Source organism: Pseudomonas yamanorum (assembly GCF_013386765.1).
Classification (GTDB): Bacteria; Pseudomonadota; Gammaproteobacteria; order Pseudomonadales; family Pseudomonadaceae; genus Aquipseudomonas; species Aquipseudomonas yamanorum_A.
This window is the reverse complement of the sequence record NZ_JACARE010000021.1, coordinates 1-57,671: the sequence shown is the minus strand read 5'-3', so window position 1 is coordinate 57,671 and position 57,671 is coordinate 1. Positions and strand designations below refer to the sequence as shown.

Annotated in this window: 47 protein-coding genes and 1 pseudogene (1 of these 48 running past the window's edge); 20 read left to right on the top strand and 28 right to left on the bottom strand. The window is 61.1% G+C overall.

Features of this window, described 5'->3' with window-relative positions:
* From HX875_RS17530 to HX875_RS17485, 10 genes are all read right to left on the bottom strand, one after another.
* Window positions 1–565, bottom strand: partial view of an ABC transporter substrate-binding protein gene (locus tag HX875_RS17530; RefSeq protein ID WP_177044140.1) — the beginning only. The gene continues 746 nt to the left of window position 1, outside the view; 565 of the gene's 1,311 nt are visible here — the first part of the coding sequence; it begins with the start codon at window positions 563–565; its stop codon lies beyond the left edge, outside the window.
* A gap of 278 nt (window positions 566–843) precedes the next feature.
* Window positions 844–1,749: an AraC family transcriptional regulator gene (locus HX875_RS17525; protein ID WP_177044139.1), complete on the bottom strand. Its 906-nt coding sequence runs from the start codon at window positions 1,747–1,749 to the stop codon at window positions 844–846.
* Window positions 1,750–1,820: 71 nt separating this feature from the next.
* The gene (locus tag HX875_RS17520) at window positions 1,821–3,104 is read right to left on the bottom strand and encodes a glycosyltransferase (protein WP_177044138.1); all 1,284 of its coding nucleotides are present in this window, start codon (window positions 3,102–3,104) and stop codon (window positions 1,821–1,823) included.
* 92 nt (window positions 3,105–3,196) lie between these two features.
* Window positions 3,197–4,675: a PhoPQ-activated protein PqaA family protein gene (locus HX875_RS17515; protein ID WP_177044137.1), complete on the bottom strand. Its 1,479-nt coding sequence runs from the start codon at window positions 4,673–4,675 to the stop codon at window positions 3,197–3,199.
* A gap of 129 nt (window positions 4,676–4,804) precedes the next feature.
* The gene (locus HX875_RS17510) at window positions 4,805–5,887 is read right to left on the bottom strand and encodes a nucleoside hydrolase (protein ID WP_177044136.1); all 1,083 of its coding nucleotides are present in this window, start codon (window positions 5,885–5,887) and stop codon (window positions 4,805–4,807) included.
* 14 nt (window positions 5,888–5,901) lie between these two features.
* Window positions 5,902–7,212, bottom strand: coding sequence for an MFS transporter (locus HX875_RS17505; RefSeq protein ID WP_177044135.1), 1,311 nt, complete (start codon window positions 7,210–7,212; stop codon window positions 5,902–5,904).
* A 314-nt stretch (window positions 7,213–7,526) separates the two neighbouring features.
* Entirely contained in the window at window positions 7,527–8,159 is a 633-nt protein-coding gene (locus HX875_RS17500; RefSeq protein WP_177044134.1) for an N-carbamoylsarcosine amidohydrolase, read from the bottom strand.
* A gap of 137 nt (window positions 8,160–8,296) precedes the next feature.
* Window positions 8,297–9,049, bottom strand: a complete 753-nt coding sequence (locus tag HX875_RS17495; protein ID WP_177044133.1) for a maleate cis-trans isomerase family protein — start codon at window positions 9,047–9,049, stop codon at window positions 8,297–8,299.
* 11 nt (window positions 9,050–9,060) lie between these two features.
* Complete coding sequence (locus HX875_RS17490; RefSeq protein WP_177044132.1) at window positions 9,061–9,870, bottom strand: alpha/beta fold hydrolase; 810 nt, start codon at window positions 9,868–9,870, stop codon at window positions 9,061–9,063.
* Entirely contained in the window at window positions 9,867–11,000 is a 1,134-nt protein-coding gene (locus HX875_RS17485) for an FAD-dependent monooxygenase (protein WP_177044131.1), read from the bottom strand. The genes HX875_RS17490 and HX875_RS17485 overlap by 4 nt, the downstream gene beginning before the upstream one ends.
* 308 nt (window positions 11,001–11,308) lie before the next feature.
* Here HX875_RS17485 and HX875_RS17480 point away from each other — a divergent pair, with 308 nt between their 5' ends.
* The 4 genes from HX875_RS17480 to HX875_RS17465 all read left to right on the top strand — a co-directional run bounded on the left by HX875_RS17480 (window position 11,309) and on the right by HX875_RS17465 (window position 17,291).
* Window positions 11,309–12,361, top strand: coding sequence for a 2,5-dihydroxypyridine 5,6-dioxygenase (locus HX875_RS17480; RefSeq protein WP_177044130.1), 1,053 nt, complete (start codon window positions 11,309–11,311; stop codon window positions 12,359–12,361).
* Between the two features lie 190 nt (window positions 12,362–12,551).
* Window positions 12,552–12,986, top strand: coding sequence for a MarR family winged helix-turn-helix transcriptional regulator (locus HX875_RS17475; protein ID WP_177044129.1), 435 nt, complete (start codon window positions 12,552–12,554; stop codon window positions 12,984–12,986).
* Window positions 12,987–13,261: 275 nt separating this feature from the next.
* The gene (locus HX875_RS17470) at window positions 13,262–13,738 is read left to right on the top strand and encodes a (2Fe-2S)-binding protein (protein ID WP_177044128.1); all 477 of its coding nucleotides are present in this window, start codon (window positions 13,262–13,264) and stop codon (window positions 13,736–13,738) included.
* Window positions 13,739–13,754: 16 nt separating this feature from the next.
* Window positions 13,755–17,291, top strand: coding sequence for a molybdopterin cofactor-binding domain-containing protein (locus HX875_RS17465; RefSeq protein WP_177044127.1), 3,537 nt, complete (start codon window positions 13,755–13,757; stop codon window positions 17,289–17,291).
* A gap of 98 nt (window positions 17,292–17,389) precedes the next feature.
* On the opposite strand, the gene HX875_RS17460 is transcribed toward HX875_RS17465, so the two are convergent.
* Window positions 17,390–18,025, bottom strand: coding sequence for a TetR/AcrR family transcriptional regulator (locus HX875_RS17460; RefSeq protein WP_177044126.1), 636 nt, complete (start codon window positions 18,023–18,025; stop codon window positions 17,390–17,392).
* Between the two features lie 153 nt (window positions 18,026–18,178).
* Here HX875_RS17460 and ggt point away from each other — a divergent pair, with 153 nt between their 5' ends.
* A complete protein-coding gene (ggt, locus tag HX875_RS17455; RefSeq protein ID WP_177044125.1) occupies window positions 18,179–19,903 on the top strand; it encodes a gamma-glutamyltransferase in 1,725 nt (574 codons plus the stop codon).
* 94 nt (window positions 19,904–19,997) lie between these two features.
* On the opposite strand, the gene HX875_RS17450 is transcribed toward ggt, so the two are convergent.
* The 3 genes from HX875_RS17450 to HX875_RS17440 all read right to left on the bottom strand — a co-directional run bounded on the left by HX875_RS17450 (window position 19,998) and on the right by HX875_RS17440 (window position 22,897).
* Window positions 19,998–20,519 carry an AAA family ATPase gene (locus tag HX875_RS17450; RefSeq protein ID WP_177044124.1) on the bottom strand — a complete coding sequence of 174 codons (522 nt, stop codon included), beginning with the start codon at window positions 20,517–20,519 and terminating at the stop codon, window positions 19,998–20,000.
* Complete coding sequence (gene pnuC / locus HX875_RS17445; protein WP_177044123.1) at window positions 20,516–21,079, bottom strand: nicotinamide riboside transporter PnuC; 564 nt, start codon at window positions 21,077–21,079, stop codon at window positions 20,516–20,518. The genes HX875_RS17450 and pnuC overlap by 4 nt, the downstream gene beginning before the upstream one ends.
* Window positions 21,080–21,262: 183 nt before the next feature.
* Window positions 21,263–22,897 (bottom strand): methyl-accepting chemotaxis protein, encoded by a 1,635-nt coding sequence (locus HX875_RS17440; RefSeq protein WP_177044122.1) that lies wholly within the window; start codon window positions 22,895–22,897, stop codon window positions 21,263–21,265.
* Between the two features lie 230 nt (window positions 22,898–23,127).
* Between HX875_RS17440 and HX875_RS17435 the strand changes: the two genes are divergently transcribed.
* Both HX875_RS17435 and HX875_RS17430 read left to right on the top strand, forming a co-directional pair.
* The gene (locus HX875_RS17435; RefSeq protein ID WP_177044121.1) at window positions 23,128–23,958 is read left to right on the top strand and encodes an undecaprenyl-diphosphate phosphatase; all 831 of its coding nucleotides are present in this window, start codon (window positions 23,128–23,130) and stop codon (window positions 23,956–23,958) included.
* Window positions 23,955–24,338 (top strand): DUF1294 domain-containing protein, encoded by a 384-nt coding sequence (locus HX875_RS17430; protein WP_177044120.1) that lies wholly within the window; start codon window positions 23,955–23,957, stop codon window positions 24,336–24,338. The genes HX875_RS17435 and HX875_RS17430 overlap by 4 nt, the downstream gene beginning before the upstream one ends.
* Here HX875_RS17430 and HX875_RS17425 read toward each other — a convergent pair.
* Window positions 24,321–24,683, bottom strand: a complete 363-nt coding sequence (locus tag HX875_RS17425) for an MmcQ/YjbR family DNA-binding protein (protein WP_177044119.1) — start codon at window positions 24,681–24,683, stop codon at window positions 24,321–24,323. The two genes, HX875_RS17430 and HX875_RS17425, sit on opposite strands and share 18 nt — an antisense overlap.
* Complete coding sequence (locus tag HX875_RS17420) at window positions 24,680–25,588, bottom strand: LysR substrate-binding domain-containing protein (RefSeq protein ID WP_177044118.1); 909 nt, start codon at window positions 25,586–25,588, stop codon at window positions 24,680–24,682. The genes HX875_RS17425 and HX875_RS17420 overlap by 4 nt, the downstream gene beginning before the upstream one ends.
* 123 nt (window positions 25,589–25,711) lie before the next feature.
* Between HX875_RS17420 and HX875_RS17415 the strand changes: the two genes are divergently transcribed.
* The 3 genes from HX875_RS17415 (at window position 25,712) to HX875_RS17405 (ending at window position 28,647) form a co-directional block, all read left to right on the top strand.
* On the top strand, window positions 25,712–26,650 hold the full coding sequence (locus tag HX875_RS17415) for an AraC family transcriptional regulator (protein ID WP_177044117.1): 939 nt from the start codon (window positions 25,712–25,714) through the stop codon (window positions 26,648–26,650).
* A 120-nt stretch (window positions 26,651–26,770) separates the two neighbouring features.
* A complete protein-coding gene (locus HX875_RS17410) occupies window positions 26,771–27,382 on the top strand; it encodes an FMN-dependent NADH-azoreductase (protein WP_177044116.1) in 612 nt (203 codons plus the stop codon).
* Window positions 27,383–27,609: 227 nt separating this feature from the next.
* Complete coding sequence (locus HX875_RS17405) at window positions 27,610–28,647, top strand: alpha/beta hydrolase family protein (protein WP_008436172.1); 1,038 nt, start codon at window positions 27,610–27,612, stop codon at window positions 28,645–28,647.
* Here the strand turns inward: HX875_RS17405 and HX875_RS17400 are convergent.
* From HX875_RS17400 to HX875_RS17390, 3 genes are all read right to left on the bottom strand, one after another.
* Window positions 28,641–29,825, bottom strand: coding sequence for an MFS transporter (locus HX875_RS17400; RefSeq protein WP_177044115.1), 1,185 nt, complete (start codon window positions 29,823–29,825; stop codon window positions 28,641–28,643). The genes HX875_RS17405 and HX875_RS17400 overlap by 7 nt on opposite strands.
* Before the next feature lie 253 nt (window positions 29,826–30,078).
* Window positions 30,079–31,668 (bottom strand): ABC-F family ATPase, encoded by a 1,590-nt coding sequence (locus tag HX875_RS17395; protein ID WP_177044114.1) that lies wholly within the window; start codon window positions 31,666–31,668, stop codon window positions 30,079–30,081.
* Window positions 31,669–31,830: 162 nt separating this feature from the next.
* Entirely contained in the window at window positions 31,831–33,069 is a 1,239-nt protein-coding gene (locus HX875_RS17390) for an MFS transporter (RefSeq protein ID WP_177044236.1), read from the bottom strand.
* Between the two features lie 308 nt (window positions 33,070–33,377).
* Here HX875_RS17390 and HX875_RS17385 point away from each other — a divergent pair.
* A pseudogene (locus tag HX875_RS17385) lies at window positions 33,378–33,560 on the top strand (SAM-dependent methyltransferase); the annotation flags it as partial.
* Between the two features lie 550 nt (window positions 33,561–34,110).
* Window positions 34,111–35,454: an LPS O-antigen chain length determinant protein WzzB gene (locus tag HX875_RS17380; RefSeq protein ID WP_177044113.1), complete on the top strand. Its 1,344-nt coding sequence runs from the start codon at window positions 34,111–34,113 to the stop codon at window positions 35,452–35,454.
* Between the two features lie 110 nt (window positions 35,455–35,564).
* Here HX875_RS17380 and HX875_RS17375 read toward each other — a convergent pair whose 3' ends face one another.
* Window positions 35,565–35,816 (bottom strand): hypothetical protein, encoded by a 252-nt coding sequence (locus HX875_RS17375; RefSeq protein ID WP_177044097.1) that lies wholly within the window; start codon window positions 35,814–35,816, stop codon window positions 35,565–35,567.
* Between HX875_RS17375 and lpxO the strand changes: the two genes are divergently transcribed.
* Window positions 35,718–36,617: a lipid A hydroxylase LpxO gene (lpxO, locus tag HX875_RS17370; protein ID WP_177044112.1), complete on the top strand. Its 900-nt coding sequence runs from the start codon at window positions 35,718–35,720 to the stop codon at window positions 36,615–36,617. The two genes, HX875_RS17375 and lpxO, sit on opposite strands and share 99 nt — an antisense overlap.
* 18 nt (window positions 36,618–36,635) lie before the next feature.
* Here the strand turns inward: lpxO and ligD are convergent, their stop codons facing one another.
* Together ligD and ku are read right to left on the bottom strand one after the other, a co-directional pair.
* Window positions 36,636–39,134, bottom strand: a complete 2,499-nt coding sequence (ligD, locus tag HX875_RS17365) for a DNA ligase D (RefSeq protein WP_177044111.1) — start codon at window positions 39,132–39,134, stop codon at window positions 36,636–36,638.
* 11 nt (window positions 39,135–39,145) lie between these two features.
* Window positions 39,146–39,982, bottom strand: a complete 837-nt coding sequence (gene ku / locus HX875_RS17360) for a non-homologous end joining protein Ku (RefSeq protein ID WP_177044110.1) — start codon at window positions 39,980–39,982, stop codon at window positions 39,146–39,148.
* Window positions 39,983–40,180: 198 nt separating this feature from the next.
* Here ku and HX875_RS17355 point away from each other — a divergent pair, with 198 nt between their 5' ends.
* Both HX875_RS17355 and HX875_RS17350 read left to right on the top strand, forming a co-directional pair.
* On the top strand, window positions 40,181–40,501 hold the full coding sequence (locus HX875_RS17355) for a hypothetical protein (RefSeq protein WP_177044109.1): 321 nt from the start codon (window positions 40,181–40,183) through the stop codon (window positions 40,499–40,501).
* Window positions 40,502–40,531: 30 nt separating this feature from the next.
* Window positions 40,532–41,692 (top strand): PQQ-dependent sugar dehydrogenase, encoded by a 1,161-nt coding sequence (locus HX875_RS17350; protein WP_177044108.1) that lies wholly within the window; start codon window positions 40,532–40,534, stop codon window positions 41,690–41,692.
* A gap of 122 nt (window positions 41,693–41,814) precedes the next feature.
* On the opposite strand, the gene HX875_RS17345 is transcribed toward HX875_RS17350, so the two are convergent.
* The gene (locus tag HX875_RS17345; RefSeq protein WP_177044107.1) at window positions 41,815–42,294 is read right to left on the bottom strand and encodes a nuclear transport factor 2 family protein; all 480 of its coding nucleotides are present in this window, start codon (window positions 42,292–42,294) and stop codon (window positions 41,815–41,817) included.
* A 36-nt stretch (window positions 42,295–42,330) separates the two neighbouring features.
* Window positions 42,331–42,882: a TetR/AcrR family transcriptional regulator gene (locus HX875_RS17340; RefSeq protein ID WP_177044106.1), complete on the bottom strand. Its 552-nt coding sequence runs from the start codon at window positions 42,880–42,882 to the stop codon at window positions 42,331–42,333.
* 126 nt (window positions 42,883–43,008) lie between these two features.
* Here HX875_RS17340 and pssA point away from each other — a divergent pair, with 126 nt between their 5' ends.
* Window positions 43,009–44,352 carry a CDP-diacylglycerol--serine O-phosphatidyltransferase gene (gene pssA / locus HX875_RS17335; RefSeq protein ID WP_177044105.1) on the top strand — a complete coding sequence of 448 codons (1,344 nt, stop codon included), beginning with the start codon at window positions 43,009–43,011 and terminating at the stop codon, window positions 44,350–44,352.
* A 298-nt stretch (window positions 44,353–44,650) separates the two neighbouring features.
* Window positions 44,651–48,766, top strand: a complete 4,116-nt coding sequence (locus HX875_RS17330) for a hypothetical protein (protein ID WP_256348126.1) — start codon at window positions 44,651–44,653, stop codon at window positions 48,764–48,766.
* 60 nt (window positions 48,767–48,826) lie between these two features.
* Here the strand turns inward: HX875_RS17330 and efeO (HX875_RS17325) are convergent, their stop codons facing one another.
* Genes efeO (HX875_RS17325) through efeU form a run of 4 tightly spaced genes read right to left on the bottom strand, consistent with a single transcriptional unit; the run spans window position 48,827 to window position 53,059 of the window.
* On the bottom strand, window positions 48,827–49,645 hold the full coding sequence (efeO, locus tag HX875_RS17325; protein WP_177044104.1) for an iron uptake system protein EfeO: 819 nt from the start codon (window positions 49,643–49,645) through the stop codon (window positions 48,827–48,829).
* A gap of 27 nt (window positions 49,646–49,672) precedes the next feature.
* Complete coding sequence (efeB, locus tag HX875_RS17320) at window positions 49,673–50,983, bottom strand: iron uptake transporter deferrochelatase/peroxidase subunit (protein ID WP_177044103.1); 1,311 nt, start codon at window positions 50,981–50,983, stop codon at window positions 49,673–49,675.
* A 14-nt stretch (window positions 50,984–50,997) separates the two neighbouring features.
* The gene (gene efeO / locus HX875_RS17315) at window positions 50,998–52,200 is read right to left on the bottom strand and encodes an iron uptake system protein EfeO (RefSeq protein ID WP_177044102.1); all 1,203 of its coding nucleotides are present in this window, start codon (window positions 52,198–52,200) and stop codon (window positions 50,998–51,000) included.
* 10 nt (window positions 52,201–52,210) lie between these two features.
* A complete protein-coding gene (efeU, locus tag HX875_RS17310) occupies window positions 52,211–53,059 on the bottom strand; it encodes an iron uptake transporter permease EfeU (protein ID WP_177044101.1) in 849 nt (282 codons plus the stop codon).
* Between the two features lie 168 nt (window positions 53,060–53,227).
* Between efeU and HX875_RS17305 the strand changes: the two genes are divergently transcribed.
* The 3 genes from HX875_RS17305 to HX875_RS17295 all read left to right on the top strand — a co-directional run bounded on the left by HX875_RS17305 (window position 53,228) and on the right by HX875_RS17295 (window position 57,627).
* Window positions 53,228–54,250: an AraC family transcriptional regulator gene (locus HX875_RS17305; RefSeq protein ID WP_177044100.1), complete on the top strand. Its 1,023-nt coding sequence runs from the start codon at window positions 53,228–53,230 to the stop codon at window positions 54,248–54,250.
* 176 nt (window positions 54,251–54,426) lie between these two features.
* Window positions 54,427–55,857 (top strand): glutamate decarboxylase, encoded by a 1,431-nt coding sequence (locus tag HX875_RS17300; RefSeq protein WP_177044099.1) that lies wholly within the window; start codon window positions 54,427–54,429, stop codon window positions 55,855–55,857.
* Window positions 55,858–55,926: 69 nt separating this feature from the next.
* A complete protein-coding gene (locus HX875_RS17295) occupies window positions 55,927–57,627 on the top strand; it encodes an aspartate:alanine exchanger family transporter (RefSeq protein ID WP_177044098.1) in 1,701 nt (566 codons plus the stop codon).
* Window positions 57,628–57,671: the final 44 nt, after the last annotated feature.

Sequence of the window (57,671 nt, the reverse complement as noted above, 5' to 3'; positions counted from 1 at the left end):
CCCAGCCGGCTTTGCCACGCAGGCACAGGCCGTACTGTTCCTTGTCCTTGTTGGTGAGCTTGGCGGCGAACTCGCCGATCTGCGTCCAGGTCGGGTGCTCAGGCATGGTCAGCCCGGCGTCCTTGAACAGGTCGGTGCGGTAGTAGGTGATGGAGCTTTCGGCGTAGAACGGCAGGGCGTACAGCGAGCCCTTGACGGAAAGGCCGTCACGCACGGAAGGGAAAACGTCGTCCAGGTCGTAGGAAGCAGGCAGGTCCTTCATCGGTTCCAGCCAGCCTTTGGCGCCCCAGAGTGCAGCTTCGTACATGCCGATGGTCAATACGTCGAACTGTCCGCCTTGGGTGGCGATGTCGGTGGTGAGGCGTTGGCGCAGCACGTTTTCTTCGAGTACCACCCAGTTCAGCTTGATCTCCGGATGCTCGGTCTCGAAGGTTTTCGAGAGTTTCTGCATGCGGATCATGTCGCTGTTGTTGACGGTGGCAATGGTCAGGGTTTGCGCGCCAAGACTGACGGCACTGAGGGTCATGCAGGTACAGGCAAGCAGAGCTTTAGCTGTGAACTTCATCGCGCACTCCATTTCTGCGCCCAGGGGCTACAGAAGGACAGTTATTGTTGTTGTGTCTTCCACGACAGCTGGAAGAGTGTGCGTTGATTACAGCCTTCAATTGGCGTGGTGACAAATCCTTGGGAGCACTTCTACTGATACTTTTTTGCACTCGGCGGATTTTCGGTGGAAACACGGTGCAAATGTGGGAGCTGGCTTGCCTGCGATGGCGGTGTGTCAGTCACGGCGCTATCGCAGGCAAGCCAGCTCCCACAGGAAAGCGGGCCCGCGTTTGTTCTTCAGGCGAGGTTTTGCTCGGTCAGGCGCTGCACCGCCAGGCGCCGGTAGTGCGACGGGGTCATGCCCTTGAGCTGCTGAAAGCGGCGGTTGAAGTTGGAAATGTTGTTGAAACCCGACTCGAAGCACACATCGGTCACGGCCTTGTCGCCATCGGCCAGCAGCTCGCAGGACTTGCTGATACGCAGGCGGTTGACGAATTCGATGAAGGTGCGGCCCGTGGCCTGCTTAAACACGCGGGAGAAGTAAGTGGGCTTCATGCCGAGGTATTCGGCGACTTCTTCCAGGGACAATTCCCGCGCGTAGTGGGCAAAAATGTAGTCCACCGCGCGGTTGGTGCGGTCGATGCTGTGTTCGTCCGCCAGTTGCGGGGTGGTCACGCCGGAGAGCAGTTGGTAGTCCTCGCAGGCACTGAGCACTTCCATCAGGATGAAAAAGTGCCCCAGGCGCGCCATGCCCTGGGCGTCCTCGATGCGTTGCATCAGGGTCACGGCCTGGGCGATGGTCTTTTTGCAGCGAAATTCGATGCCGTACTGCGCCCGCTCCAGCAGTGGGGTGAGGGTCTTGAGCTCGGCAAAGACGTGGCTGCCGCCTTCGAACAGATCGTCGGTGAAATTCACCAGCATGTCGCGCTTGGGCACCACTTCGTCCTCGGCCACCTGGCTGATCCAGTTATGGGGCAGGTTGGGGCCGGTGAGGAACAGGCTTTCCGGATAGAAGTTGCCAATGTAGTCGCCGATAAACACCTTGCCGGAGCTGGCGACGATCAGGTGCAGCTCGTATTCCTTGTGGAAATGCCAGCGCACCAACGGGCACGGGAAGCCGTGTTGGCGATAGATGATGGACAGACCGTTGTGATCGTCCATCAGCTCGTAGGAAGGGTCGGTGATTCTCGCTGCTCGGGTCATGCTGCCGTCGCTTTATTGTGGTTGCCAAAAGGATAATGCCCCCTTGCGCGCCACCTCGCCAGCGTCTGTGTTTATAGGGTGCGGTTTTTCGCCTCGATCCACTGCGCCATGTACTGGGTACTTTTGTGCAGGTGATGGCGCAGCATGCTGCCGGTGAAATTGTTGCGCCGGTGCGCGGCCAGCTCGCTGCGGCATTGTTCCAGGCGAGCAACCAGGGCTGGGCCGTGGAGGTCCTGGGCGTAACGGCGGGCGAGTAATTGCCGGCCGTCTTCCTGAGCCTGGGTCCAGCGTTCCTGGTCTTGATACAACGCAACCGCCTCGGCCGCCAGGGCCGTGGCGCTGTGCTCGACCGCGCCGGGCCACGGTTCGCCCATGGCTTCGGCGCCAATCGGGGTAGTGACGCTGGGCGTGCCGCAGAGCATTGCGTCGGCCAGCTTGCCCTTGATCCCGGCACCAAAGCGCAGCGGGGCCAGGCAGATACGCGCGGCGGTCATTACCTGCAGCGCGTCTTCAGCCCAGTTCATCACATGAAAGCCTTGGGCCGGGTTGTGCAGGGCGGTGGCCTTGGGCGGTGTGTAGGCGCCATACACGTGCAGTTGAGCGCCGGGCAGTTGCTGGCGGATCAGCGGCCACACGCTGTTCTTCATCCACAGCACGGCGTCCCAGTTCGGTGCATGACGGAAGTTACCGATGCTCAGGAAGTGCGCGCGGTCTTCGAACGGCGCGAAGGCCTGGGTGGGTGGCGCGACCATCAGCGGGCACCAGTGGAGCAGGGCGGCGGGCACCTTGAAGTGCTCGGTGAGCAACTGGATTTCCACATCGGAGATCATCAGGCTGATGTCACAGCGGTAAATCGCTGCGATCTCGCGTTTGGCCAGGTCGGTGTCGGCCATGTAATCGAATTCGGCGGCAAGGTCCGGGCTGAACAATGGGGTGAAGTCGTCAGCATCGGGTTTTGCCTTCAGGAAGTCCTTGAGGCGCTGGTGACGGGCATCCCGCAGGCTTTGCAAATCCGAACTTTCCAGCACGCGAAGGGCATTCGGGCAGCATTTTTCCACACGCCAGCCGAACTGCTCTTCCATCATGAAACGGTCGAACAGCACGATATCCGGGGCGAGTTCGGTGATGAAATCATCGAAACTGCTGTTATTCAGCTCAATTGCACATTCGCGAATGCCCAGGTCGGGCAAGTCGGCCTTGTGCTCGCCGTTGACGGCCGGGCTGCTGAAGGTGATGTCCCAGCCCTGGGCCAGGAAGCTCTCCAGAATCTGCATCATGTGCCCGCCGGCCGCCGAAGAGCGGGGCTCTGGCCAGACGTAACCAATGACCAGGACTTGGGTGGCGGGCTGATTCATCGACAACGGATTCCTTGAGGGCTGGGCAAAAGCGCAATTAAACCACAGGCCCTCACGCGCAGCTTACCGGTGCATCAAACCCACGCGTCTCTTCACTTGGCCGGCATCGGCTCCGGCAACGTTTGGCAATAAGGCCCTCCCGGCGCGGGTGGTTGGGTGGGGTAGGTGTCGGGGGTTATCTGCACCTGACTGGTCGCGATCATGCCGTCCTGGAAGGTCGCTTCGATAAATGACGCGTGCCAGCCTGCCCTGGGTGTGAGGCCCCGCGGCCCAACCGTTTGGGAAATGGGCAACGGGGTTGCCACGTAGCGTATGTTGCAGTTGAAGCGAAAGTCACGGGCGCTGGGGTTGTCGGCGTCCCAACGAACCACGCGAGTGGGAACTTCAGAAAACGTGAAGCCGCCTCCCGGTACCGGATTAACCGTCGGCAAAGGCAGCCCATCCCTGATTCGTTTGAAGAAGGGGATCAGCGCATCGGGCAAGGAGGCACGAATGTCATGGGCGCTATTGGGCAGAACCCGCAAGGTTTTATCGCCCGGCAGGCTGTCGTAATAATTGCGGCTGCTGTCCGGCACAAAAAAGTCGTCGCCGCTGGCATTGACGATGTATTTAGGAACGCGCAGCCGCGCCGCATAAGGGGTGCTCAGATAACGCAGTGGATCGGAGATTTGCATGAGTTTGTCAAATGCCTCGCTGTTGCGCTGCGCAGTAATACCCTCGCGGTAGTAGTCGATGAACGCCAGCGGCCAGCTATGGCCATATACCTGGTAGGTGTGTTCAAAGGCTTGCCTGCCATTGAGTGTCTCGATGACCATCGGTGCGATTGCGGTGATGCGTGTGTCCACCAGCGTAGCCAGCCACACGGCCCAGCCGCGTTTTGATGCACCGGTGACGATGTAACCGGACGCTTTCACCGGAAGTTCCCAGTCAGCCAGGTCCATTGCCTTGATGACCGCTTCCATTGCCGGTACGTTCAACGCTTTGTACGGCGCGGCGGCGGGGGCCTGCATGAAGAGCTTCCAGCTATGGGCGACGCTGTCGTCTTCAGTGCGCGGGGTGCCATCGTTGTTGTAGGTCAGATACTGGTTCGGAACATCATCCACCACCACCACGCTGGATCCGGTTTGGCGGGCGATGCGCAGCAGGCCTTCACGTGTGAAGTCTTTCGGTGCGCCAGGGGCGGAGCCCGGCAATGGGTGATTCACCCCATCATTAACCACCAATATCGCAGGCTTGCCGCGTATAGCATTGAGCGGGAAATAAATCTCGACCCGATGACTCCAGATTGCCGGGGCGACGGTTCCGTTTTGCCCCCAATCCTGGGATATGAGCCTGTACCGGAGTATCTGCACGTCGCCGACCTGCTCAACGCCTTCGGCTCGGTAGTTGGGCGCAATCAGCGCCTGGGCTTTTTTATAACAGTTCAGTACTTCACTGTAGTTTCTGCCACTTTGCTCGAAGCACGCCATTGCATTGGGCGTGACGTCGCCAGGTGTTGTGCAGGCATTGGCAAGCAGCAGCACACCCAGCAGGGCAGATAGCTTGAGGAGGCGTTGCAGGTGGAATGACATGGTTGCACTTCCCTTGCGGTAAACGAGAAGTGACCATTTAATTCCTTGAAGACCTTTGCCGATACTGTCAAGTCTGACAGGTACAGACGACTTGGGAGGCCAACCCGGGTCGCCTGTCCGGCCGCAATGTCAGTGGAAGATGTTGACCGGCGTTGGCAGCGTGACCAGGTTCACGTAGCCGTCCCAGAATTTCTTCTGGTCCACGGCAAACACTACCTTGGCCTTCTGCGTGCCCAGCGGTGCGCCTTTCTTGTAGCCCAGTGCCCGGCCGTAGTCGGCGCCGAAGGTGGCGTCCACGTCCACCCACAGTTCACGGGATTCGGTGACGATCTCGGGGTTCACAAGAAACAGCGCTGGCAGGCTGTCCCAGGTGAAGCTGTGGTAGGCCGGGTCTTTGGCAAACAGCGGGCCGAACTCGTGCTTATAGAGATCGGCAATTGCGCCCTTGTGGGCAATCACCCGCTCATACACTGACTTGTCGAAGGTGACTTTCTCACAGACATCGTTGGGGAAAATCACGTGTTCGATGGGCGAGCGCAACACGATCTTCGCCGCCTCCGGGTCGAACCACCAATTGAACTCCGCTGCCGGCGTGGTGTTGCCCGGAATCTCCAGGGCGCCGCCCATGTACACGATACGCTTGATCAGCGGCACGATGTCCGGCGCCGACCGAATCGCCAGGGCGATGTTGGTCAGCGGGCCTACTGCCAGAATCGTCACCTCGTGCGGGTTGGCCCGCACGCTGTCGACGATGAACTGGGCGGCGGTTTCCTTGCGCAGCTTGGTGTGGGTGGCCAGGCCGTCCGGCGGCGCGACCAGTTGGGAGGCACTGGTGGGGCGCGGGTTCTTGAACGCCCCGGGCCAGCCGGAGCCGAACAGGGCCTTTTCCGCCTCGTAGGTGGCGTAGTCATGCAGCAGCGGGTAGGCGGCGCCGGAGTACACGCCGACTTCCTTTTCCACGCCCATGCGTTCCACGGCCTTGAGGGCGTCCACCTGTTCCTGGTCGACCCAGGCGTTGCCGCTGACCAGGGTCATGCCCAGCAGGTCGATGCGTTTTTGCCCATGCAATTGGGCGAGCATGATGAAGGCCTGGCCGTCATCGTTGAGCACGTTGAAGTCAGTGTCGAAGATGACTTTTTCTGCGGCCTGCGCCGTACCGGCACACAGGCCGACGGCGACAAGCAGGGCACAGCGCTTGATGAAACCTTGCATGGAGACTCACCCTATTAGCGGTTGACCAGTTTCGCCGGCAAGGCGATGACCAGGAAGCTGCTGAGAATCAGGCAGCCGGCAAAAAACCACAAGGCCCCGGCACTGCTGCCGGTGACGTCAATCGCCACCCCCATCAACGAGTTACTCACCAGGCCGGCGATGTTCGCCAGCGAGCAGGCCAGGGCAAACCCGGTGGCCGCTGCAGTGCCTTTGAGAAAGGTCGCCGGCAGGCTGAAAAATACCGGCACCGCACCGATGATCGCCGCCGAGGCAATCGCAAACAGGGCCACGGTGGCGACCACGTTATGGGTGAAGAAGGTGCTGGTGGCCATGGCTGCCGCGCCGATGAAAAACGGCACGATGATGTGCCAGCGGCGTTCACGGTGTTTGTCGGAACTTGCGCCGATCAGCAGCATGCCCAGCAGGGCCGCCACGCTGGGCAGGGCGGTGAGGATGCCGATGTGGAAGGTGTCGGTGATGCCGGCGTTGCGGATGAAGGTCGGCATCCAGAAGCCCATGGCATAGGCGCTGAGCAGGATCGAGAAGTCGATGCCGCCGAGCATCCATACCTTGAGGTTGAAGAAGCCGTCGCGGAAGCTGTGCTTGCTGTCGGTGCCGTCGGCATCGTCTTTGCGCAGTTCGCTTTCCAGCAGGGTCTTTTCTTCCGACGACAGCCACTTGGCTTGCTGGTAGGTATTGGGCAGCGCCCAGAAGGTCCACACCCCGAGCAGCACGCTGGGCACCGCTTCGATCAGGAACAGCCACTGCCAGCCGCGCAGGCCGGCCATGTTGTCGAAGTGGCCCATGATCCAGCCGGACAACGGGCCGCCGATCACGCTGGACAGTGGCAGGCCGATCATGAACAGCGCGATGATCCGGCCGCGGCGATGGGTGGGGAACCAGGTGGTCAGGTAATACAGCACGCCCGGCAGGAACCCGGCCTCGGCCGCGCCCAGCAGGAACCGCAGGATGTAGAACTGGGTGGTGGAGGTGACCAGCATGGTGCAGGCCGAGAGCAGGCCCCAGGTGATCATGATGCGGGCGATCCAGATCTTCGCGCCGACCTTTTCCAGGATCAGGTTGCTCGGTACTTCGAAAATGATATAGCCGACAAAAAACAGGCCGGCGCCGAGGCCGAACGCGGTTTCGCTGAAGTGCAGCTGGTCGAGCATCTGCAGTTTGGCGAAGCCGATATTGATACGGTCCAGGTAGGCGGCGAGGTAGCAGAAACACAGGAACGGAATCAGCTTCCAGGTGATCTTGTGGTAGAGCGTGTGGACCGGATCGGCGACCGTAGTCGCGGGCGCTGCATTCGCAATGGGCATTGGGGTGTCTCCTGGCGGTGACTTATGGTTTTTATACAGCCGCTTTTTCAGCACTTCGGAGTGCTGTGAAAGCGACTTCCAAAGGCAGTGACAGAAGACTGGGAGCTGCACTGGTTTTCCACTGTAGGAGCTGGTTTCTGTGGGAGCTGGGCTTGTCCGCGATGCATGCGACTCGGGGTGTCAGGTACATTGAGTCGATGCTATCGCAGGCAAGCCAGCTCCTACAGGTTGCAGCGTCCAGCTTTGAATGAATTCCAGGGTGAGCTCTCAGTTTTTTCCGGACCACGCTCTTTGTCGTGGTTCCTGTTGACGCGTTATTGCTCCTTGAACTTGCTCATCGCCTCCTGCTTGCTGACCACGTCGCCGTACTTGCTGTCGATATCAAACAGGTTGGCTTCATGGGGCGCCGGGTGGCGGTCGCCGACGCATTCGCGCACGACGATGGTGCGAAACCCGTGTTGCACGGCGTCCACTGCGGTGGCGCGGATGCAGCCGCTGGTGGAGCAACCGGCGAGCACCACGGTGTCGATGCCCTGGGCGTGCAGCATCGGGGCCAGGCTGCTGCCGAAAAACGCGCTGGCGTATTGTTTGGTGATCACCACTTCATTGGCCAGGGGCAGGACTTCGGGGCAGAAGGCGGCGAGGGGGTTGCCCTCGACCATGTCTTTCATCACCGGGGCCTTTTTTACCCAGATACCGCCGTCGGCGAAATGGCCGGGATGGTAGCGGATATTGGTGTGCACCACGCTGATCCCGTGGCGGCGTGCGCTGGCCAGCAGTTCGACGCTTTCGGTCACGGCACTGACCACGCCCGGCGCGAACAAGGGCGCGCCTTCGGTGGTGTAGCCTTGCATGAAGTCGATCATCAGCAGGGCGGACTTTTTGCCGAAGCCGATTCGGTTGCCCCAGACACCCTGGTAGTTGGCGTCGGCGGATTGTTCGCTCATCTTTCAGTCCTCGGTAATGGACAGTGCACATACCTTGTGGCGAGGGAGCTTGCTCCCGTTGGACTGCGTAGCAGGCCTATTTTTTGGGGGCGCTTCGCACCCCAGCGGGAGCAAGCTCCCTCACCACAAAAGCGTTTTTAGTAGGCGCCGGAGAGCAGGGCGCCGGCGCCGGGGACGATGGGTTCCAGGTCCAGGGCCTTGAGCATGGCGTAGGTGGTGGCGATGGCGGCGGTGAGTACCGGCAGGCCGGTTTGCGCTTCGACCTTGGCCACCACCGGCAGCGACTGCATTTGCACGCAGGCCGACAGCACGATCACGTCGACGCCTTCCAGGTTCATCCCGGCAACGATGGCCGGCAGCTTGGCCGGATCGTGGCGGGCCACTTCGAGGTTGTCGGGGATTTCCAGGGCGCGCCAGTCCACCACTTCAAAGCCTTCTTCGCGGATGTAGTTCACCACCAGTTCGGTCAGCGGCTTCATGTAGGGCGCGACGATGGCGATGCGCTTGGCACCCATCACTTTCAGGCCTTCGATCAAGGCGCCGGCACTGGTGATCACCGGGGCGTTGGCGTCATTGTCGGCGGTGGCCTTGCGCAGGCGTTGCTCGGAGTTGCGGTGGTAGCCCAATCCCATGGCCATGATTGCCACCAGGCAGGCGTAACCCAGCACGTCGACCTTGGCGTCGGACAGTTCGATGGCGCAACGGTCGGATTCACCGTCCATTGCTGCCAGCTCCTCCTTGCGCACCTGCTTCATGCGCATGCGGCTGGAGTGAAAGGTGAAACGTTCCGGGCGGATTGCCTGGCGCGCGTTGAGCATCGCCGGGATCTCGGTTTCCATGGTGGTGTTGGAACTCGGCACGATCTGGCCGATGCGGTAAGGCTTGAGCATGGTGGTCTCCGTTATGCAGTCAGGGGCTGGCCGAGGAAGTCGCCGAAGGCTGCGAAAAAGCCTTCAAGGTCGTCCCAGGGGATCATGTGTCCGGCATTCGGCACATGGGCCACCTGCAGGCTTGGCTGTAACTGCCGGACTTCCTCGACATCTTCGGGCTGAATAACACCGCCGCGTCCGGCAACAATCAGCAGGGCAGGCGCCTCCAGGTGCGGCAGGTCCTGGTGGAAGTCGACGGTATGGAAGTCATTGAACGCGCGCACGATGGCCGGTTCGTAGCAGGTGTGCAGCCATTCGGCGCGCAGTTGCAGCTGCTCGTCGGTCCAGGTGGCGCAGAAGGTGCGCATGGCCTCGGCGTCCATACCCACCAGCGACTGGCGAATCGAATCGACGTACCACGGCAGTTTGCTCGGGTATTCACGGCGGCCGGGGCCGGACACTGGCGGGTCGATCAGCACCACGCGGTTGACACCCTGGGGATGGCGCACCGCACTGCGCACGGCAAACCGCGCGCCCATGGAATGGCCCACGAGGTGATAGCTGTCGAGCTTCAAGGCATCGGCAAACGCACCAATGTCATCGGCACAGGTGTCGGCGCTGTAATCCAGTTCCGGGCCGGTGGACGACAGGCCGCGACCACGCACATCCAGCACATAGGTATCGAAATGCAGGCCCAGGCGCTCTGCGACAAAGCCCCAGGTAATCGCCGGGCTGGTAATCCCGGGGATCAGGATCAGTGCCGGGCCCTTGCCGCCGTAGCGCAGGTAATGCTGGCGAATGCCGTTGGCCTGGACGTTGCCGCCGTAGAGAAAGCTGCTCACGCGGCCACCCCCGATTTCAGCTGTTGGGCGTAGAGGTCATAGCCGTAGACCCAGTCCGGGTCTTCCTGGGTGCGCAGCCAGGTGTTGGCGTTGGACACGGCCTGTACCCGGGAAGCACGTTCCTTGCGGTTGGCTTCATACAGTTCGAAGGCGGTGCGGTAGTCGCTGATGCCGGTTTCCTGCAGGCAGCGGGTGAGCATCGCTGCATCTTCGATGGCCATGCCGGCGCCCTGGGCCATGTGCGGCTTCATCGGGTGGCAGGCATCCCCCAGCAACACCAGGCGACCACGGCTCCACAATGGCAGCGGGTTACGGTTGCGCAACGGCCACTTGGTCACGCTTTCGGTGGATTCGATCAGTGCCTGGACGGTGGGGTGGTAGCCCTTGAAGGCGTCGAACATCTCTTCGCGGCTGCTGTCGACGAAGGCACCCTGGAAGTCCCATTCCGGGTGCGGCACGCCGGTGACGTAGTAGTACTCGTCGCGCTTGCCGGTGGTGTAGTAGACCATCATGTGCCGGTCCTCGGTCCACCACTTGATGCAGTCTTCGAACTTGAGGTCGTACTTGGCCAGTTGATCGCCACGGATCAGCGCACGGTGGGCGACCCAGCCGCTGTACAGCGGCTTTTCGGCACCCAGCAGCTCTTCGCGAATGCGTGAGTTGATGCCGTCGGCGCCGATCACGATGTCGGCGTAGGTCACTTCGCCGTCGGCAAAGGTCAGGCGCACCTGGGTGTCGGTTTCTTCGAGGGTTTCCAGGCGTTTGTTGAAGTGCAGGGTGCCGGGCTTGAGGGTGGACATCTGCAGCGCGTGCAGGTCACCACGGTGCACGGTGATGTAGGACGCGCCGTAGCCGGTCAAAGGGATGCGTGACAGGTAGTCGCCGGTTTCACCGTCGCGGCTGAACCAGTGCTCGGGGTGCGAGCCCATCAGGTCCAGCTGCTTTTCGATGCCCATGCGCCGGAAGATTTTCATGATGTTGGGCCCCATGTGGATCCCGGCACCCAGGCGGGAAAACTCCGGCGCCTGCTCAAAGATGTCCACGTCAAACCCTGCTTGTTGCAGCAGGGTGGCAGCGGCGGCACCGCCAAGGCCGGCGCCGACGATTGCGATTTTTTGTGTGCTTCCCATGGGGCGTGGTCCTCTTTTTCGAATGATGGCCGGCGGCGTCTGTCCGCAAGGTTTTTAAAGTGTATACGCTCATTTTTTCAAATGAAAAGCCCACGCCTGAAAAATTGTTTTTTTGGCCATATGGATCCCCTGTAACCGTTTATCTCCATATTTCATTGGCTATGTGTGAATTGGTAACGTTTTGGCGCGGCGCTTGCAGTCCATGCCGAAATCAGTTCTTATTTTGGATAAATGGCGTATACGCTATAAAAATGCACTAGTGTGAAGCGCACTGCCAGATCTTGGTGCAGCCGCTGAGGAGAGAGGAAATGCCAGTAAGTGATTGCGAACTGACCCAGATGTTTGAGCACGTGTTGAAGCTCTCGAAGGTGGACCCGACCCAGAGCGTCGCCGTGCTCAAGAGCCATTACTCCGACCCGCGCACCGTGCGCGCCGCCATGGACGCGGCGCAGCGTCTGGGGGCCAAGGTGTACGCGGTGGAACTGCCGTCGTTCAACCATCCCCGGGCGATGGGCAATGACATGACTGCCTATTGCGGCGACACCGCGCTGACCGGCAACATCGCGGCCCAGCGGGCGCTGGAGGCGGCCGACCTGATCGTCGACACCATGATGTTGCTGCACTCGCCGGAGCAGGAGCAGATCCTCAAGACCGGCACACGCATCCTGCTGGCGGTGGAACCCCCGGAAGTGCTGGCGCGCATGCTGCCGACCGAGGAAGACAAGGTGCGGGTACTGGCCGCCGAACAACTGCTGAAAAAGGCCCGCTCGATCCACGTCAAATCCCGCGCCGGCAGTGATTTCCGCGCGGCGTTGGGGCAATACCCGTCAGTCACCGAATACGGCTTTGCCGACGAACCGGGACGCTGGGATCACTGGCCGAGCGGCTTCCTGTTCTCCTGGCCCAACGAAGAGACCGCCGAAGGCGTGCTGGTGCTGGACATCGGCGACATCCTGCTGCCGTTCAAGACCTACACCCGGGAGAAAATCACCCTGGAGATCGAAAAGGGCTTCATCACCAGAATTCATGGCGGGTTCGAGGCCGAATACCTGCGCGACTACATGAAATACTTCAATGATCCCGAGGTGTACGGCATCTCCCACATCGGCTGGGGCCTGCAGCCACGGGCGCAATGGACGGCCATGGGCCTGCACGACAAGAACGACGGCATGTGCATGGACGCCCGGGCGTTCTACGGCAACTTCCTGTTCTCCACCGGCCCGAACACCGAAGTCGGCGGCACCCGCAAGACGCCGTGCCACATGGACATCCCGCTGCGCAACTGCGACGTCTACCTCGATGATGAGGCCGTCGTCATCGCCGGCGACGTCGTAGCCCCCCCAGCCTCCCTGGCACGCTAAAAATCCCCTGTAGGAGCTGGCTTGCCAGCGATAGCGGAGTGTCAGACAACAGAGAGCTGGCTGATCCCCCGCAATCGCAGGCAAGCCAGCTCCCACATGCGATTCGGTTCCTTCAGTGGCTGATGCTTGAGTCCAACCCACAACCCCGCCATCATGCCACCCCATCGACCACCGCCTTCCCGAGCCCGCCGTGCCTGATTCCTACGTTTTCTCCGAGCAAGTTGGCCACCTGCTGCGCAAGGCCTACCAACGCCACCTGGCGATCTTCCAGCAGAACGTCGGCGACTCCCAGCTCACCGCCGTGCAGTTCGTCACCCTCTGCGCCCTGCGCGATCATGGTGCAAGCTCGCTGACCGAACTGGTCAAGGCCACCGCCGTCGACCAGGCCACCATCCGCGGCATCGTCGAGCGGCTCAAGGCCCGCGAACTGATCACCCTCGAGCCCGACCCCCAGGACAAGCGCAAAGTCGTGGTCAACCTCTCTGCCTCCGGCGCCACGCTGGTGCAGCAAACCGTGCCCTGCGCCGCGACCATCACCGAACTGACCCTGAGCAACCTCAACCCCGCCGAGCGCGTGGCCGTGCTGTTCCTGCTACGCAAAATGATCGACGACCCCCAAAACTGATACCCCCCCAGGGCTGAAACCCAACCCCTTTTGTGGCGAGGGAGCTTGCTCCCGCTGGACTGCGCAGCAGGCCCATTTTTTTGGGGTCGCTTCGCAACCCAGCGGGAGCAAGCTCCCTCGCCACAGGAACTCACCCATCTTCTGGCACCGTTTTTGCTCTGCTTGATGTAGTAACCACTTCACCAGAAAAGTGTGTCGCGAGACCCCAGGTACGCGACGCTTTTTTTTGACTACTTGATGTAGTGGGCACTTCACCAAAGCCATGGGCGACACGAATGATCAGCCAGCACATCACGGTAACGCTTGAGGTCAACGGCCACACCACACACGTCAGCGCGATGGCCGACACCCCGCTATTGCTGATCCTGCGCAATGACCTGCAACTCAACGGCCCCAAATACGGCTGCGGCCTGGGGGAGTGCGGCGCCTGCACGGTGATCATCGATGGCGTGGCCGCACGCTCCTGCGTCTTCCCCTTGTCGGGCGCCGTGGGCCGCGACATCGTCACCCTCGAAGGCCTCGGTACGCGCGAAACCCCGCACCGGGTGCAACAAGCCTTTATCGACGAGCAGGCCGCCCAGTGCGGCTACTGCCTCAACGGCATGATCATGACCGCCAAGGCCTTGCTCGACCGCAACCCCAACCCCAGCGAAGCCGAGGTGCGCACCGAACTGTCGGGCAACCTGTGCCGCTGCGGCACCCATATCGAAATCCTCCGCGCGGTGCTGCGTGCCGCCCGCCAAACGCCTTGAACGTGGATCGATGACCATGACTGACGCAATTCCTTCCCGCGACCAATGGCTGGCCAAGGCCGGCGTCCTGCTGATCGTCGACGACGTGCTGCCGCCCTCGGGGCCGGTGGCCAAGGGCGGCACACCGACCGTCAAGCCCAAGGAGCTGGGGCTGTTTATCGCGGTGAACGATGACGGGCGGGTGTACGCCTTCAACGGGCATGTGGACCTGGGCACCGGCATTCGCACGTCGCTGGCGCAGATCGTCGCCGAGGAACTGGACCTGACGATGGAGCAGGTGTGCATGGTGCTGGGCGACACCGAGCGCGTGCCGAACCAGGGCGCGACCATTGCCAGTGCGACGCTGCAAATCTCCGCGATCCCGCTGCGCAACGCCGCCGCTGAAGCGCGGCGTTTCCTGCTGGCGCGGGCGGCGCAACGCTGGTCGGTCAACCCACAACGTCTCAAGGTAGAAGCGGGCGTCATCAGCGCCGAAGACGGACGCACCACCACCTACAGCGAGCTGGTGACGGGCGAACATGACGAACTGCGCATCAGCGGCGATGCACCGCTGAAAGCCACCGCGGATTACCGCCTGGTGGGCAAGGGTGCCGCCCGGGTCGATATCCCCGGCAAGGCCACTGGCGAGCTGACCTACGTCCACGACATGCGCGTTCCGGACATGCTCCACGGCCGGGTAATTCGCCCGCCGTATGCGGGGCTGGATTGCGGTGATTTTGTCGGCAATAGCCTGTTGAGTGTCGACGAGTCCTCCATCGCCCATATCCCGGGCATCGTCGCGGTGGTGGTGATCCGTGATTTTGTCGGCGTGGTCGCGTTGCGCGAGGAACAGGCGATCAAGGCCGCCCAGGAACTGCTGGTGCACTGGAAACCCTGGAACAATCAACTACCGGACATGAGTGATGTAGAGCAGGCGATTCGCGACAACCCCCGGGTACGCCGCACGGTACTCGACCAGGGCAACGTCGACGAAGCCCTGGCCGCCGCCAGCCAGCGCATGCCGCGCACCTACCTGTGGCCGTACCAGATGCACGGCTCCATCGGGCCGTCCTGCGGCGTGGCTGACTACCAGCCCGGGATCAGCCGGGTCTGGTCCGGCAGCCAGAACCCGCACCTGCTGCGGGCCGACCTGGCCTGGCTGCTGGAGTGCCCGGAGGAGTCCATCGACGTGATCCGTATGGAAGCCTCCGGCTGTTACGGGCGCAACTGCGCCGACGATGTATGCGCCGACGCCTTGCTGTTGTCCCGCGCGGTGGGCAAACCGGTGCGGGTGCAACTGACCCGCGAGCAGGAACACCTGTGGGAACCCAAGGGCACCGCGCAATTGATGGATGTGGACGGCGGCCTGAATGCCGACGGCAGCATCGCCGCCTATGACTTTGAAACCAGCTACCCGTCCAACGGCGCGCCTACCTTGGCGCTGTTGCTGACCGGCCGGGTCGAGCCGGTGGCGGCCATGTTCGAGATGGGCGACCGCACGTCGATCCCGCCTTACGAGATCGAGCACATGCGCGTCACCATCAACGACATGGCGCCGATCGTGCGCGCCTCATGGATGCGCGGCGTATCGGCGCTGCCCAACACCTTCGCCCATGAGTCCTATATCGACGAACTGGCCTTCGCCGCCGGCGTCGATCCAGTGGAATACCGCCTGCGTTACCTGAAGGACGAACGCGCCATCGACCTGGTGAAATCCACCGCCGAACGGGCCAACTGGGCACCGCGCACCGCACCGATGCAAACCGCCAATGAAGACCACCTGCTGCGGGGCCGGGGCTTTGCCTACGCGCGCTACATCCACAGCAAGTTCCCCGGCTTCGGTGCGGCCTGGGCGGCCTGGGTGGCGGACGTGGCCATCGACAAGCAGACCGGCGACGTCTCGGTGACCCGCGTGGTGATCGGCCATGACTCGGGCATGATGATCAACCCGGCGGGCGTGCAGCATCAGATCCACGGCAATGTGATCCAGTCCACCAGCCGCGTGCTCAAGGAGCGCGTGACCTTTGAAGAGTCGACCGTGGCGAGCAAGGAGTGGGGCGGTTATCCGATCCTGACCTTCCCTGAAGTGCCGCAGATCGACGTACTGATGATGCCGCGCCAGGACCAGCCGCCGATGGGCGCCGGTGAGTCGGCCTCGGTGCCCAGCGCGGCGGCAATTGCCAATGCGATCTATGACGCCACCGGCATTCGTTTTCGCGAACTGCCGATCACCCCTGAGCGCGTGTTGGCGGCGCTGAATGCGGGCACGCTGGGCGAGCCGGCAAAGTCCCCGGAAAAACGCCGCAAATGGTTGTTCGGTTCATTGTTCGCAGCCTTTGGGGCGGTGTTGGGCATGGCCGCCACTGCGTGGCCGTTCCACAGTGAAATCGCCCCGATTGCACCGCCCGGCGCCGGCACCTGGTCCAAGGCCACCCTGGAGCGCGGTCGGTTGCTGGCGGCGGTAGGGGATTGCGCGGTGTGCCACACGGCGCCGGGCGGGGCGACCAATGCCGGCGGGCTGGCGATGCACACGCCATTCGGCACGCTCTACAGCAGCAACATCACCCCGGATGAGAAGACCGGGATTGGCAACTGGTCCTACCCGGCGTTCGAGCGGGCGATGCGCGATGGCATTGGCCGCGACGGGCGCAACCTGTACCCGGCGTTTCCCTATACGGCATTTCGCAATATCAACGATGCCGACATGCAGGCGCTGTATGCCTACCTGATGTCCCAGGCACCCGTGAGCCAGGCGCCGGTGCCGAATGCGATGCGTTTTCCGTTCAATATCCGCCCGTTGATGGCCGGGTGGAACGCGCTGTTTTTGCGTCGGGGGGAAATCACTGTGCAACCACAGCGCAGTGAGCAATGGAACCGCGGGGCCTATCTGGTCAATGGCCTGGGGCACTGCGCGGCGTGCCATTCGCCGCGCAACCTGATGGGCGCGGAGAAGGGCGGCAAGGCATTCCTGGCCGGTGGCATGGTGGATGGCTGGGAAGCACCGGCCTTGAATGGCTTGTCCAAGGCACCCACGCCCTGGACCGAAGACCAGCTGTTCACTTATCTGAGCACCGGCTATTCCGACGCACACGGCGTGGCGACAGGGCCGATGGGACCGGTCGTAACTGAATTGGCGAAATTGCCCAAGACCGATATCCGCGCGATGGCCGTATACCTGGCCTCGCTGAACGACAGCGGCGCACCAGAAGCACAGGTGGTGGCCGCCGTTACGCGGCCCAATGCGAATGGCCGCCGGGTATTCGAAGGTTCGTGCAAGGCCTGCCATGCCGACGGGCAGGGGCCGAAACTGTTCGGGGTCAGCCCGTCACTGGCGACCAACACCAACGTGCACAGCGACCAGCCGGACAACCTGATCAAGGTGATCCTGCAAGGCATCAGCACCCCGGCGACCAAGGACCTGGGCTATATGCCCGCGTTCAAGGACAGCCTGTCCAACACCCAGGTAGCGGATTTGGCCGCCTACCTGCGCGGGCGCTTTGCACCTGATGCACCACAGTGGGAGGGCCTGGAAAAAACCGTGGCACACCTGCGAGCGAACCCTGGCACTCACTGAAAGCTCCAAGCCATATGGAGATCAAATGTGGGAGCTGGCTTGCCTGCGATAGCGGTGGTGACTGGTACACCGCTATCGCAGGCAAGCCAGCTCCCACATTACCGTACGCCGCGCAACACCAAATCACTGATAAACCCCAGCCAGTCCCGCTGCTGCCCCTTGTCCGCCAGATCCTCCCCCAAAAACGAACTAAGCGTGTGCTGGTTGGAATTGTAGAAGTAGCACAACGAAGCAATCATCAAGTAAACATGCTTGATGTCCACATCCTCACGAAACAACCCCTGCGCCTGACCCGCCTCGATGATCGGCCGCAACACCCCAACCGCCTCCCCCGACAACCGCCGCAACTCCCCGGACTGCTTCGCGTGCTTGCCCTTGTGCAGGTTCTCGATACTCAGGATCGCCACAAACTCGGGATGCTTGACGTAGTAATTCCAGATAAACCCCACCAGTGCCTGCAAGGCTTGCACCGGCGCACTCAGGTCGAGCTTGAGTTTGCTTTCGGCCTTGTTGAACTGTTCATAGGTGTGCTCCAGCACACACACAAACAGATGTTCCTTGCTGCCGAAGTAGTAATACAGCATGCGGTCGTTGGAGTCGGCCTCCCGAGAGATGCTTTCGACGCGGCCGCCGGAATAGCCGTCGCGGGTGAAGACCTTGACCGCCGCCTGGAGAATCCGCGCGCGGGTCTGGTCGGCTTGCTGGGCGCGGATACCGGTCTTCTTGAGCACCATCGAAAAGCCTCTGCTGCACAGCGTAAAGGCCCGGAATATAGCATGGGCATTATTCCGTTACCGACAGGCTCTGTCACAAACGCGGCATAACGCTGGGGCTTGTGTTCGAAACGTACTACTTTCTAATTCTTCCAATAAACAGAGTAGCCAGGGATGAAATACCAACCGTTTACCCGAACATTGATTGCCACGGCGCTGGTGCTGACCGTCAGCGGCGTACAGGCGGCCTCCCAGGCCCCGGTGGCTGGCGAAAATGGCATGGTGGTCACGGCCCAGCACCTAGCCACCCACGTGGGCGTGGATGTGCTCAAGGCCGGTGGCAACGCGGTGGATGCGGCGGTGGCGGTGGGTTACGCCCTGGCCGTGGTCTACCCGGCGGCCGGCAACCTGGGCGGCGGCGGCTTCATGACCGTGCAGTTGGCCGACGGGCGCAAGACCTTCCTCGACTTCCGCGAAAAAGCCCCGTTGGCAGCGACGGCCGACATGTACCTGGACAAGGACGGCAACGTCGTCCCCGACCTCAGCTCCAAGGGCCACCTGGCGGTCGGCGTTCCCGGCACCGTGTCGGGCATGGAACTGGCGCTGAGCAAATACGGCACCCTCAAGCGCGCCCAGGTGATCGCCCCGGCCATCAAGCTGGCCGAAGACGGCTTTGCCCTGGAGCAGGGCGATGTCGACCTGCTGCACACGGCCACTGACGAATTCAAGAAAGACAAAGACCTGCGCGGCATCTTTCTGCACGGCGGCGAACCGATGCTGGTGGGCCAGAAACTGGTGCAGAAAGACCTGGCGAAAACCCTGCGGGAAATCTCCGCCAAGGGCACCGACGGCTTCTACAAGGGCTGGGTAGCCAAGGCGATTGTCGATTCCAGCCAGTCAGGCAAGGGCATCATCACCCAGGCCGACCTGGACAAATACAAGACCCGCGAACTGGCGCCCATCGAGTGTGACTACCGCGGCTACCACGTGGTTTCTGCGCCACCACCGAGCTCTGGCGGCGTGGTGATCTGCGAGATCATGAACATCCTGGAAGGCTATCCGATGGCCGACCTTGGCTATCACTCGGCCCAAGGCCTGCACTACCAGATCGAGGCCATGCGCCACGCCTACGTTGACCGCAACAGCTACCTCGGCGACCCGGACTTCGTGCAAAACCCGGTCGACCATCTGCTGGACAAGGACTACGCCGCCAAACTGCGCGCCGCCATCGACCCGCAGAAAGCCGGGATCTCCCAGGACATCAAACCCGGGGTATCGCCTCACGAGGGCAATAACACCACCCACTATTCCATCGTCGACAAGTGGGGCAACGCAGTTTCGGTGACCTACACCCTCAACGACTGGTTTGGCGCTGGCGTGATGGCGAGCAAGACCGGGGTGATCCTCAACGACGAAATGGACGACTTCACCTCCAAGATCGGCGTGCCGAACATGTACGGCCTGGTCCAGGGAGAAGCCAACGCCATCGCCCCGGGCAAGACGCCGCTGTCGTCCATGAGCCCGACCATCGTCACCAAGGACGGCAAGGCGGTGATGGTGGTGGGTACGCCGGGTGGCAGCCGCATCATTACGGCCACACTGCTGACCATCCTCAACGTGATCGACTACAAGATGAACATCCAGGAAGCCGTGGACGCGCCGCGTTTCCACCAGCAATGGCTGCCTGAGGCGACCAATATCGAGCGCTTTGCCCTGAGCCCCGATACCCAGAAAATCCTCGAAGGCTGGGGCCACAAGTTTGCAGGTCCCCAGGACGCGAACCACCTGGCGGCGATCCTGGTGGGCGCGCCGTCCCTGGATGGCAAACCGGTCGGCAACAACCGTTTCTACGGGGCCAACGACCCTCGGCGCAATACCGGGTTGTCGCTGGGCTACTGAGGCGTCAACCCTTCGTGTTCTCCCTGGTGGCTGCGGAAAAAAGCCAGGGAGAGCGCGATATCATCATGGGACAGCTGGGTGGCAGCTGCGCGGTTTAATCCAGCAGTTGCTCCACAGCTGAAAACGCCTGCGCTCGGCGGGCGTGCCAATCCCCACGGATTATCCGCAGCGGCTGATGATGTTGCTCCAGCCAGTCACGGCTGGCCTGAAAGAATGCGAGGCGGTCGGCGAACTCCGGCTGGCAGCGTTGGCCGTCGGCGGTCCATTCCACATCCTCGGGCGACAGCAGCAGGTGCAAGTCGTAATGGCGGGCCAGCAGCTCGCTGTCGAGCCACGGCGGGCAGTCGCCAAACAGGGTCTGGCTCCAGAGCTTGTTGGTCAGCAGGTTGGTGTCCAGGATCAGCAATGCCGGCTGCGCGGCGCGGGCGGCGTCTTCCCGGGCCAGTTGGCCGCGGGCGATCTCGGGGATATCGGCCAGGGTGGTATCGCGCTGGTGCTGGTCGATGAAATGGCGCACGTATTCGTCCACCATCATCCCGCCAAAGTGCGCCTGCAACTGCGCTGCCAACCAGCTTTTGCCGCTGGATTCCGGGCCGGCCAGTACCACGACTTTCATGGCTGCAACGCCGGGTCGGCGCGCCATTCGCGCCAGCCCTGCACGGCGATCACGGTAAACAAGGCATAGAGCGCGGCGGTCAGGTACAGGCCTTTGTAGAGGAACAGCCCGACGAAGATCACATCCACGGTGATCCACAGCGGCCAGCACTGTACGCGTTTTTGCGCCATCCACATTTGCGCCACCAGGCTGAAGCCGGTGAGGGCGGCATCCAGCCAGGGTTGGGCGGCGTCGGTCCAGTGGGCCATGGCGGCACCCAGCAACAGGCTGCCTACGGCACCCACGGCCAGGCCTTGCAGGATCGGTTGCAGCCCCAGGCTGGTGACCTGCCGGCCTTGCCTGACCTCGCCGGCGCGGGTCCACTGCCACCAGCCGTAGAGTTGCAGGGCGGCGTAGATCACTTGCAGCAGCATGTCGGAGTAGAGCTTCACGTCGAAGAAGATCCAGGTGTACAGCAGCACCATCACCAGGCCGATGGGCCAGCACCACGGGTTCTGTTTGACCGTCAACCAGACAGCGATCACCCCCAGGGCGGCGGCAAACAGTTCAAGCCCGGACATGGCGGTTCCTTGGGGGAGTCGAAGAGGGCGGTGATTGTAACCAGAGTGGCGCATTCCTCAAACTCCGTAGCAGCTGTCGAGCCTTGGCGAGGCTGCGTTGGCAGCACCAGAGCTGCCGAGCCAGGCACGATACCTCGTCGCGCCTGACGCAGCCTCGCCAAGGCTCGACAGCTGCTACGGGGGTCAGACCTTGAATTGGCGCAGAAGGCCGTCCAACTGTTCGCTCAAGCCTTTCAGGTGCGTACTCGCCACGCTCGACTGTTGCGCCGCCAGCGCCGTGCTGTGGGACAGCCCGGCTGCCTGGGTGACGTTCTGGTTGATGTCTTCCACCACATGCGCCTGCTGCAACGTGGCACTGGCAATCGACGCATTCAGGCCATTGAGATTACGCAACGCCTGGCCGATGGCGGTCAGACTCGCTCCGGCCTGGCCCGCTTGCTCAATGGTCAGTTGCGAAGCCTGGTGGCTGTCGCTGATCACCTTGACCGCCGCTTCCGAATGGCTTTGCAGCCGCTCAATCATGCCCTGGATTTCTGCCGTGGATTTTTGCGTGCGCTGGGCCAGCAGCCGTACTTCATCGGCCACCACCGCAAACCCGCGTCCTTGCTCCCCGGCGCGGGCCGCCTCGATGGCGGCGTTGAGCGCCAACAGGTTGGTCTGCTCGGCGATGGAGCGGATCACTTCCAGCACGCCACCAATCTGCGTACTTTCGGCGGACAGCGTGCGAATCACTTCCACCGCCTGGCTGATGGTGGTGGAGAGCTGGTCGATCTGTTGCAGGCTGCCGTCGATATTCAGCTGGCCCTGTTCGGCCTGTACCTGGGCATCACGCATTTCACTGGCGGCGTGCTCGGCATTCTTGGCCACATCCTGCACGCCGTAGGTGACTTCGTTGATCGCCGTCGCCACCAGTTCCATCTGCTGCGATTGCTGCTGACTGCGGTCATGGGCGTCGCTGGCATTGCTGCCCAGTTCGCTGGACGACTGGCCCAGGGCATTGGCGCAGGCCTGCAACTGGCCCACCACCTGGCGCAACTTGGCGGTAAAACTGTTGAAGTGACGGGACAATTGGGTGACTTCGTCCTGGCCGTGGGTGTCGAGGGTGCGGGTCAGGTCGCTTTCGCCGCTGGCGATATTGCCCATGGCGTTCACCGCTTGCTGCAACGGGCGCACGATGCTGCGGGCAATCAGCAGCACCAGCAGGGCCATGATCACCGCGATCACCAGGCCCACCATCGAGGCTTTCCATACCTGGCCCTGGAACTCGCCTTGCACGTCATCGACATATACGCCGGAACCGATGATCCAGCCCCAGGGTTCAAACAACTGGATGTACGAGGTCTTGGCCACCGGCGCATCCGCCCCGGGCTTGGGCCAGCGGTAATTCACCATCCCGGCGCCCTTGGCCTTGGCCAGGATCACGAACTCGTTGAACACCGCAAAACCGTCCGGATCGCGAATGGCCGACAGGTTCTGGCCATCGAGCTTGGGGTTTGCCGGATGCATGATCATCACGGGCGTGAGGTCGTTGATCCAGAAGTAATCGTCATGCCCGTAGCGCAAACCGCGGACCACGCTCAAGGCTTGCTTCTGGGCCGCTTCGCGGGTCAGGACGCCGCTGGTTTCGAGGCTGTGATAATAAGTCAGGATCCCGTTGGCGGTCTGGACCACGCGCTGGGTCTGCTCACTCTTGGCCTGGTAAAGGTCGCCATGAATCTGCTTGAGCATAAGCAGACCGAGGGTTAGCAGCATCAGCACGGCGACAATCAGGATCAGCCAGAGGCGTCGGCTGATGGACATGTTGCGCAAACTGTTCATGGTCCTGTCACTCCGTGTTCTTATAATTTTAGGTGCCGCATCGACATTTCCGGCTTGTCTGATAGGCTTTCGGCCCAGAATCAAAAAACCTGAGTCCTGCCTGATTTTTCACGGAATTTTCGCAGCCCGGTCTTGATTATCTGCGCTGCTTTCGCCGCGCATTCGTCGTTAGTGAACACTTAAAAAATTATGTTAGAGGCGTGCCACAGGCATGACCTTTGGGGGAATCGATGGATCTTTGGACCGCCGCTCAGGCGCTGATACTCGGGGTTGTAGAAGGGCTGACGGAGTTTTTGCCGATCTCCAGTACCGGGCACCAGATTATCGTCGCCGACTTGATCAACTTCGGTGGCGAGCGCTTTGAAGCGTTCAATATCATCATCCAGCTGGGCGCAATCCTGGCGGTGGTGTGGGAGTTTCGACGCAAGATCCTGGACGTGGTGATCGGCTTGCCGACCCAGCGCAATGCCCAGCGCTTCACCGTCAACCTGATCATCGCCGTATTGCCGGCGGTGGTGCTGGGGGTGATATTTGCCGACCTGATCAAGCATTACCTGTTCAACCCGATCACCGTGGCGGCAGCGCTGGTGGTGGGCGGTGTCATCATGTTGTGGGCCGAGCGTCGCCAGCATGAAGTGCACGCCGAAACCGTCGACCAGATCACCTGGAAGGACGCCCTCAAAGTCGGCTTCGCCCAGTGCCTGGCGATGATTCCAGGTACCTCGCGTTCGGGCGCGACCATCATCGGCGGCCTGTTGTTCGGCCTGTCACGCAAGACCGCCACCGAGTTCTCGTTCTTCCTGGCCATGCCCACCATGGTCGGCGCGGCGGTGTACTCGGGCTACAAGTACCGCCACCTGTTCCAGCCGGACGATTTACCGGTGTTTGCCATCGGCTTTGTCACCTCGTTCATCTTCGCGATGATCGCGGTCAAGGCGCTGCTCAAGTTCATCGCCAGCCACAGCTATGCGGCGTTTGCCTGGTACCGCATCGCCTTCGGCCTGGTGATCCTGGCCACCTGGCAGTTCGGCTGGATCGACTGGTCGGCCGTCAAGCCATGAACATCCAGCATCCGCGCTTCAAGGCGCTGGTGTTTGCCCTGTTATGCGCCGCGCCGCTGTTTGGTTCGGCGTTGCTGTGGTACCGCGGGGTTTCGCTGATCCCGCTGGTGGCTTATGGCGTGGTCAGCGTGGTGGCGTTCCTGCTGTACTGGAGCGACAAGCGCAAGGCCCGCGAAGACAGCTGGCGCACCCCGGAAAACGTCCTGCATGCCGTGGAGCTGGCAGGCGGCTGGCCGGGGGCGTTGATCGCCCAGCAGGTGTTCCGCCACAAGACGCGCAAGGTGTCTTATCAGGTGGCGTTCTGGCTGATCGTGTTACTGCACGAGGTGTTCTGGATTGACCAGTTGTTCCTCGGCGGCACGCTATTCTCGATCTTCTAGCAGCAAGCCGACCTGCGTGCGCTTGGGCAGCTTGCTCACCACCAACTGGTGGGAACGCTGCAACAGGCCACGCAGTTCTTCGGCGCCCAACGGGTAGGGCGCTTCCATGATGATCCACTGCGCCCGCGCCAGGTACGGCGCCGGATGGATACCCGGGCGGTCTACGTGGCCCAGGAACAGCTCCTTGTCGACCTTGAAGGCCAGCGAATCACCCCGCAGGTGCTGCAAGGCGAACATCTTGTTGCCGGCGATGGAAAACACCCGCACGCCGCCCCATTTGTAGTCTTCCCGCGCGCCGGGCAAGCCCAGGCAAAATTGGGCGACTTGTTCTTCGGTCATTCTCATAACAAACGGTCTCCACATCCTTTGAAGGCGTTATCCAGGTGATCGATCCAGGCTCGCACGGCCGGCAACACGCCGCGCCGATGGGGGTAAACCGCCTGCAACCAGCCGCCCGGCAATGACCATTGCGGCAACAGTTGCACCAACTGGCCGCTGGCCAGCTCCTCCTCGCAATACATCATCGGCAACACCGTAAATCCCAGGCTGGCAAGGGCGCACGCCTTGCGTACCAGGAAATCGTCGATGCCCAGCCGGGCTTCCATGGCCAGGTCATGGCTGATGCCCTCCGGGCTCAGCATGCGGAAGTGCACCATGCGGTCTGCTTCCAGGGCGCCCAGCACCGGCAGTTGCTTGAGGTCTTCCAGGGTGGTGATCTGCCGGTCACGCACAAAGGCGGGGCTGGCGACAATGGCGGTCTGTGCCTGGCGCAGGCGCTTGGTCACCAGCAACGGGTCTTCGTCCCCCAGTTCACGCACGCGCAAGGCCACATCAATGCCTTCGGCCACCAGGTCGACGCGGCGGTTGACCAGGTTCATCTCCAGCTGCACCAGCGGGTTGGCGGTGAGAAACTCCGCCACCACGGTCTGCAGGAACTGGTGAGCCAGGCCCACCGGGCTGCTGACCCGCAGCCGGCCCCGGGGCTCGCTGGACATGCTGGCCACGGCTTCGTCGGCCATTTCCGCCTCCAGCAGCATTGCCTGGCAGTGGCGCAGGTAGCGCTCACCCACGGCGGTGAGTGTCAGTTGGCGGGTGGTGCGTTGCAGCAAGCGTGCGCCGAGGCGTTCTTCCAGCTCGGCAATGCGCCGTGACAGTCGGGACTTGGGAATCCCCAGCAACCGCCCGGCGGCGGCGAAACCGCCGGCTTCCACTACTTTGGCGAAATAGTAGAGGTCATTCAGATCTTGCATGGTGGGCCTATTGTCCTGTCGATGGGACGAACTATCCGCGCCTGACGTCGGCAAATCCACCCCCAACTGGTCACTGAAGCATTGGCGGGTTACCTTCTGGCTTTCCTCGGCCTGTGCATTGCGATGAACCTTGAACATCCCCGTAACCGCAGAATCATCGACTTGATGGGACAGTTGGCGCCCGTGGAGGGCTACAACCTGACACCTCTGGATGACGTGCGTTTCCTGCGTTCCAACCGGCCGTTGACGCGGATTCCGGTGCTTTACGACCCGGGGATCGTGATCGTGTGCCAGGGCCGCAAGCGCGGTTATCTGGGGGAAGACGTCTACGTCTACGATGCCCGGCACTATCTGGTGGTCTCGGTACCGGTGCCGTTCACCATGGAAACCGAGGCCAGTGAAGCAGAGCCGATGCTCGCGGTGTACCTGCGCCTGGATTTCAAGCTGGCCGCCGAGCTGATGCTGGAACTCGACGCGTTGGCCCCATCGCCGCAAGCCAGGCCCAAGGGCATGTACGCCTCGCCGATGGACGACAAGCTCAGCGGGTCGTTGTTGCGCTTCCTGGAGGTGATGAGCGTGCCGGTTGAAGCACAGGTACTCGGCCCGACCCTGATGCGGGAAATCTACTACCGCATCCTCACAGGCGAGCAGGGCGGCTCGATGCGTGCGGCACTGAATCTCCAGGGCCAGTTCGGCAAGGTGGCCCGGGCGATTCGCAAGATCCACGCGTGTTATGACCAGCGCCTGGGGGTGGAAGAGCTGGCCAACGAAGCGATGATGAGCGTGCCGAGTTTTCATGCGCACTTTCGCACGGTGACCGACACCTCGCCCATGCAGTACCTGAAGTCGACGCGCTTGCACCAGGCGCGGCTGCTGATGCTGAGGAGTGACATCACTGCCGCCACGGCCTGCGCCAAGGTCGGGTACGAGAGCGCCTCGCAGTTCAGCCGTGAGTTCAAGCGGTTTTTTGGGCGCACGCCCCATGAAGAGATTGACTGGATGAAGCGCACCTATGCGTTGCCTGCACCCACGAGTGCGTCTATCTATGTTTCGTCACATTAGAATCACTGTCCTGTCAGTGGGACAAACAATCGCATTCTGTCCGACTAATCGTCGATTGGTTTCATCTGTAGGCTTATTTCCATTCCGTCGCCCCTGGCGATGCTTACTTGGAGATAACCCATGAAACTGTTGCATATCGATTCAAGCATCCTCGGCGACAACTCGGTTTCCCGTCAGTTGAGCGCCGGCGTCGTCAAGACCTGGCAGGCAGCCGAGCCAGGCGTTGAAGTGACCTACCGTGACTTGGCTGGCGAAGGCATCAACCACTTTTCCGGCGTGACCCTGGGTGCACTGGGCACCGCTGCCGAATTGCGTGATGCCGTGCAGAAGCACGAAGCCGAGCTGAGTGCCAACACCCTTGCCGAATTCCTCGCCGCCGACGCGATTGTATTGGCTGCACCGATGTACAACTTCACCATTCCGACCCAGCTCAAGGCGTGGATCGACCGTATCGCCGTTGCCGGCCAGACTTTCCGCTACACCGAAAACGGCCCTGAAGGCCTGGCCGGTGGCAAGAAAGTCATCATCGTGTCGACATCCGGCGGCCTGCACGTTGGCCAGCCTACCGGTGTGGCGCACGAAGACTACTTGAAAGTGCTGCTGGGTTTCCTCGGTATCACCGACATCGAAATCGTCCGCGCTCACGGCCTGGGCTACGGCGAAGAAGTGCGCAACAAGGCTATCAGCGACGCCAACGTAGTCATCAACGAACAATTGTTCGCTGCCGCGTAAGACTTGTGTAAATTTTGCTGCTCCTCGATATCAATCTGATCCGAGGCGCCTAAACTCTGTATTCTGCTCGCCTGAAAAGCGATCGGAGTACGGAGTTTTTTCGTTTACCCGCTGTCACTACTTTGGCCCAGGTTATGCACGCATGGGTAAACCCTGCCAGTCCGAGCGCCTGAACCATGGATATTTCAATAGCTACGCGGGCTTACGCAACAAAGGTGGACATCCCCATGATGCGTCTTTGTGCAGTCTTGGTTCTTTCCCTGCTCGGCGGCCTGATTTCAGTGCAAGCCGCGCCTGCGCCGCACCCTCATTGGAGTGTGGGCTTTCACCGCATGACGTTTCTCGACCCGCTGGACCTGCAGCCGATGAAAGCCGTCGCGTTCTATCCGTCCACCGGCCTGGAACACACCACCCAGGTGGGCGCTTATCACATTGCCGCCACTGAAGACTCGAAGATCGCCATTGGCCGCTTTCCGATGTTGATGCTGTCCCACGGCAACACCGGCACGCCCCTGGCCTTGCACGACCTTGCCACCTCTCTGGCACGCAAGGGTTTTGTGGTGGTGGCGGTGCTGCACCCGGGCGACAACTACAAGGACCACAGCCGCCTGGGCACCTTGAGCAACCTGTATGGGCGCCCGATCCAGATTTCCGAAGCCATCACCGCCACCCTCGGCGACCCGATGCTGTCGCCGTTCGTCAACGTCGACCAGGTGGGCGTCATCGGTTACTCGGCCGGTGGCGAGACCGCGCTGATCCTGGCCGGTGCCAAACCCGACCTGGACCGCCTGCGCCGCTATTGCCAGCAACGCCCAGAAGATCGCGATGCCTGCACAACCAAGGGCGAACTGATCGTCGACCGTGACGACCTGCAACCCCAGGCAGACCCGCGCATCCACGCCTTGATGTTGATGGCGCCATTGAGCCTGATGTTTGGTCGCCATACCCTGGCAGACGTGCATGTGCCGGTGCTGCTCTACAGTGGCGATGGCGACAAGCTGGTGGCCGTGGACAAGAACGCCGAGGCCCTGGCGCGCAAGCTGCCTGAACCGCCGGACTTCAAGCTGTTGGCCGGGGCAGGGCACTTCGTGTTCATGGCCCCTTGCGATGAGAGCCAACTGGCCGCGATGCCCGCCATGTGCACCGATGCGGACGGGGTGGACCGTGAAAGCATCCACCGTGACCTGATTTCCGAGGCCGGGCGGTTCTTCAATCACACCCTGGGGCAATCCACCCGGGCGGGCTTGCAGACGGCTGATCAGTAAGCGCGGCGCTTGAGCATCAAGGTCAGGCCCAGGCCGGTGACCGAGAGCAGGGCGGCGCAGAAGAAGATCCACGAATAGCCCAGGTTCAACGCCACCGCGCCCATCACCGGCCCGGCAATTGCCAGCGCCAGATCAAAAAACACTGCATACGCACTCAACCCGGCGCCCCGGCTGCTGTTGGGCACCTGCTTGATCGCCTCCACGCCCAGCGCCGGGTACACCAGTGATAACCCAAAGCCGGTCAGCCCGGCGCCAATCAACGCCACGCCGGTGGACGGTGCCAGCCACAGCAGCGTAAGGCCGAGGGTTTCGATGGTCATGCAGGCAATCGCCGCGGTGAACCCGCCGAAACGGTTGATGGCGGAGATAAACACCAGGCGCGACAGAATAAAACACACGCCAAATACCGTGAGGCACCAGGCGGCGCCAGTCCAGCCACGGCTCAGGTAGTACAGGGTGATAAAGGTGGTGAGGGTGCCGTAGCCGATCGATGCCAGGCAAAGGCTGGCGCCAAACGGCGCAATGCGTCCGAACACGGCCCAGAACGGCAGGCGCTCGCCGCGTACCACGGGCACCGAGGGTTTATTGCGGATCAGCAGCAGGCCCAGGGCCGATAGCACCGTGAGCGCGATCCCGAGGCTGGTGTAGCCGTAATCGGCAACCATCACCACGCCCAGCGGCGCGCCAATCGCAATTGCGCCGTAGGAGGCGATACCGTTCCACGAGATCGAGCGCGCGGTGTGTTCGGCGCCCACCGCGCCCATGCACCAGCTGATGGTACCGACGCCGATCAGGCCCTGGGCCACGCCCAGCAACAGGCGGCCGACGATCAAGATGCCGAGGCTCAGCAATGGCAGGCTTTGCACCAGCGTGGCGATAAACGTCAGCACACCGCTCAGCAGGATCCCGCTCAAGCCCAGCACGATGGCGCGCTTGGTGCCGACATTGTCGGACATGCGGCCCGCCATGGGGCGGCTGAGCAGCGTTGCCAGGTATTGAGAGCCGATGGTTATCCCGGCGATTACCGCGCTGAAGCCCAGTTCGCCATGGACGTAGCCGGGAATCACCGCAATCGGCAGGCCGATGCAGATGAACGCGATAAAGGTGTAGAAAACGATGGAGACGATCTGCAGGGTGATCGACAGGGAGCTGGGGGCGGCGGGCTGTGGGGCAGGCATGGGGACTCGTTCGCGGGCGGGCGGTGAGTGCATCATGGCAAGGGCCCGGAGCAAAAGGAAGCAGGCTATCTAATTTTCCGCGAGAACCTGTGGCGAGGGAGCTTGCTCCCGTTCGACTGCGTAGCAGTCGCAAACTTCTGGGGGCGCTTCGCACCCCAGCGGGAGCAAGCTCCCTCGCCACAATGTGCGCCCCTGAAATGAAAAAGCCCCGTCACACTGGACGGGGCTTTGGCGTTTCTACGGCAGGCGGTGCTTAGAAAACCACGCCTTGGCTACGCAGGTAGTCGTCATAAGTACCGCTGAAGTCGATCACGCCGCTCGGGCTCAGCTCGATGATGCGGGTCGCCAGGGACGATACGAACTCACGGTCATGGCTGACGAAGATCAGCGTGCCCGCGTAGTTTTCCAGCGCCAGGTTCAGCGCCTCGATGGATTCCATGTCCAAGTGGTTGGTCGGTTCGTCCATGATCAGCACGTTCGGCTTTTGCAGGATCAGCTTGCCGAACAGCATGCGGCCTTGCTCACCACCGGAAATCACCTTCACCGACTTGAGGATCTCGTCGTTGGAGAACAGCATGCGGCCCAGGGTGCCGCGAACCACTTGCTCGCCTTCCTTGGTCCAGCGGCCCATCCAATCGAACAGGTTGGATTCGTCTTCGAAGTCCGAAGCGTGGTCCTGGGCGTAGTAGCCCAGTTCAGCGGCGTCGGTCCATTTCACGGTGCCTGCATCCGGGGTCAGTTCGTTGACCAGGGTGCGCAGCAGGGTGGTCTTGCCGATACCGTTCGGGCCAATGATTGCCACGCGCTCGCCGGCTTCAACCTGGAAGCTGAAGTCCTTGAACAAGGTCTTGCCGTCAAAGCCTTTGGCCATGCGATCGACGATGACCGCCTGGCGGTGCAGCTTCTTGGTCTGGTCAAAGCGGATGAACGGGCTGACGCGGCTCGACGGCTTGACTTCGGCCAGCTGGATCTTGTCGATCGCCTTGGCGCGGGAAGTGGCCTGCTTGGCTTTCGAGGCGTTGGCCGAGAAGCGGCTCACGAACGATTGCAGCTCGGAGATCTGGGCTTTCTTCTTGGCGTTGTCCGACAGCAACTGCTCGCGGGACTGGGTCGCCACGGTCATGTATTCGTCGTAGTTGCCCGGGAACAGGCGCAGCTCGCCGTAGTCCAGGTCGGCCATGTGGGTGCAGACGCTGTTCAGGAAGTGACGGTCGTGAGAGATGATGATCATCAGGCTGTTACGCTGGGTCAGGATGTTTTCCAGCCAGCGAATGGTGTTGATGTCCAGGTGGTTGGTTGGCTCGTCGAGCAGCAACACTTCCGGATCGGAAAACAGTGCCTGGGCCAGCAACACACGCAGCTTCCAGCCTGGCGACACTTCGCTCATCGGGCCGTTGTGCTGCTCGATGCCGATACCCAGGCCCAGCAGCAACTCGCCAGCGCGGGATTCGGCGGTGTAGCCGTCCATCTCGGCGAAGTCGGTTTCCAGTTCAGCAACGGCCATGCCGTCGTCTTCGGTCATTTCCGGCAGCGAGTAGATGCGGTCGCGCTCGGCCTTGACCTTCCACAGCTCTTCGTGACCCATGATCACGGTGTCGAGTACGGTGAATTCTTCGTAGGCGAACTGGTCCTGGCGCAGCTTACCCAGGCGCACGTTCGGCTCCAGCATGACCTGGCCGCCCGATGGGTCGAGGTCACCACCGAGGATTTTCATGAAGGTCGACTTGCCGCAACCGTTGGCACCGATCAGGCCATAACGGTTACCTGCGCCGAACTTGACCGAAACGTTCTCAAAGAGCGGCTTGGCGCCGAACTGCATGGTGATGTTAGCTGTGGAGATCAATTACTTTACCTATCAATAGCTTGGAGTGCGCTAATTTGAGCCGGGCCCATTTTGTGGCCCAGGCCAACGGGCATACGTCGGCAGCGACATCAAGGCTTGAGGCCCAGTCGCTGAGCAGAAAAATGGGTGCATGTTGGAATTTGGCGCGCATTGTCGCATATGTCAGGCGGGAGTTGTATGGCGCTGCAAGGATGGATTCACCCGGGTCTCCGGCATTGCCACCCACAACAAGCCCAACGCGACGGCGGCCACACCCGCCAGGGTCAGGAAAGCGGCGTTGTATCCAGCCCACTGCACCACGAAACCCGCCAGGCTGCTGCTCAGCGCAGCCCCGAGGCCGAATGCCGTGGACAGCGCCCCCAGGCTCACATTGAAACGCCCGGTGCCCTGGGTGAGGTCTTTGACAATCACCGGAAACAGCGCACCAAAAACCCCGGCCCCGACGCCGTCGAGCATCTGTACTGCCACCAGCCAATAGGGATCATTGGACAGCGTATACAGCACGCCCCGCAGTGGCAGAATCATGAAGCCGGCCAGCAGCAGCGGCTTGCGCCCCCACACATCGGCTTTCACCCCCACCAGCCAGGCCACCGGCACCATCACCAGCTGCGCCGCAACAATGCAGGCCGAGGTCAGCGGGGTGGCCATTTGCAGGTTGATCTGCGCCAGCTTCTGGCTGACCAGCGGCAACATGGCGGCATTGGCCAGGTGAAACAGTGCGCAGCAGATGGCGAACAGCAGCAATGGCCTGTTGGCCAGTAGCACCGCGATCCCCGACGGCTGTTCATGTTCGGCGCTGTGGGACGGGTCGAAGCCCCGTGCCACCTCGTGGTCGATCGCCTCGGCCGACACGCAGCTGACCGCGATCACGCTGGCCACCGCCATGACCGCCATCAAGTAGAACACCGCCACCGGGCCAAACAGGTAGGCAAACCCGCCGGCGAGGAGGGCGGCCACCGCGTTACCGGCGTGGTTGAACGTTTCATTGCGGCCGGTGCGGCGGGTGAAGGCCCGCGGCCCGGTGATGCCAAGGGAAATCGCCGAGATGGCGGGTGCGAACACCGAAGCTGCTGCCGCGCTGGCCGCCTGGGTCAGCGCCACCAGGCTGAAGGAGCTGACGAAGGGCAGGAGCAGGCAACTGGCGGTCACCAAAAGGGCTGCGATCACGATCACTGCGCGCTTGCTGCGGGTTCGGTCAATCAAGGCGCCGGCTGGCGTCTGGGTGAGCAGGGCGGCGATGCCGGCGAGGGTCATCACCACGCCGATACTGGCGGGGTCCCAGTGATGCACGGCCAGCAGATAAATCGCCAGGTAAGGTCCCAGCCCGTCACGCACGTCGGCCAGGAAGAAGTTCAGGCTGTCCAGGGACAAGGTGTTGCGCAGGTCAGAGCGAGTGGCCATGGCACAGTCTTCAAGGGCGAGGTCGGTAGCGATAGTGACCCATGGCATGAACGTATAGTTCTGCCGTGGGCGTCACGCGCCCACGGCGGCGCAAGCACAAACATTTACAAAGTGGAGCCAATTGCATCGAAAAATAGCGCTGGCGGAGGTTTTTTCAGGGGATTTTATTGTTAACAGTTGAACATCCCATAAGCCTGGCTTATTTTCCGTCCGTTCGCCCTACAGCGAAGGCTCTTTACCGGTTCAGGGATGGCGAGGCTTTTGGTGTAGGGCGAACTTCTTTTGTCGCAATGACTAAAAAGTTTGCCTCCTACTGGTTTGTGCACACATGGGGAGAGATCGTCAGCGGTGCCATCGCCGCCGGGTTGCAGATCAGCCATCTGCAGGAGTTCGCGCACTCCAATCGCGAGGAACTCTACGACCAGTATGAACACCAGCCCGCGCAACTGCCGCTGTGCTACACCCTGACTGCCATCAAGCGCCCGGCGTGACTGGCTGGCTGCAAGGCCGGCAACCTGTTCTTGCGACATAGTTTTCACATGGCCTTCACTTATCGACCTGTAGGGTGAAGGCTACCTACTCCAGTGAATACCTTGGCCCGCCCTCATCGCGGGCTTTTTTTTGCCTGCCCGGCAGCCTTTAAATTTCTTTTTTGGTTAAGAAATGACCAGTCAAGGTCAAGGGTTAACCCTGTCTGAAGGACTAACTGAAACGATTTTGTGAGAATTGTCTGAATTCTCAAAGCTGCGTACGAGATTTCCTAATAATCACGCGTATTTAGCGCTATTTTGTAGCCCGCTTCGGACACCATTCTTTACAAGCTGGTCTACGCTCAGCGCATCGGGAATGACATCTAAGTATCTGAACGAAAACAATCTCTACTCGTGTGGGACTTTTCCGGGTCTGGGGTGGTCCGATGACACATCTACAGACCGTGTGTGTTGGGTGTACAGGGCGTTGTCCCTGTTTTGCGCATGGTTATTCAGTATTTCACGAACATGTGCGGCCGTTGACTGTCGACTTTTTTAAGGTGTATCAGTTTTGAATAAAACTCCTCGGCTCCAAGCTCATGCGGCATCGGACGAAATTGATCTGTTTGAAGTGTTTCACGGTATCTGGCGGCAAAAAAAGGTGGTGCTGGGATGTACGATTCTGGCGGGTGTCCTGGGAGTTGGGTACGCATTTCTGGCACCGCGGGAATATCAGGTCAGCAGTGTGCTGCGTCCCGCCGCCATCAACGAACTGGATGCACTGAACCGCTCCGAAGTCTATAAGCTGCCCCCGGCCGACGCCCTGAACAAAGTGGGGGCACAGCTGGATTCCTACGAAGCTCGCCTGGGGTTCTTTAAAACCCACGAGGACCTGTTCAAGGCGGTCCAGAAGCCTGGGCAAAGCCTGGAGCAGAGTTTTGAAGAGTTCAACCGAAACTCCATCAATCTGAGCCTGCCTGATCCTAAAAAAGCCGACTCCCTGAGCAACTATATCCGGCTTGAGTTGCAGTACCCCAGAGACATTGACGGGGTGGCGATTCTCAACGGTTTTGTGGATTACGCCATTGATTCGGAACGTGCCCAAGTCGGCGCTGACCTGAAGGTGATCGTCAATAACCGCTTGAACGAACTCAAGGGCAAGATTGACGCGGCGCGTTCCAATTACGAAACCGATAAGGAGTCCAAGATTGCCAAGCTGCTTGAAGCGGATCGGCTCAAGCGGGCCCAGTTGGAGGACGAGTTGGTTGCCCTGCGCCTGCAGATGAAAATCGAGAGAACGGATCGACTGGCAGAGCTGGCTGAGGCCATTTCCATTGCCAAATCGATGGGCATCAAGACACCGACTACCCCCTCCTCGATGGCGGACGCCTCGCGTAGCGGCTCGAATCAAGTGATGCGCACTGAGGTCAATAATCAGAAAATCCCGCTGTACTTTTTGGGTACAGAGGCGCTTGAGGCGGAGCGCACGGCCCTGCAGGCGCGCACCAACGATGACTTTACCAACAGTCGCATTGCGGAGATTGGTAAGGAGTTACAGATGCTGCAGGTCAACCGCGAAGTGGAAGTACTGAAAAAGCGCGGGAATGAAGACATTTTCTTGCAGGATGTTGAACCATTACGAGCGGAAGTCGCGCGGTTACGCGGCCTCAATATCGACATGAGCTCCCTGAAACTGGTCACTATCGACCGACGTGCCCAGGAGCCGCTCAGCCCGATCAAGCCTAAAAAAACCCTGGTTATCCTGCTGAGCCTGGTTGCGGGATTGATGGTGGGTGTGTTGATAGCGCTGGGCCGTCATTTCATCTCGACACGCCGTGAAGCTGTGGCTTATTCGCTGCAGGACGACAATCGGTTTTCCCAGCGTCCACGCAAGGATGGCGAACCGCATATTTAACACCCACCGCCCTCGGGCTTGCCGTCTGGCAAGCCCGCTCCCGCGCTGTCCAGCACACTCAATGGACACCTTTTCACAATTCTTGATTAACCTTTGGTTACAAAGTGTGGCTAAAATAGCTGCCAATGGCCATGATCCGGATTGTCACCCAGCCGGTCATGTTGCCTGTTTTTGAATTGTGATTTCAGGTGCTGCATCTTCAATCCTCGGCCGTCGTGGGCACGCAGGAGCAGCCTGTTCTCTTCTGACTTGTGACGAATACCTTGAAACTCATCATTGTTGCTCTCTACGTTTTGTCCATTGCGTATGTTCACCTGCGTGGCCGGGTGCGACACAAGCTGGGCCGCCAGCTCAGCGATCACTCGACCTTCCTGGCTCCGGTGAATTGCTTTCTCTACCTCTTCTCCAAACTGCCCAGCCGACCGTACTTGTCTCCCAGCGACTTTCCAGACCTGAGCCCGTTGCAGGAGCACTGGGAAGAAATTCGCCAGGAAGGCCAGAACCTGCTGCGCGCCGGCGAGATCAAGCGCTCCGACCAATACAACGACGTGGGTTTCAATTCGTTCTTCAAGACGGGCTGGAAGCGCTTCTATTTGAAATGGTACGGCGACAGCCATCCTTCGGCGATGAAGCTGTGCCCGCGCACCACCGAACTGGTGCAAAGCATCGGGACGATCAAGGCTGCGATGTTTGCCGAGCTGCCGCCGGGTTCCAAGCTGGTGCGCCATCGTGACCCGTACGCCGGCTCCTACCGTTATCACCTGGGCCTGGACACTCCGAATGACCCGGGCTGCTACATCAACGTCGACGGTGAAAACTACTACTGGCGCGACGGCGAAGCGGTGATGTTTGACGAGACGTTCATCCACTACGCCGAAAACACCACGCAGCAGAACCGCATCATTCTGTTCTGCGACATCGAGCGTCCGATGAAGTACCGCTGGGCGGCCGCCTTCAACCGCTGGTTCAGCCGCAACGTGATGGCCGCCGCCGGGTCGCCCAACGATGCCGGTGACAAGACCGGTGGCCTGAACCGTGCCTTTACCCGCCTGTACAAGATCCGCCTGCGGGGCAAGGAACTGAAGAAGCGCAACCGTACGCGTTATTACCTGGAAAAGTGGGCGATCTTCGCCGGCCTGGCGTTGATCTTCATCCTGATCTGAATCGGGCGGCAGCGCGCATCAACCTGGCGGATGCGCGCCCAGCTTGTCCCACATCTTCTTGCTGATCTTCTGCCGGTTGGCGTAACCCGCCCACGGATCCTTCTTCAAACCCTGCAAGCGTTCATGCAGATTGGCCACCGTCCATTGCTGGGCACCCTGCAAACTTTTCAACTCATCACGACTTACTGGCACCGACACCGGCAGGCCTGGCCGTGCCCGCACCGAATAGGCGGCTACCGTACTGGCGCCACGGGCGTTGCGCAGGTAGTCGATGAAGATCTTGCCGACGCGATTTTTCGGGCCTGACGTTGCAGTAAAACGCTCCGGCAGTTGTTCTGTCATGAACTGGGCGATCGCTTTGGCAAAGGCCTTTACCGTTTCCCAGTTGTCCCGGCGCGCCAGTGGCACCACCAGATGCAGGCCTTTGCCGCCGCTGGTCTTGACGAAGGCTTCAAGCCCCAACTCGTCCAGCACCGACAGGGTCAACTGGGCCGCTTCGAGCATGCTTTTCCACGGCAGTGCCGGGTCGGGGTCGAGGTCGAGTACAAACAGGTCCGGGGTTTCGATCTTGTCGGTGGTGGCGCCCCAGGTGTGCAGCTCTACGGTACCCATTTGTACGGCGCCGATCAGCGCGGCCGGGCTGTCGATTTCCATCAGCCGTGCATGGCCCGGGTCCAGGGCCTGGTCCAGTTGCTTGATATTCGGGATCGCCAGGCGCTCGGAGTGTTTCTGGAAAAACTGTTCGCCGGCAATGCCTTCAGGCGCCCTCAGCAGGGACACGGGACGGTTGCGCAAATACGGCAGGATCCACTCGCTGATCCCTTCATAGAACTGTGCCAGTTGCAGTTTTTGTGTACCGCTTTGGGTGTCGATCACCCGATCCGGGTGGGTGATCTTGACCCCGGCCGCTGCGCTGGCTTCAGCTGCCTTTTTGCGTGGTTTTTCCTTCAGCGACTTGGCCGATCGCGGCTGCTCATGAACAATCTGCGCGACCGGCTTGTCGGTGCGCAGCCCAACAAATGCCGCCTGGCGCACCACGCCCTCACGGGTCCATTCGGCAAATTGCACTTCGCCAACCAGTTGCGGTTCGACCCAATGCACGCCACGGGCCTGGGCGCTCGTCAGCGGCTTGGCCAGCGGTGAAGCATCGCGCTCCAGCGCCTTCAATTGTTCACTGATCTTCTTCAACGCGGCTTGATCAAACCCCGTGCCCACGCGCCCGGCATACACCAGGCCCGTGTCGTCGTTGACTGCCAGCAGCAACGCGCCAAACCCGCTGCGTGAACCTTGTGGGCGAGTGAACCCGACGATCACGAATTCCTGGCGCAGCCGGCACTTGAGCTTGATCCAGTCCGGGCTGCGCTTGGACACGTACGGGCTGCCGGCGCGTTTGCCGATCACGCCTTCCAGGGCCAGGTCACAGGCGCTTTCGAAGATATCCCGCTGGTTGGCGGCGAATGATTCGGAGAAGCGCAGCAACTTGCTTTTGCTGCGGTTCAATACGTCTTTCAGTGCGGCACGGCGAGTTTCGACGGCGGCTTCGCGCTGGTCGCGACCTTCCAGGAACGGCGCATCAAACAGGTAATAGACGATGTCCAGGCTGCGGCCAATATCAAAGGCGTTTTGCAACGCCTGGAAATCCGGCAACCCCTCCGCGTTCAGGCTGACGACCTCGCCATCCAGCCAGCTGTCCTTGAGTTTCAGTGCTTCCAGGGCCTTGGCCTGGCGTGGCAGGCGATCGGTCCAGTCATGGCCATTGCGGGTGAACAGCCGGACCTCGCCGCCGCGAATGCGCGCCAGGATCCGATAGCCGTCGAACTTGATCTCGTACACCCAGTCCCCGTCAGGCGCATGGTCCACCAGGGTCGCCAGCTGTGGCGCGAACTGGTCGGGCAGGGCGGCTGAAGATTTGCGCGTGGTTTTCTTCGCGGCGACGGTGTTTTTCTCGCGGCCCACCGTGGCGTCACTCAGTACGCTTTTAGGTTCGGCCAGCACCACATCGTAGTCAGCCACCGGGCGTGCCTGCTGATCGTTTTCCTTGATCAACAGCCACTGTTCCTTGTCGCCGCTGCCCTTGAGTCGCGTGCGCACCAGGGTCCAGTCGCCGGACAGCTTTTCGCCGATCAAGGTGAATTTGAGCTTGCCTGCGGCGTAGGCTTTGCGCGGGTCGTCGTGGGGCTGCCACACGCCGCGGTCCCACACGATCACATCGCCGGCGCCGTATTGGCCGGCGGGAATACTGCCTTCGAAACTGCCGTAGCCCAAGGGGTGGTCTTCCACATGCACGGCCAGGCGCTTCTGGCTCGGGTCGAGGCTCGGACCCTTGGGCACCGCCCAGCTTTTGAGCACGCCATCGAGTTCCAGGCGAAAATCGTAATGCAGGTTGCGCGCATCGTGCTTCTGAATCACGAACGACAGGGCCTGCGCCCGGTTCCGGCCGCGGGGCGCGCTGCCGGCGGGCTCTGCGGTGACTTCGAAGTCGCGCTTGGCGTTGTATTCACTCAGGGGCTTGGCCATGGCGGTCTACCTCATGAAGCCTTGCGGGGTTTTTTCGCGGCAGGTTTCTTCGCCGGGCTCTTGCCCGCCAGGCTGCGTTTGAGCAGCTCGGTCAGGTCAATCACATCGGCGGATTTACGTTCATCCACGCCTTCGCTGGACTCCACGTCTTCGATCTTGCCGGCCTTGGCCTTCTTCGCCACCAACGCCATGATCTTGTCCTGGAAGCTGTCGCGGTATTCGTCGGGCTGCCAGTCGGCGCTCATGTCTTCCACCAGCCGCTTGGCCATGTCCAGTTCGCCCTTGGCCAGGGTTGGCTTGGTCACGTCGCTGCCCAGTTCCAGCTCATCCAGGCCGCGCACCTCGGCGGGCCAGCGCAGCATCACCAGTACCAGGGCCGATTCCAGCGGCATCAGCGCCGCCAGGTGTTGCTTGGTGTGCAGCACCACGTTGGCCAGGGCGACCTTGCGGGTTTTCTTCAGGGTTTCCCGCAGCAGCGCGTAGACCTTGCCGCCACGCTTGTCGGGCGCCAGGAAGTAGGGCGTGTCGATGTTCTGCAAGGGAATTTGATCGCTGGCCACAAACGCGATGATTTCGATGGTCTGGGTGGATTTGGGGTGGGCCGAGCGGATTTCGTCTTCGCTGAGGATCACGTAGCGGCCTTTCTCGTAGGCCACGCCCTTGACGATGTTGTCCTTGGTGACTTCCTTGCCGGTGGCCTTGTTGACGCGCTTGTAACCCACCGGGTCCATGCTGCGCTTGTCCAGCCAGTCGAAGTCGACGCCTTGGGAAGACGTCGCCGAGACCAGCGACACCGGGATGTGTACCAAGCCGAAACTGATTGCGCCTTTCCAGATAGCCCGTGGCATGTCGGTTTTCCTGAGCGTGTGGGGGTCTTCAGGTGACACGGCGGGTTCGGCAAAAGTTTCCCTGGCCAGCCGGCTGGCAGCGGGGTTTCAGACAGATCGTGTTACACCTGATGAGAAACTATTTAGTTACCAAAGCCGAACCCTAGGCGTAGCGTGTTATCGAAAGCACGTACTCCTCGCGCCCAGAGAGGCTTTGTCATGAACACCCGTTTGCGTCACCTTGCCGTATTGGCGTTGGGCCTGGCCTTGAGCTCGTTGGCACAGGCGCAAAACCTGCCCGGCAGAAGCAACAACCCCTACAACGGCCCTATTCACCAGGCCAACCCCAACAGCATGCAGGGCACCCAGCCCAACGCACCCGCTGCGCGGGGCACCTACATTCCACCGGCGCAACGGCCACCCACCCTGCAAAACGGCGGCATCGGCAACAGCGTCCAGCGCCGCGACAGCGCGCAGACCCCGCCGGCCATCCAGCCCAAGGCTCCCACCCGCGATGCCAATGGCAATCGCGGCGATTGAGTGTGTCAACACGACAAGGAAACCCACCGTATGTTTCTACGCAAAACCCTTCTAGCGACCTTCTGTGCCGCCGCCTTGCTGCCCCTGGCGCTGCCCGTTTCGGCGGCCGACACCCAACAGTTCCCCAGTGAACAGGGGAGCATCACGGTCACTCCGATAGCCAAGGGCCTGGATCATCCGTGGGCGGTGGCGTTCCTGCCGGACAAGCAAGGCTTCCTGGTGACCGAGCGCCCCGGCAACCTGCGGTTTGTCAGCCCGGACGGCAAGCTGTCCGCGCCCCTGAGTGGCGTGCCGAAGGTGTTTGCCAAAGGGCAGGGCGGTTTGCTGGATGTGGTGCTGTCGCCCGACTTCAAAGAGGACCGCCTGGTGTACCTGTCTTACGCCGAAGGCGGCGGCAAGAATGGCACCGCCGGCACGGCAGTCGGGCGTGGGCGCTTGAGCGATGACCTCAGCGGCCTGCAGGATTTCAAGGTGATCCTGCGCCAGGAGCCGAAGCTGTCCACAGGTAATCACTTCGGCTCGCGGCTGGTGTTTGACCGTGACGGTTACCTGTTCGTGACCCTGGGGGAAAACAACGATCGCCCCACCGCCCAGGACCTGGACAAGCTGCAAGGCAAGGTGGTGCGGATCTTCCCTGACGGTCGTGTACCGGAAGACAACCCCTTCGTCGGCCAGGAAGGTGTAAGGCCGGAAATCTGGTCCTACGGCCAGCGTAACCCCCAAGGCGCTGCACTCAACCCGTGGAGCGGCACGCTGTGGGAGAACGAACATGGTCCGCGCGGCGGGGATGAAATCAACATCATCGAGCGTGGCAAAAACTACGGCTGGCCGCTGGCAACCCATGGCATCAACTATTCCCTGACGCCGATTCCCGAGGCCAAGGGCAAGACCGTCGAGGGCACCGTCCCGCCGCACCACGTGTGGGAGAAATCACCGGGCGTGAGTGGCATGGCGTTCTACGATGCGGACCGTTTCAAGGCCTGGCAGCACAACGTGTTTATTGGTGCACTGGTCAGCCAGGAGTTGATTCGCTTGCAGTTCGATGGTGACAAGGTCATCCACGAAGAGCGTCTGCTGGGCGGGTTGAAAGCGCGGATCCGCGATGTGCGCCAGGGACCGGATGGTTACCTGTATGTGCTGACGGATGAAGACAACGGTGTGTTGTATCGGGTGGGCCTTAACCAGGACTGACGTAGACCACCGGGGTTGTGTGGGAGCTGGCTTGCCTGCGATGGCATCAACTGGGTGTGCCTGATACACCGAGGTGCCTGCATCGCAGGCAAGCCAGCTCCCACAGGTGAGTCGCGTCAGGTTTACAGTCCCAGCTGCGACAACCCCGGATGCTCATCCGGGCGCCGCCCCAACGGCCAGTGGAACTTGCGCTCGCTTTCCTTGATCGGCAGGTCGTTGATGCAGGCAAACCGGTTCGCCATCAAGCCGTTCTCGTCAAACTCCCAGTTCTCGTTGCCGTAGGAGCGGAACCAGTTGCCGGAGTCGTCATGCCATTCATAGGCATAACGCACGGCGATTCGGTTGCCGGTAAACGCCCACAACTCCTTGATCAACCGATAATCCAGTTCCTTGGCCCATTTGCGGGTCAGGAAGCCCTTGGCTTCTTCGCGGTTGTGGGCGAACTCGGCGCGGTTGCGCCATTGGGTATCCAGGGTATACGCCAGGGATACCCGTTGTGGGTCACGGGAGTTCCAGCCGTCTTCGGCCAGGCGAACCTTTTCAATCGCCGATTCACGGGTAAACGGCGGCAGCGGCGGGCGTATTTCAGGGTTGGAGGACATGGGACGGCTCCTGGGCAGGTTCAAATAAAAGTTGGGTCAAAGTGCCAATAAGGTTCGCGCCATGGATTGCGCACTATCGGCAGCGGTGGTGTCGCCCATCACCAGGGCAACGGTAATGGCGCCATCAATCAGGATCAGCAGGTGCGCGGCCTGGCGTTCCGGGTCGGGGGTGCCATGTGCTTGACACAGTTCGAGGAGGTAATCGAACAGTTTGTGTTTATGGGCCTTGGCCAGCAGGCGTACCGGGTCTTGCGGGTCGCCGGTTTCGCCGCTGGTGTTGATGAAGGCGCAGCCGCGAAAGTCGGCAGAGCCAAACCAGGTCGTCAGCGCGCTGAACACACCCAACAGGCGCTCGCCGGTGGTGGCGTGGCGGTCCACGTCGGTGCGCAGCCAGTGCATCCAGCGCTCGTCGCGGCGCTGCAAGGCGGCGATCACCAGTTCGTCCTTGTTGGCAAAGTAGCGGTAGACGCTCTTTCTGGAGACGCCGGCGGTTTTCACCAGAAGATCCATGCCGGTGGCAGCAATGCCGTGGCGGTAGATCAACTTTTCGGTGACGTCGAGGATAATGTCGCGAGTGATATCGTTCATGCAAACTACAGTAGAACGATCGTTCTCCTTGGTCAATTAATTATTTTTTACCCGCGGGCGGGAAGACCTGAGCCAGCCCATGGTGTAAGCTCTCGAGTCCTTCGGATTCGACCCATTGCGAGCCCTATGCCGTCGTTATTCAAACGCTCCCTGTTGCCCAAGCTGCGCGGTTTTCCCCTTACGCCCGAGGCTATCGAGGTGCTGTCCGGCGCCGCGCAATACCGTCGTTGCCTGCTGGAGAAAATTTCCCAGGCCACCCAGCGTATCTACATCGTGGCGTTGTACCTGCAGCAGGATGAGGCCGGGCAAGAGATCTACGACGCGCTGCACGCCGCCAAGGCCGCGCGGCCCGGGCTGGACATCGTGGTGGTGGTTGACTCGCTGCGGGCCCAGCGCGGTTTGATCGGAGCCGGCAAGCAACCGGGCAACAGCGCCTGGTACCAGGCCATGACCCAGTCCCACAGCACCGAAGTACCGGTGTATGGCGTACCGGTGCAAACCCGCGAGCTGTTCGGCGTGTTGCACCTCAAGGGCTTTGTGATCGATGACAGCGTGCTGTACAGCGGCGCCAGCCTGAACAATGTGTACCTGCACAAGTTCGACAAATACCGTTATGACCGTTACCACCTGATCCACAACAAGGCCCTGGCCGACTCGATGCAGCACCTGGTGGAGCACGGCCTGGTGGCCGCCAAGGCGGTGCACCGCCTGGACCTGCCCAACCCGCCGACCACCCGCAGCCTGCGCAACGACATCGGCGACCTGCGCAGCCGCCTGAAACACGCGGTGTACGACACCACGGCGGGGCAGTTGCCCAACGGCAACCTGTCGGTGAGCCCATTGTTGGGCGTGTGCAAGAACAACCCCCTGAGCCGCGTGATCTGCGAGCTGATCGCCAGTGCCCAGCACCAACTGACCATCTGCACCCCCTACTTCAACCTGCCGCTGCCGGTCACGCGGGAAATCAACCGCGCCCTGGCGCGCGGGGTGAAGATCGACATCATCGTGGGCGACAAGACCGCCAACGACTTCTACATCCCGCCGAGCGAGCCGTTCAAGGTCATCGCGGCGTTGCCGTATCTCTACGAAATCAGCCTGCGACGCTTTGCCAAGCGCCACCAGCGCATGATCGACAGCGGCCAACTCAACCTGCACCTGTGGCGCGACGGCGACAACACCTACCACCTCAAGGGCATGTGGGTCGATCAGCGCTACACCTTGCTGACCGGCAACAACCTCAACCCGCGCGCGTTTCGCCTCGACCTGGAAAATGCCTTGCTGATCGACGATCCGAAGGGTGAGTGGGTGGGGCCACGGCGTACCGAACTGGCGGAGATTTTCCAGCACACCTCGCGTATCGAACGCTATCAGCAGTTGCAAACCCTGGTGGACTACCCGACGGCCGTCGGCAAGTTTTTGCGGAGGGTCAGCCGGGTGCGGATCGAGCGGTTGTTGTATCGGATCCTGTAGCATTCTGTTGTCTTGACGGCTCTGATTAAGCATCTGCTTATACAGCGGATGGGCTCGACCTCTTACTCTTCCGGTTGACTGTTCTTAAGGACAAGAACTCTTGCGATCTCAACCGTGAAGAGAACTTAGAATGTCGCCAGTTAATGCAAACCGTATGTCCACACCTGCCTATGTTCCGGCAGGCGTCAATAGCAACGCACAACCCCTTGCTCCCCCGGTTTCGTCAGTGCCGCCGAGTACGTCGGACGGGATTGAACGCTTGCCGCTTACTGTCGTACCACGCCAGCGGGGTGGGCGCTTGCAGCAAGCCTTGCTTGACCAGGTCGCGGTCGGTGCAGGGCTTGCAGCTCCAGGTTTTCCAGCGCCCGCCGACGCGATAAAAGCGGACGAGCGCCTGCAGAAAAACCTGACCCACTGGCTGAAGACCGGCCGGCTTCGCCACCACCCCATTCCTCAAAACTCCTCGATCAAACCCTTCGCTGACGCCTTCACTGAAGCGGCGCAGGCACCACATGTGCAGGCCTGGTTCAAGTCCAAGGGCCTGGATCTATCGACCGTGCGGGTGTTCAGCGATCGAGTTGAAGGCATGGTGGAGGTCGACGGAAAACAGCAAGCGCAAAAGTTTACTGCTACCGACGGATCCGGCTGGGGCGGAGTCAGCGCTCAAGTCAGTAACGCGGTGAATAAGCTGTCTGCTGAAGGGGTTTTACTGCCAGACGAGAACGGAGAATTTCGTCACGTCAATGTGATCCTTGGTTTTTACGGGGTGACTCCGCCCGGCGATACCAAAGACGGACCGCAACTTGGCAAGCAGCTTGAAAAGGATGGCTGGCCGACGATACCCGATGAAAAGCGCGTTGCGTGGCGCCGTCAGTACGGACAGCTCGTGGGGGCAAACGCCGATATCGCGCAGCAGAACAACCTGCTTCAGTGGCTTGCAACCGGTACTGCGCCAAACAAGCCACTGCCCAATGATGCGGCCATTACGCCTTTTATCAAGATGTACAAGGAGGCGATTAACGAGCCGGCGCTTCGGGCCTGGATCAAATCCGCTGGCCTCACGCCGTCCAGTGTGCAGATATTCAGCGACTCTGTTGTTGGCACAGTGCTGCGCGATGGTACGCAAACCTCAATGCGTTTCAGCACTACCGACGGTTCCGGTTGGGGGCTGGTCAGCGCAAGGGTGAGCGCCTTGCAAAAGATCCTTTCGCCCAATGACCTCGGTATGTCCATCGATATCGGTACGACCCCGCAAGTTATTTCGCGCAACGTGCAGCTGGACTTTTACGGGGTCAGGCAACCGCGGACTGAGCAGGCTGCCCCCCAATTGGGCGCTCGGCTCAAGCGGGATGGCTGGCCAAAAAAATCCCAGGCGCAGCGCAGTGAGTGGGCGGAGCAATCCAAACGACAGAAGCAGGTACGGGACGACAACGCCGTGCGCGCATTCCTGTCGTTTCAACTGCAATCTCTGCTGGAGGGTAAGCAGGAGGATGACACCCTGGAACTGGATAAGCTGATCGTGGTGGCGGGGCCAGCTTCTACCTTGGCTCAGCGCAGTAAGCAGCCCCGTGAACGATTGCTTCAGTTCCTTGGGTCACCGGCGTTCAAGGCTTTTTTGGATAAGGCAGGCCTTGAAGAGCCGGCAAGGGCTAAATACAGGCTATCGGAGGGCGAGCTGCAGCAGAGCAACGGCGCCGCTCAATGGGTCTCGCTACAACGGTATTTCGACGACGAAGTCGAAAAAGTATCGGCAGCCGGCAGCGCCGAGCAGCAACAGGCGGCACGCACGATGAAGTCGGAATTCGATCAGTTGGTCATGCTGAGTAACGAAACCGGGAATGCGCTGTACTCCACCCCCATTTATGACGCCCGCCAGGCCCTGAAACACTACGCCCTTGACGTCCCGCAGACCGCCGGCAAACTGCGCGCGACGCTGGAGTTGCTCGGCAATCAATTCCCGCCGCCGCCGTTGGCAGGTAACTACGCAGGCATGACGCCCTATGGGCAGGCCCCGGGAGCACTGCCTGCCCAGGCGAAGGCAAAGCTCAAAGGTTTCTCGACGCAGGCCATGGCGCTGTTCAAGGACTTTTCCCCGGCGCCGTCGGGCGTGCAGTCCTATCCTGACCCGGACCGTCAGCTCGCGGCCTTTTTTGATTCGCCAAAGGCGATCATGTTGGCTGAAAAAATCGCCAAGGCCCTCAAGCTTTTTGCCGTGGCGGATGGTCAAGCGCTTCCGCGGGCGGAGCGCTATCAGCTCCTGGCGACCGCCCTCAAGCTCAGTGTCAACGGCCCGCTGCCTGGCCTCCCCGGGACCGTCGCCGGTTACGAGGTTTATCAGCCGGGCAACTTGGGCCGCACGCTCAAGGAGGTGCGGGCCGACGTCGAAAAGCATCTGGAAAGCAAACGTGTCGACCCTAAGGTCTCAGCCTTGATGGCCCATTTATATCTGGCCCAGTCGGCACCGGAGATGCTGATCAAAATCGACCCGGCGGTGGCGGCCGATACTCACCCGCTACTTAACCAGAACCCCGAAAATATCAAGGTCGGCTCCACGGGCTGGATGAACATGCGCGTGGCCTGTGCAATGGCAAGTGATTCGCGGCTGGAATTCAAGCAAGCCATGGCGCTTGTGCGTCTGGATGCCCCGGGACCTAACCAGGAGATGTTGATCAAGAGTATGGGGCGCCAGCCCCTGCTGGACTGGGGCGCCATGTCGGGCCTGTACCCTGCGACCCGGGATCGACAATATTCCGAGGAGAACTATCAGGCCGCATCGCAGGTGTTTATCCAACGGGAAACGCAGACACGCGAAGCGTTGGACACCTTGATGAGCGAGCCGCCCACCCAAACCAGCCTGCTGGTCAAGCAACTGGCGCTGCTGTTTCCGGAGATGACCGAGGAAGAAATTCGCAACATAAAGCTGGCGGGGCATCCTGATCTGGGCAATGCCGCAGGCCCGCATATTGCCGGTCCATACGAGCACACCCCGAAGTTATTGACCGATGTCATCCTGTTGAATCAGGCGGAACGTCTTCCGCTGCTTGGTCGTGAAGACAGTTGGACGCTCGGAGTGACCATCCATCCCAACGTTCCCCTGGAGACCTTCAAAGAGCGCCTCAAGCAACTGCCGATGATCGAGCCACTGGTCGCGCCCGCTGTGGACAAATACATTGCCGACACCCGGGCCGCCCATGCCACTACGTTAAAACTGATGTTCGCTCAGCTACCCCTGAAACAGCGCACGGAGTTGGAGTCCTCCGAGGAGATCCAGTTTTATACCTTGCGCAAAGAAACTGGAGACGACATAGAGGAGGATAAACGGCAGGCCTCGACGATCGAAAAAAGCAAGGGTGCCCAAGGCCTTTTGATGCGCTTTAAAATGAGGGAACTCGGGCCCAGGTATGAGTTTTACGAGGTTTTTCCCAATTCAATGACGATGGTTCATCGCCCCGACTTGCCCAATGATTTGAAAGTGGGCGGTACGATTACGGAGGTTTTTGAACCCTACGGACGCTATTTAGAATCAAAAGGAAAATTCCACCAGGGAACGACGTTGCCGTTTGATTTCGAGGCCTATAGCTCAGGGGCCGCGCCACGCCCAGACGCGAAATCGGAGCTGATCCTTGAACCGCACGGAGAACCTTTGCAGGGCACAGCGAACGACCCTGGCCAGATACCCGACACCTTCGCTTCTTCCACCGTATCAGCAGTGGTGGAGAAGTTGCTGGCCCATAGCTTTGACGGCAACCGTGATGCACGGATCGCCCATGCCAACCAGCCGACAGCACTGCACAGGGCCGTCTTCCCCAACACGCCCCCGATATTCAGCGCCGAGAATGGTCGCTTGATACTGGGCTTGATCCCGTTTGTGGGTGCAATTGCCGATTTGGTGGAAGGCAAGATAGCGTCCGGATTGCAGGGCTTAGTGATTGATGTCGCGTCGTTTTTGGCTACCGGCGGGCTGGCGGGGCTGAAAACGGTGGGCACGGGTTTGAAAATGTTGATTCCGTTCAGCAGCAAGCCATTCACTGTGGCTGGCCTCAAAGCGGGCGGCACATTTGTTCGCGGTCTACTCAATCCGCTGGAAAACCTCCCCAGCATTCTGCGCGCGGGGCCGAAGCTGGTGAACGGGGTGAAAAAAGTGATCACCGGGCAAACCGTTAAACTGGGAGGGGACATCTACATGCCAGCGAAGATGCACGAGCAGTGGCGGTGGAGCGTAGGAGCGGCGGAGGCGGCGTTGGCCTCAGGTCCAGGCCGCAGGGCGGGCCAATGGCCGGGAGCCCGTAAGGGCTTCAGTGCAAACCGGGAGGTGGATGCGGTTCAGAAGAACGGCTCGTGGTACGAGATCAACCCTATGAGTCATAGGCCCGAAGGCGCGCCACTTGAGCAATTCACACCCAAGTTGAGCTGAGGTTTGAAGCCCCGGGCGTTCGGCCGCTGCTGAGAGCGGCACGAACCCCCGGGAGGTAAATCAGTTCAAGCCCAACTTGCCACGCAGGGTCGACAGGTCTTCAGCCAGGGTATTAACCGGACCAACCAGGGCTTTACGGTCAGCTTCCTTGACCTTGTCGTAGGTCTCGAAACCGCCATCCTTGGTTTTGTACTTGGCCAGGATCTTGTCTACAGCCGCGAAGTTCTTGTCGACTTTGGCGACGAACGCCTTGTCTTGCTTCTCGATCTGCGGACGGAACAGGTCGACGATTTTCTTCGCGCCGTCGATGTTGCCCTGGAAGTCATACAGGTCGGTGTGGCTGTAACGGTCTTCTTCACCGGAGATCTTGGTCGCGGCCACTTCTTCAAGCAGGGCGGCAGCACCACCGACGACTTTTTCCGGCGGGAAGGTCAGGCCATCCACACGGGTTTTCAGGTCCAGCACGTCACTGTTGAGCTTGTCTGCCAGGGCGTCCAGGCCTTTGGTGGTGTTCTCGGAGAACAGGGTGTACTCGATGCGGTGGAAGCCGGTGAAGTCTTCGGCTTTCACGCCTTTTTCGTGGTCGTCTACACGGGAGTCGATGGACGCGTCGAGGTCGCTGAACAGCTCGGCGATCGGCTCGATGGACTCATAGTGAACGCGGGTTGGCGCGTACAGCTTCTTGGCGGTCGCCAGGTCGCCTTTTTTCACGGCGTCGGTGAACGCCTGAGTCTGGGTGACCAGTTCACCGATTTCTTCGGTGACATAGATTTTGTAGTCCGACACCGGCCCTACCAGGTCCAGCGGCGCGGTGGCGGCGAAGGCGGCCAACGGCGAAAGGCTCATTAACAACGACAATGCGAGAGACGACTTCTTCATGGGACGATTTCCGCTCTGGGGTTTGTTTTAGGTTTTGGCAGTGGTTTGTGGATGTGTCGCATCAAGCAGCGTGCGCCCGATAAAATCCTGGGGCCCGGTGACGCCTGGCAAGGTGAAGAAATAACCGCCGCCGACCGGCTTCAGGTATTCCTCCAGGGGCTCGCCGTTGAGCCGGGTTTGCACGCTGATAAAGCCTTTCTCCAGGTCAGCCTGGTAGCAGATGAACAACAGCCCCATGTCCAGCTGACCGTTTTTATTGACGCCGTTGGAGTAGTTGAACGGCCGGCGCAGGATCAGGTTGGCCTGGGTCTGTGCAGTACGTGGGTTGGCCAGGCGGATGTGGGCATCGAGCTTGGTCAATTTGCCTTCCGGGTCCTTGCTGTAGTCCGGGACCTGGGTTTCTTTCTGGCCGTCCATGGGCGCGCCACTGGTCTTGATCCGGCCAATGATGCTTTCTTGCTCTTGCAGGGGCGTACGGTCCCAGCGCTCGACGAAGTTGCGGATAATCCGCACCGCCTGGTAGCTGCCATTGGCGGCCCAGGCCGGTTCGTCGCTGCCGGGTTGAACCCACACAATCTGATCCATCGCCTTGTTGTCGTTGGAATTCGGGTTGGCCGAACCGTCACGAAAACCGAGGAAGTTGCGGGCGCTCTGTGCCGGCTCGCCGGGGCGGGCAGGGGCCTGGGGCGGCACGCTGCCTTCCTGTTTCCAGCGCACCAGCAGCAGGTCCGGCAGGTTCTTCACGATGTCGCGCAGGGCGTGAATATTGGTGTCCGGGGTGTTGGAGCTGAACTGCAGGCTCAGGTCGCCGTGGCACTGCGCCGGTTCCAGCGCATCGTTGGGGAAACCGACCATGCGAATCAGGCGCTTGGGCTTGGCCGCGGCCAGGCCGAAACGCTCGTCGAACAGCGATTCGCCCACCGATACAGTGATGGTCAGGTTGTCCGGCGTCACCACCGGGCCGAGGATCCCGGAATCGGTGGGTGGCAGTTTCGGATCGACTTGCACCACGGTGCCGCCGGTCATCAGGAACGCAATGCGCTCGTTCAGGGTGCGAAACAGGCGCTCCAGGTCTTCGCGGTCGCTGGCCAGCACATCGAACGACACCAGCATGCCGCAGGCCGGGCGCGGGGTGACGATGCCGGTCTGGTGCTTGCCATGGTAATCGTGGTGGTCCTGGGTCTTTTCACTGCTTGGGGCGGTGGTGACTTGTGCAGTCGCCGACGCGGCCGCCATCGCCGGGCAGCTCAGGCTGCTACCGGCAATCGCGGCGCCAGTGGCGGCCATGCCCAGCAATACACGACGACGCTGGGAAGAAAATTGTTCTGAATCACTCATGTCTACGGTCGTCTTCACTTCAGGCCGGAAAGGCCAAGGGCGGGGTCGATTCCATCGAGTGCGGCGGCCAGAGCCTTGGCCTTGTCGGCGATCTGCTTGCGCTGATCGGCCGTAACGCTGTCATACGTGGCGTAGCGGCCATCGACTTTCAAACCGTTAAGTTCGGCGTCGAGGGCGGTGATCGCACTGTCGATGCCGGGCAGCAGTTGCTCGGCAGATTTGGTCAGCAGTGGGCGCATCAGGTCGACCACCTTGCGGGCGGCGTCCAGGTTGGCGGCGAACCCGTTGAGGTCGATATGGCTGTAGCGTTCTTCCTCACCGCTGGCGGCGCGTACGTCGGCCAGGCTGTTGAGGTTGCGCACCACAATGCTCACCAGTTGCTCCGGTGGCAGCGACTGGGCCAGCAGCTGTTGCTTGAGGCTGGTGACGTCGGTCACCAGACGCTGGGCAATCGGGGCCAGGCCGTCGAGGTTGCGTTGCTGGAACAGGCCGTATTCCAGGCGGTGGAAGCCGCTGAAGGCCGGGTCTTGCTCGCGTTTTTCAAAGTAATCGGCGCGGGCGTTGATCGCGTTGTCCAGTTCCGCCAGGCGCTGCGAGGCCGGGGCCAGGCGCTGGTAAGCCTCACGGGCCGGCACGTACAGCGCCTGAGCCTGGGCAAGGTCGCCGGCTTCGATGGCCTGGTCAAGCGCGGTAACCGCCTTGACCAGGGCGCTGCCCTGGCTGCTCAGGTACACGCGAAATTCCGACAGCGGGCCGATAAACGCCACCATCGATGGCTTGGCCTTGGCTTGGGCATCCGACTCGGCGGTTGGCGTGACCTTCAAGGTGCCGCGCGGGTTGCTCAACAGGCCGCAGGTGATCTGGTAGTCGCCGGGCAGCAGGTTGGCGTTGATCACCTGGCTCAGGCCCGGAGCGATGTTTTCGCGCTCTTCGACCACCAGCACGCCGTCGAGGATCTCCCATTCCACGGCACGGTCCGAGCGGTTGATGATGCGGAAACTGGCGTGGCCGGCCGGCACCGTGAGCGCATTCGGCTCGCAGCTGTGGGCGTGGATGGTCACGGCGATTTCATTGTGGTTGGCCTGTCGCTTGGAGGCGGCCAGTTGCGAGGCGTAATAGAACAGGCCACCGGCGGCGATCATCACGACCACCGAGCCGCCCACCGCCCAGCGCAAGGCGCGGGAGGGCGGAGCCGGTTGAGGGGTTTGGTTGGACAAGAGGCGGTCCTTACTGGCTGGAAACGGAAGAAGTTGTGCGGGCGGCCGGCTTGCTCGGCGGCGCCGGCAAAAAGAACATCACCAGGGCCACTACCAGGTAAATCAGGTAGGCACCCAGGGTGCTCACGGTCGGGGCGTCCTGGTAGCCGAACATGCCGGCGAGCACCGAGCCCAACGGGCCATCCATCGGCAGCGTCGCGCTGAAATCGAACAACACGGTTTGCAGGTGGTTCCACACCCCGGCTTCGTGCAGGGCCTGTACCGAGTTGGCGAGGATGCCGGCGGCCACCACCAGGATGAACAAACCGGTCCAGCGGAAGAACGCACCGAGGTTCAGGCGCATGCTGCCGGTGTAGATCAGGAAGCCGACGATGATTGCCAGGATCAGGCCGAGCAGGGCGCCAATCGGCGCGCCCGGGCCTTCGCTTTGCTGGAACACGGCCAGCAGGAAAAACACGGTTTCGAGGCCTTCACGGGCCACGGCAAAAAACACCATGGCGATCAGCGCGGTGACCTGGTGCTTGGAGCCGGCCAAGGCATGATCAAGGGATTCATGCAGGGAATGCTTGATGGAGCGCGCTACCTTGCGCATCCAGAACACCATGGAGCTGAGAATGCCCACGGCCACCAGGCCGACGATGCCTTCAAACAGTTCCTGTTGCTTTTGCGGGAATTCGGCACTGACCAGTTCCAGGCCGCCCCCCACCAGCAGCGCCAGGGCGGCTGCCAGAAAGACGCCGATCCACACTGCGGGCATGTACTGGCCACGGCCAGTCTGCTTGAGATAGCTGGCAATAATGCCAACGATCAAGGCGGCTTCTATGCCTTCGCGCAGCATGATTAAAAAGGGAACAAGCATTCGGCACCGAATCGTCACTAGATAGGAGGCTAAGTTGTAACATAATGATACTCATTGCTAAACAGGAAATGTTGACCTTTACTGAACGTTGACTGAACGGTGGTGGCAAACCGCAACCGCCACTAGAATGCGCGGCAACGTTCCAGTCACCGGATTGCGCCATTCCCCATGTCGGAAAAAGACACGATTTCCATCCAGCTGGTCCGCGAAGCCCTGTTGCAGAGCTGCGCACCGGGTGCGGCGACCGATGAAGTATTGACCAAGGTCGGGATCAGTCCCGCGCTGCTGGGCCAGCCAAATGCACGCGTTCCGGCCACGGCTTATGCGCGTTTGTGGCGCTTGCTGGCGCGGCGCATGGACGATGAATTTTTCGGCATGGACCCGCGCAAGCTCAAGTCCGGCAGCCTGGAGTTCCTTTGCCGCGTCTCCATGGCCCAGCCGACGCTTGCCACCGCACTGGAAACCGGCCTTGGCTTTCTGTCGCTGATGCTCGAGCGCATGCCGGCGCAACTGGTGCGCCAGCAGAGCCTGGCAGAAATCGTATTGCTGGAGCCTGAGCCCAAACCCAAGCGAGCCTTCACCTATTTTGCCTATTGGATGATCGTCCACGGTGTCGCCTGCTGGCTGGCCGGGCGGCGTATCCCGATCCTGGCGATTGAACTGCGCTGCCCACAGCCGGACTTCTGTGACGACTATCAGGTGATGTTCTCCGACAACCTGCGCTTCGACCGGCCCCGCACCCGGATGATTTTCTCCGCCGACTGCCTCGACCTGCCGATCAAGCGCAGTCCGGAAGAACTCAAGCGCTTCCTGGCCCATGCGCCTGCCAACATCCTGGTCAAATACCGCGACCCCGACAGCCTCGCCACCCGCATCAAGGCCGACCTTCGGCAAATGCCCGCCGACACCTGGCCGGAAACCGAAGGCCTGGCGGCGTCCCTGTGCATCTCGGCCTCGACCCTGCGCCGGCGCCTGGCAGAAGAAGGGCAGACCTACCAGGGCCTCAAGGACAGTGTGCGCAAGGAACTGGCGATCGTATGGCTGGCCGACGCCGACATCAGCTTCGCCGAGATCGCCACCCGCCTGGGGTTTGCCGACGCCAGCTCGTTCTACAAGGCGTTTCGCAAGTGGTCGGGCTCCAACCCCGGGCACTATCGCAGCTTGATACTGAACGAAGCGCTGAGCCAATAGGTCACTGCCAGGCTGGACTGCTTATCCACGATTTTGATGATCTGGGTCACTTTCCTGTGCCGCAGTGCGTGTGATATTCGGCGCCACCGCTCCATCGTTCGTTTCCTGACGCAGCCTGATCGGCGTTTGTCGCGATCAACGTCTACGCCATTTCCCTCATCCAAGAGCAGGATTTCATGGCACTTCACAGAACCGTAGAGACCCAGGACCAAGCCATCGAAGACGTCTATTCGAGTGGCTCCGCCCAGCACAAACTCCCCAAATATCGCCTCCCGGACCACTCGACCACACCGTCGGCGGCCTACAACCTGGTGCGCGACGAGCTGCTGCTGGACGGCAACTCCCGGCAAAACCTGGCGACCTTCTGCACCACCTGGGTCGAGCCCGAAGTGCAGCAGTTGATGGCCGATGCCCTCGACAAGAACATGATCGACAAGGATGAATACCCGCAGACGGCCGAAATCGAAAACCGTTGCGTGCACATCATTGCCGACCTGTGGCACGCGCCGAAGTCCTGGCAAACCGTCGGCTGTTCCACCACCGGCTCCAGCGAGGCGGCGATGCTCGGTGGCCTGGCCCTCAAGTGGAGCTGGAAGAAGCGCCGCGAAGCCGCAGGCTTGCCCACCGACAAACCAAACTTCGTGTGTGGCCCGGTGCAGATTTGCTGGAAGAAATTCGCCCGCTACTTCGACGTGGAAATTCGCGAAGTGCCATTGCGCGGCGATGCATTGGGCCTGCGCCCGGCCGACCTGCGGGAATATTGCGACGAAAACACCATCGGTGTGGTGGCGACCCTGGGCGTGACCTTTACCGGGATCTACGAACCGGTGGCCGCGCTGGCGGCCGAGCTGGATTCGATGCAACGTGACCTGGGCCTGGACATCCCGATCCATGTCGACGCCGCCAGCGGCGGGTTTATCGCCCCGTTCATCCAGCAGGAACTGCAATGGGACTTCATGATCGAGCGTGTCAAATCGATCAATGCCTCGGGCCACAAGTACGGCCTGGCGCCGCTGGGCGTGGGCTGGGTGATCTGGCGCTCCACCGAAGACCTGCCGGAAGAGCTGATCTTCTACGTCGATTACCTGGGCGGCAACATGGCCACCTTTGCCCTCAACTTCAGCCGGCCGGGCGGTGAAATCATCGCCCAGTACTACAACTTCCTGCGGCTCGGGCGCGACGGCTACACCCGCATTCAACAAGCCTGTTCGGACACTGCGCAGTGGCTGGCGTCAGAGATCGTCAAGTTCGCCCCGCTGGAACTGGTGTACGACGGCAAGGACGGGCTGCCGGCGGTCTGCTACAAGCTCAAGGATGGCGTCGACCACGGTTTCAGCCTCTACGACCTGTCGGAGCGCGTGCGTATGCGCGGCTGGCAGATTGCGTCTTACCCGCTGCCGTCCGACCGCCAGAACATCGTGGTGCAGCGCATCCTGGTGCGCCATGGCGTGAGTCGCGACCTGGTGGCGCTGCTGCTTGATGACCTGCGCAAGGCCATCGCCTACTTGCAGAAAAACCCGGTGGAGCATTCCGACGCGGGCCCAAGTTTCAGCCATGGCGCCATTGCCGACCCGGTTACCCCGGCCGACACCCCGAACCTCGACTGAACGCCCTGAACACTCACCGGGCCTTGAGGCCCGGTGCCTTTAGCGTTTCATCGCCAGGTACGAATCATCGTGACTGCCTTCTTTACTTTCCTGCACGACAACCCTTACATCCTGCTGTTCCTGGTGGTTGGCCTGTCTGTCTGGGTCGGGCGTGGCACCATCAAGGGCTACGGCCTGGGCGCGGTGGCCGGAGCCATCGTGATCGGCTGCGCGATTGCGACCTGGGCGTCGTACTACGGCGTGCATTTCGAACTCGATAACTTCACCAAGAGCCTGTTTTATTACCTGTTCATGTACGGCGTCGGCCTGCGTGTGGGGCCTTCGTTCATCAACAGCCTCAAGGGCGATGGCCTGAAGTTCACCTTCCTGGCGATTCTGTCCTCGTTCCTCGGGCTGGGCATCGTGGTGCTGGGCGTACGCCTGTTATCGCTGCCGGTGGGTGCGGCGGGCGGGATTCTTGCCGGTTCGCAAACCATGTCGGCGGCCATAGGTTCCGCCGAACAGGCCATCACCTCGGGCGTGGTGCCACTGCCGCCGGGCACCACGGCGGCAGCGGCCACGGCGATGATCGCGCTGTCCTACGGCATCACTTATATCTGGGGCACGGTTGGCATCATCCTCATCTGCAAATACCTGCCGCGTTGGTGGGGTGTGGATGCGCGCAAGGCGGCCAAGCAATATGAAGTCGAGCACGGCGTGCCGAACGTCGATGATGCGGGGCTCAGCGGTTATCGACCGTTTGACCTGCGGGCTTATCGGCTGGTGAATCCTGAGCTGGCGGGGCAGAGCATCGCGCAGTTTCGCGAGCGGTTTGCGCTGTACCAGATTGAGAACGTCGAGCGCGGTGACCAGTTGCTGGGGGCCGATCCGACATTGGTGTTGCAACTGGGCGACGTAATTGCACTGGGTGGGAGCCTGGACGCACTGACCGATCACATGGGCCTGATCGGTCCGGAAGTGCCGGATGCCCGGGCGCTGAATATACCGCTGGATGAAGCGGTGATCCTGGTGACCCACAAGGATGCCGTGGGCAAGGCACTCAAGGAATTCAGCCAGTCGCCGATTGCCGGGCAGGTGCAATTGGTGGGGATTGAGCGGGGTGGGGCGCCGATTCCCGTGGGGTTGGAAACCCGTCTGCAACGCCTGGATGTGATGCACCTGATCGGCCTGCGCAGTGCTATCGACAAGGCCACGGTGTTGTTGGGCAAGGCGGGGCGGCCGAGTACCGCGACTGATTTGCTCACGTTGTCCCTGGGCATGGTGTTGGGCTTGCTGATCGGGCTGATTCAAGTGCCGGCGTTCGGTGCGGCGGTTGGGCTGGGGAATGCCGGTGGGTTGCTGGTGTCGGGGATTATTGTTTCGTCGCTGGTATCGCGGGTGCGGTTTTTTGGTAATACGCCGAACGCGGCACGCAACATCCTCGAGGACATGGGGCTGATTTTCTTTGTTGCGATTGTGGGGGTGAATGCGGGGGCGAATCTGGTTTCGCAGATCAGCGCGATTATTGCGTTGAAGATCTTTGTGCTGGGGTTTGTGGCGTGCACGATTCCGCCGTTTATTGTTTGGGCGGTGGGGTTTCATGTGTTCAAGATCAACCCGGCGATTCTCATGGGCGGGGTGGCGGGGGCGCGTAGTCATTCGGGGCCGGCGCGGGAGGCGGCCAAGGAGATTGACAGCACCGTGCCGTGGATCGGGTTTCCGGTGGCGTATGCGGTGTCGGGGATCTTGCTCACGGTGTTTGGGTATTTTGCCATGGTGCTTGCGCGGTAGCCGGTCTGCGTACATATCCGTTGTTTAGGTAACGGCGGCTTATG

What these genes read in the sequence shown, in the direction of transcription:
- HX875_RS17525 (WP_177044139.1), bottom strand. Translation starts at nt 1,749, where the DNA reads ATGACCCGAGCAGCGAGAATCACCGACCCTTCCTACGAGCTGATGGAC.
- HX875_RS17520 (WP_177044138.1), bottom strand. Translation starts at nt 3,104, where the DNA reads ATGAATCAGCCCGCCACCCAAGTCCTGGTCATTGGTTACGTCTGGCCA.
- HX875_RS17515 (WP_177044137.1), bottom strand. Translation starts at nt 4,675, where the DNA reads ATGTCATTCCACCTGCAACGCCTCCTCAAGCTATCTGCCCTGCTGGGT.
- HX875_RS17510 (WP_177044136.1), bottom strand. Translation starts at nt 5,887, where the DNA reads ATGCAAGGTTTCATCAAGCGCTGTGCCCTGCTTGTCGCCGTCGGCCTG.
- HX875_RS17505 (WP_177044135.1), bottom strand. Translation starts at nt 7,212, where the DNA reads ATGCCCATTGCGAATGCAGCGCCCGCGACTACGGTCGCCGATCCGGTC.
- HX875_RS17500 (WP_177044134.1), bottom strand. Translation starts at nt 8,159, where the DNA reads ATGAGCGAACAATCCGCCGACGCCAACTACCAGGGTGTCTGGGGCAAC.
- HX875_RS17495 (WP_177044133.1), bottom strand. Translation starts at nt 9,049, where the DNA reads ATGCTCAAGCCTTACCGCATCGGCCAGATCGTGCCGAGTTCCAACACC.
- HX875_RS17485 (WP_177044131.1), bottom strand. Translation starts at nt 11,000, where the DNA reads ATGGGAAGCACACAAAAAATCGCAATCGTCGGCGCCGGCCTTGGCGGT.
- HX875_RS17480 (WP_177044130.1), top strand. Translation starts at nt 11,309, where the DNA reads ATGCCAGTAAGTGATTGCGAACTGACCCAGATGTTTGAGCACGTGTTG.
- HX875_RS17470 (WP_177044128.1), top strand. Translation starts at nt 13,262, where the DNA reads ATGATCAGCCAGCACATCACGGTAACGCTTGAGGTCAACGGCCACACC.
- HX875_RS17465 (WP_177044127.1), top strand. Translation starts at nt 13,755, where the DNA reads ATGACTGACGCAATTCCTTCCCGCGACCAATGGCTGGCCAAGGCCGGC.
- HX875_RS17460 (WP_177044126.1), bottom strand. Translation starts at nt 18,025, where the DNA reads ATGGTGCTCAAGAAGACCGGTATCCGCGCCCAGCAAGCCGACCAGACC.
- ggt (WP_177044125.1), top strand. Translation starts at nt 18,179, where the DNA reads ATGAAATACCAACCGTTTACCCGAACATTGATTGCCACGGCGCTGGTG.
- HX875_RS17450 (WP_177044124.1), bottom strand. Translation starts at nt 20,519, where the DNA reads ATGAAAGTCGTGGTACTGGCCGGCCCGGAATCCAGCGGCAAAAGCTGG.
- pnuC (WP_177044123.1), bottom strand. Translation starts at nt 21,079, where the DNA reads ATGTCCGGGCTTGAACTGTTTGCCGCCGCCCTGGGGGTGATCGCTGTC.
- HX875_RS17440 (WP_177044122.1), bottom strand. Translation starts at nt 22,897, where the DNA reads ATGAACAGTTTGCGCAACATGTCCATCAGCCGACGCCTCTGGCTGATC.
- HX875_RS17435 (WP_177044121.1), top strand. Translation starts at nt 23,128, where the DNA reads ATGGATCTTTGGACCGCCGCTCAGGCGCTGATACTCGGGGTTGTAGAA.
- HX875_RS17430 (WP_177044120.1), top strand. Translation starts at nt 23,955, where the DNA reads ATGAACATCCAGCATCCGCGCTTCAAGGCGCTGGTGTTTGCCCTGTTA.
- HX875_RS17425 (WP_177044119.1), bottom strand. Translation starts at nt 24,683, where the DNA reads ATGAGAATGACCGAAGAACAAGTCGCCCAATTTTGCCTGGGCTTGCCC.
- HX875_RS17420 (WP_177044118.1), bottom strand. Translation starts at nt 25,588, where the DNA reads ATGCAAGATCTGAATGACCTCTACTATTTCGCCAAAGTAGTGGAAGCC.
- HX875_RS17415 (WP_177044117.1), top strand. Translation starts at nt 25,712, where the DNA reads ATGAACCTTGAACATCCCCGTAACCGCAGAATCATCGACTTGATGGGA.
- HX875_RS17410 (WP_177044116.1), top strand. Translation starts at nt 26,771, where the DNA reads ATGAAACTGTTGCATATCGATTCAAGCATCCTCGGCGACAACTCGGTT.
- HX875_RS17405 (WP_008436172.1), top strand. Translation starts at nt 27,610, where the DNA reads ATGATGCGTCTTTGTGCAGTCTTGGTTCTTTCCCTGCTCGGCGGCCTG.
- HX875_RS17400 (WP_177044115.1), bottom strand. Translation starts at nt 29,825, where the DNA reads ATGCCTGCCCCACAGCCCGCCGCCCCCAGCTCCCTGTCGATCACCCTG.
- HX875_RS17390 (WP_177044236.1), bottom strand. Translation starts at nt 33,069, where the DNA reads ATGGCCACTCGCTCTGACCTGCGCAACACCTTGTCCCTGGACAGCCTG.
- ligD (WP_177044111.1), bottom strand. Translation starts at nt 39,134, where the DNA reads ATGGCCAAGCCCCTGAGTGAATACAACGCCAAGCGCGACTTCGAAGTC.
- ku (WP_177044110.1), bottom strand. Translation starts at nt 39,982, where the DNA reads ATGCCACGGGCTATCTGGAAAGGCGCAATCAGTTTCGGCTTGGTACAC.
- HX875_RS17355 (WP_177044109.1), top strand. Translation starts at nt 40,181, where the DNA reads ATGAACACCCGTTTGCGTCACCTTGCCGTATTGGCGTTGGGCCTGGCC.
- HX875_RS17350 (WP_177044108.1), top strand. Translation starts at nt 40,532, where the DNA reads ATGTTTCTACGCAAAACCCTTCTAGCGACCTTCTGTGCCGCCGCCTTG.
- HX875_RS17345 (WP_177044107.1), bottom strand. Translation starts at nt 42,294, where the DNA reads ATGTCCTCCAACCCTGAAATACGCCCGCCGCTGCCGCCGTTTACCCGT.
- HX875_RS17340 (WP_177044106.1), bottom strand. Translation starts at nt 42,882, where the DNA reads ATGAACGATATCACTCGCGACATTATCCTCGACGTCACCGAAAAGTTG.
- pssA (WP_177044105.1), top strand. Translation starts at nt 43,009, where the DNA reads ATGCCGTCGTTATTCAAACGCTCCCTGTTGCCCAAGCTGCGCGGTTTT.
- efeO (WP_177044104.1), bottom strand. Translation starts at nt 49,645, where the DNA reads ATGAAGAAGTCGTCTCTCGCATTGTCGTTGTTAATGAGCCTTTCGCCG.
- efeB (WP_177044103.1), bottom strand. Translation starts at nt 50,983, where the DNA reads ATGAGTGATTCAGAACAATTTTCTTCCCAGCGTCGTCGTGTATTGCTG.
- efeU (WP_177044101.1), bottom strand. Translation starts at nt 53,059, where the DNA reads ATGCTTGTTCCCTTTTTAATCATGCTGCGCGAAGGCATAGAAGCCGCC.
- HX875_RS17305 (WP_177044100.1), top strand. Translation starts at nt 53,228, where the DNA reads ATGTCGGAAAAAGACACGATTTCCATCCAGCTGGTCCGCGAAGCCCTG.
- HX875_RS17300 (WP_177044099.1), top strand. Translation starts at nt 54,427, where the DNA reads ATGGCACTTCACAGAACCGTAGAGACCCAGGACCAAGCCATCGAAGAC.